A 57,671-nucleotide genomic window follows, 5' to 3' on the forward strand; every position below is an offset into this window, starting at 1 on the left:
TCCTACCATGGTACCCGACCGTTGGTCGGGTTCTACATCACGGTAGGGCCCGACCGTTGGTCGGGCCGCCTTGCAGCATTACAGGGTGCGCGGCACTTCGATACGCTCGAAGCACTCGATCTGGTCACCCGGCTTGACGTCGTTGTAGGCCTTCACCGCGATACCGCATTCGGTACCGTTGCGGACTTCCTCGACGTTCTCCTTGAAGCGACGCAGCGATTCCAGCTCGCCCTCGAAGATCACCACGCTGTCGCGCAGCACGCGGATCGGCTTGTTGCGCTTGACCACGCCCTCGATGACCATCGAGCCGGCAACAGCGCCCAGCTTGGAGCTGCGGAAGACGTCGCGGACCTCGGCGATACCGATGATCTCTTCGCGGATCTCCACGCCCAGCAGGCCGGAGGCCACCTGCTTCACCTGATCGATCACGTCATAGATGATCGAGAAGTAACGCAGGTCCACGCCGTTGGATTCGATGATGCGACGGGCCGAAGCATCCGCACGCACGTTGAAGCCGATGACGGTGGCCTTCGAAGCGGCCGCCGAGTTGGCGTCCGACTCGGTGATGCCGCCCACGCCGGAGTGGATCACGTTGATGCGGATGTCGTCGTTGGACAGCGCGACCAGTGCCTGGCTCAGGGCCTGCACCGAACCCTGCACGTCGGCCTTGATGACCAGGTTGAGGACCTGCTGGCCCTCGCCCTTGCCCAGGGTCGCCATGATGTCTTCCATGCGGCTGCCCGCAGTGGCGACCAGGCGCGATTCACGGCGCTTGGTCTCACGCTGCTGGGCAACGTCCTTGGCCAGGCGCTCGTCCTCGACGACCACGAAGTCGTCACCGGCTTCCGGCACGCCGGACAGGCCCAGGACCTGCACCGGGATGGACGGGCCGGCGAACTCCGGCTGCTTGCCGGTTTCGTCGAACAGCGCACGCACACGGCCGTACTGGATGCCGCACACCAGGTAGTCGCCCTTCTTCAGGCGACCCTGCTGCACCAGCACGGTGGCGACCGGGCCACGGCCCTTGTCCAGCGACGATTCGATCACCACGCCCGAGGCCCGGCCTTCGTCGACCGCCTTCAGTTCCAGCAGTTCGGCCTGGATCGAGATGGCGTCCAGCAGGTCGTCGATGCCCAGGCCGGTCTTGGCCGAGATCTCCACCATCTGGGTGTCACCACCGAAGTCCTCGGCCACGACCTGCTCGGACAGCAGTTCGTTCTTGACCCGCATCGGGTCGGCGTCGGACTTGTCGATCTTGTTGATCGCCACGATCAGCGGCACACCCGCCGAACGGGCGTGCTGGATCGCTTCCTTGGTCTGCGGCATGACGCCGTCATCGGCAGCAACGACCAGCACCACGATGTCGGTCAGCTTGGCGCCGCGCGCACGCATCGAGGTGAACGCCGCGTGGCCCGGGGTATCCAGGAAGCTGATCACGCCCTTGGGCGTATCCACGTGGTAGGCACCGATGTGCTGGGTGATGCCGCCGGCTTCGCCGGTGGCAACCTTGGTGCGGCGGATGTAATCCAGCAGCGAGGTCTTGCCGTGGTCGACGTGGCCCATGATGGTGACCACCGGCGGACGCTGGGTGGCTTCGCCCTGGTTTTCACCGGCCGAGGCCAGCAGCGCGTCTTCGGCGTCGTTGTCGTTGGCACGGATCGCCTTGTGGCCGAGTTCTTCGGTCACCAGCGCGGCGGTGTCATGGTCGATGGACTGGGTGATGGTGGCCATCACGCCCATCTTGAACAGCGCCTTCACCACCTCGCCACCCTTCAGCGCAAGCTTCTGCGCCAGGTCGGCCACGGTAATGGTGTCGCCGATCGCCACTTCACGCACCACCGGTGCGGTCGGACGTTCGAACGCGTGCGGGCCGGCGTTGTTGCCACCACGCGACATGTCGCGACGGCCACCGGCCTGGTTGCGGCCGCCCGGACGACCACGGGTGTTGCTGTTGTTGCTGTTGCCACGACGCGCACGATCGGCCGCGGACAGGTGCATCTGGCCGGCGAAACGATCACCCGGGCCACGCTCGTTGCGCGGCGCGCTGCGGTTGTTGCGGTCGTCGTTGCGCGGCGGCGGCGCACTGCGCGGCGCAGCCGGGGCTGTCGCCGGGGCGCGCGGCGGGCGCGGCGCGGTTTCGTCGATCGGAGCACGCTTGGGCTTGCTGGCAGCCAGCGTCTCGGCCGCCTTGGCGGCAGCCGCAGCTTCCTCGGCGGCCTTCTTCTCGGCCTCGGCGCGTTCCTTGGCGGCGGCCTCTTCCTCGCGGGCACGGACGATGGCTTCGTCGCGCAGACGATCCTTTTCGGCCAGCGCCTGCTGTTCGGCGAGGTTGCGCGCACGCGACTCTTCCAGCTTGCGCAGGATGTCGGCGCGCTCTTCGTCCGGCGTCATGGCGCGAGCACCATCCTTGACGTAGGTACGCTTCTGGCGCACCTCGACATTCACGGTCGTCTTGCTGCGACCGGAACTGACCGTCACTTCCTGCTGTTTCCGGCGATTGAGCGTGATCTTCTTTGCAGACTGATCCGTCTCTTCCGGGGCCTGCTCGGGCTTGCCGTGCGAACGACGAAGGAAGCCCAGGAGCTTCACCTTCTCGGTACTGGTCACGACCTGGTCGGGACCGCTGAACTTCATGCCGGCACCGGCCAGCTGTTCCAGCAGTTTTTCGACCGGCGTGTTGACCAGTTCGGCAAGCTTGCGGATGGTGGTTTGCTGCGACATTCGGATCCTATGATCTTGTGGGCGCCCCCCCGCATCTGGAGGTGGCGCGGATTCTACGCCCTGAGCGGCTCAGGGCCCTGTTCATTGCCGGCTCATTCGCCGCGTTCCAGTCGGGCGATCTCCTCGGCACGCGCGGCCAGGATCAGCGCCGCAGCGCGCTCCTGGTCCAGCCCTTCAATGCCGAAGTCCATGACCTCGTCGGCGGCCAGGTCGGACAGGTCCTCGCTGGTACGCACGCCGTGGCCGGCCAGCGCATACGCGGTGGCTTCGTCCATGCCCTTCAGGGACAGCAGGTCCTGCGCCGGCTGGCCGTCTTCAAGGCCTTCCTCGACTGCCAGGGCCTCATTGAGCAGCGCATCGCGGGCACGAGCGCGCAGCTCTTCGACGATGTCTTCGTCGAAACCTTCCACGGCCAGCAGTTCGCCGACCGGGACATATGCGATTTCCTCGACGGTGCCGAAGCCTTCGCTGACCAGGATGCCGGCGATCTCTTCGTCCACTTCCAGCTTGTCCATGAACAGCTGGCGTGCGGCGGCCTGCTCGGCCTCCGACTTGGCGGTGACCTGGTCCTGGGTCATCACGTTGAGCTGCCAGCCGGTCAGGCGGCTGGCCAGGCGCACGTTCTGGCCGCCCTTGCCGATCGCCTGGGCGAGACGGTCTTCGGCAACGGCCAGGTCCATCGAGTGCTTGTCTTCATCGACGATGATCGACTGGACTTCGGCCGGCGCCATCGCATTGATGACGAAGTTGGCCGGATTGTCGTTCCACAGCACGATGTCCACGCGCTCGCCGTTGAGCTCGTTGGACACGGCCTGCACGCGCGAACCGCGCATGCCGATGCAGGCACCGATCGGATCGGTGCGCTGGTCGTGGGCCAGCACGGCGATCTTGGCGCGATCGCCCGGATCGCGCGCACAGGCCTTGATTTCCACCAGGCCCTGGCCGACTTCCGGCACTTCCAGCTTGAACAGCTCGATCATGAATTCCGGGGCGGCGCGGCTGATGAACAGCTGCGGACCACGCGGTTCCGAACGGACCTCGGCCAGGTAGCCGCGCACGCGGTCACCGGCGCGCAGCACGTCGCGCGGGATGCCCTTGTCCTTCGGAATGAAGCCTTCGGCGTTGCCACCGAGGTCGACATAGATGTTGCCACGCTCGGCGCGCTTGACCACGCCGGTGATCAACTCACCGACACGATCCTTCCACGCGTCCACGACCTGCTGGCGCTCGGCTTCGCGCACGCGCTGGACGATGACCTGCTTGGCGGCCTGGGCAGCAATGCGGCCGAAGTCCGGGTTCTCGATCTGTTCTTCGATGTAGTCGCCGACCTCGACGCCTTCGGCTTCGTCGACGGCATCCATCAGGCGGATCTGGCGGTCGGGCGACTCCATGACCACATCATCGGCCACCACTTCCCAGCGGCGGAAGGTTTCGTAGCTGCCATCCTTGTGGTCGATGACCACGCGGGTCAGCACTTCCTCGTCGGGATAGCGCTTCTTCGCTGCCGAGGCCAGAGCGGCCTCGATGGCATCGAAGATCACTTCACGCGGCACGCCCTTCTCGTTGGCGACTGCGTCGACTACCAGCAACAGTTCCTTGCTCATTGGCTCACTCCGCGCGCGGCTTCTTTGCCGCCGGCTCGTTGGAAGAAGAATTCGTGTTCGGCTTCGGACGCTTCGGTGCCGGACCGGTCGGCTTGCTCGGGGCCAGCCCCAGCGCCACCCAGTCGGGCATGATCCGTGCCTTGTCGATGTTGTCGGCCGACACCACCACTTCGGCCTTGTCGACGATGAAGGTGATGGTGCCCGCAGCCTCGTCGGTCGCCTCGATACGCCCCTGCAGGCGACGACGGTTGTCCTGCGGCAGCTTCAGCGTGACCTTGGCCGATTCACCCTGGTGGCGAGCGAACTGCTCCAGGTTGAACAACGGGCGATCCACGCCCGGCGAGGACACTTCCAGCGTGTAATTGCCGCTGATCGGGTCTTCGACGTCCAGCTGCGCCGACACTTCGCGGCTGACCCGCTCACAGTCGTCGACATTGATGATGCGCTCGGGCTGTTCAGCCAGTGGCACGTCGATGTAAAGGCGCAGGGTCGCACCGCCGGGGGCCGGCAGATACTCAACGCCCAGCAGCTCCAGGCCCAGCGACACAACGGTCGGGGCGAGCAGATTCGCGATGTCGGTTGCCTTGTCGCTCACAGCCTGCCTTGATCTCTTGGTTGGGTGCCGGCCTTGGCCAGCGTGAAAACATGACGCCCCGGAAACGACAAAGGGCCCGCTGGGCCCCTTTTCCGGAAAGACTCCGGTGACTGGATTCCGGTTGCAACCTGCATTGCCTGCCGGTCGCGGCCCTCCTTCCGGATCCGGACTCCCGCTGGGAGGCCGCCTTCAGGGGTACTGCTAGGCCGCTGATGATAGCGGCTGCACCGCGCTGGTGCAAGGTGCGGGCCTGGGGGCAGCCCCTTTTCCGAACCGGCAGTTCGGGAATGGCTCGACTCTACAGAAACGGGCCAGCCCAAAGAAAAACGCCTTCGAAGGAGGACTTCGAAGGCGATCTCTTTACTTGGTAGCGGGGGCAGGATTTGAACCTGCGACCTTCGGGTTATGAGCCCGACGAGCTGCCAGACTGCTCCACCCCGCATCAGAAGCGGAATTATGAGCGATTGCTTCGAAACATGCAAGCATTCCCTCATTCATCAAATCGGTTGGCGCCGATCCGACGTTGGTAGCGGGGGCAGGATTTGAACCTGCGACCTTCGGGTTATGAGCCCGACGAGCTGCCAGACTGCTCCACCCCGCACCGGAAGTGTTTGAACTGCTGCCGCGCTCTTTCGATGACGGCTACCGCAACGATGTTCTGGCTGAACCGCTGCAGTGACAACTCAGGCTGCGCATATTACACGAATCGCGCAGCTTTGTGTCAATTTTTATGCAAGATGCGCAAATGCCTGCTGGCACCAGACCATGATCGGGTTCCAGGCAAGGCCCAGCGCCAGCAGTGCCAGCGCGTTCACGCCCAGCACCAGGCCCAGCACGCGGTCGTTGCTGCGCGGCATGGCCTCGCCCACCGGCTCATCGAAGTACATGACCTTGATGACGCGCAGGTAGTAGAAGCAGCCCACCACGGCGCACAGCACGCCAAGGATGGCCAGCCACAGCAGGCCGCCGTTGACGGCCGCGCCCAGCACCGCCAGCTTGGTCCAGAACCCCAGGAACGGCGGGATGCCGGCCAGCGACGCCATGATGCACAGCACCAGGCCGGCCATCCACGGATTGCGGGCGTTGAGCCCCTTGAAGTCCTCGATGTTCTCGGCTTCGAAACCGGCGCGCGACAGGGCGATGATCGCACCGAAGGCAGCGGTCGACATGATGGCGTAGGCCAGTGCGTAGAACAGCGCGGCGGCATAGCCCTCCGCGCCGCCACCGGCGATGCCCATCAGCAGGAAGCCGATGTGCGAGACGGTGGAGAACGCCAGCATTCGCTTGAGGTTGCTCTGCGCGATGGCCATCAGGTTGCCGATGACCAGCGAGACTGCGGCCAGGCCGGCAATGAGCAGCTGCAGCTCGGTCGACAGCGGCCCCACGCCCATTTCCAGCAGGCGGTAGGCCATGCCGAAGGCCGCCAGCTTCGGCGCCGAGCTGATGAACAGCGCGATCGGTGCCGGGGCACCCTGGTAGACGTCCGGCAGCCACATGTGGAACGGCGCGGCGCCCAGCTTGAAGGCGACGCCGGCGATCATGAACACCGCACCGGTGATCAGCAGCACGCGCTCTTCCGAGTGCGGGATGGCATCGCGGATGACGTCCAGGTGCAGGCTGCCGGTGGCGCCGTAGATCAGCGACATGCCGTACAGCAGCAGGCCCGAGGCCAGCGAGCCCAGCACGATGTACTTCATCGCCGCTTCCGAGGCCAGGCCGTTTTCACGGTTGCTGGCGACCAGGGCGTAGGAGCACAGCGCCAGCAGCTCCAGGCCCAGGTAGACCATCAGCAGGCTGCCGGCCGAGACCAGGATCATCATGCCGGCGGTACCGAACAGGATCAGCACCGGGATCTCGCCCTGGAACAGGTTGCGGTCACGCAGGTAGCGCCAGCCGTAGATCAGGGTCAGGCCGCTGAGCAGCACGATCCCGGTCTTCATCACGTCCGCGGCGGTATCGCGCACGAACATGCCATGGAAGACCTCGCCCTGCCCGCCCACGCCGGTGGCCAGCATGAACAGCACCACGGCCAGCGCAGCGAGCGCGAACAGGTGGGTGACGATCTTGTTCCGGTTGCTGACGAACAGGTCGAGGATCATCAGGGCGAAGGCGCTGCCGATCAGCACCAGCTCGGGAGCGAGCGGTGGCAGGTCAGCGGCGGTCAATGGCAGCAGCGGCGAGGTGGTCATCATCAAATCCTGGAATTACAGCAGCTTGCTGGATGCGATCTGCATCGCCAGCTTCGCGATCGAGGGCTCCATCAGGTCGGTCAGCGGCTTGGGGTAGATGCCCAGGGCCAGCACGCCGATGGCGAACACGCCCAGCACCAGCCATTCGCGGCCGTTGATGTCCTTCAGTTCGGCCACATGGCTGTTGGCCACTTCGCCGAAGAAGATGCGCTTGTACAGCCACAGGGTGTAGGCGGCGCCGATGATCAGGGTGGTGGCCGCGCCCAGGGCGATCCACGGATTACGCTGGAAGGCCGAGAGGATGACCATGAACTCGCCGACGAAACCGCTGGTACCCGGCAGGCCAGCATTGGCCATGAAGAACAGCATGGCGAAGGTGGCGAACCACGGCATCACGTTGACCACGCCGCCGTAATCGGCGATGCGGCGGCTGTGCATGCGGTCGTACAGCACGCCGACGCAGGAGAACATGGCGCCGGACACGAAGCCGTGCGAGATCATCTGCACCATGGCGCCCTGCAGGCCCAGGCGGGCGGCATCGGCGTTGCCGGCTTCACGCACCAGCCACAGGGCGATGAAGGTGCCGAGGGTGACAAAGCCCATGTGCGCGATCGACGAGTAGGCGATCAGCTTCTTCATGTCGTCCTGCACCAGGGCGACCAGGCCGACATAGATCACTGCGATCAGCGACAACGCGATCACCAGCCAGGCCCATTCCTGCGACGCGTCCGGAACGATCGGCAGGTTGAAGCGCAGGAAGCCGTAGCCACCGATCTTCAGGGCGATCGCGGCCAGGATCACCGAGCCGGCGGTCGGCGCTTCCACGTGGGCATCCGGCAGCCAGGTGTGGACCGGGAACATCGGCACCTTGACCGCGAAGGCGATCAGGAAGGCGAAGAAGATCCAGGTCTGTTCCTTGGCCGACAGCGGCAGTGCGTACAGGTCGGCCAGCTGGAAGCTTCCGCCCTTCATGTACAGGTAGATCAGCGCCACCAGCATCAGCACGGAGCCGAGGAAGGTGTACAGGAAGAACTTCAGCGCGGCGTAGATGCGGCGCGGGCCGCCCCAGACACCGATGATCAGGAACATCGGGATCAGCATCGCTTCGAAGAACACGTAGAACAGCATCGCGTCCGTCGCAGCAAAGATGCCCACGGTGACGCCTTCCAGGATAAGGAAGGCCGCCACGTACTGGTTCACGCGCTTGTCGATGGCGCTCCAGGCGCCGATCAGGGCAAGCACGCTGACCAGGGTGGTCAGCAGGATCAGCGCCACGGCAATGCCGTCCACGCCCAGGTTGTAGCCGATCTTGTACGCCGGGATCCAGGCGTGGGTCTCGACGAACTGCAGACCGTCGACGCCCGCGTTGTAGCCGCTCAGCAGCGAGAGGCTCGCCACGAACGTCAGCACCGCTACGCCCAGCGACGCCCAGCGGGCGGTCTGTGCATCACGGATCGCAAGAATCAGGGCACCACCGATGATCGGCAGCCAGATGAGGACACTGAGTAGAGGCCAGTTCGACACGTCTTCTTATTCCGTACAGGTCATCAACGCAGGTAATGCATCAGCACGCCCAGCAGGGCAATCAGGCCGATGATCATCGCGAAGGCGTAGTGATAGAGGAAACCGGATTGGGTACGACGCAGCACGCCGGCTGCGACGTCCACAACACGTGCCGAGAGATTGACCACGCCGTCGACGATGTTGCTGTCGATCCAGCGCGAGACCTTGCCCAGCTTGACGCTGCCACCGGCAAAGCCATCGATCCACAGCTTGTCGAAGCCGTACTTGTTTTCCAGCACCGAAACCAGCGGAGCGAAGGTCTTGCGGGCCTTGCCCGACAGGTCCGGCTTCCACAGGTAGAACAGTGCGGCCAGCAGGAAGCCCGCAACGGTCAGCACGAACGCCGGCGCCATCATGCCGTGCAGCGCGAACGCGACCGGGCCATGGAACTCCTCGCCCAGGAAGCCGATGGTGTTCTTGGCCGGATCGTAGAAGTCGACGATGCCGGTGAAGAACGTATGCGCCTGTCCCTTGATGGCGTCGTGCGCGTGGTGGCCGGCCCAGTCGGTGCCATACAGCATCGGACCGATGCTGAAGAAGCCGATGGCGATCGAAGGGATGGCCAGCAGGATCAGCGGCAGGGTCACCACCCACGGGGTTTCGTGCGGCTCATGAGGACCATGGCCATGGCCGTGGTCGTCGTGATGCGCATCGCCGTGGTGGGCGTCGGCGGCGTGGTGAGCGTCATGGCCGTGACCATGATCGTCATGATGCACGTCGCGGAAACGCTCCTTGCCGTGGAAGGTCAGGAACAGCAGGCGGAAGCTGTAGAAGCTGGTGACGATCACGCCACCCAGCACTGCCCAGTAGCCGTAGGTGGCCACCCAGTTGTCGGACAGGTGCGCGTGCAGCTCGGCGGCCTCGATGATGGTGTCCTTCGAGTAGAAGCCGGAGAAGAACGGCGTACCCACCAGTGCCAGCGTACCGATCCACATGGTGATGAAGGTGATCGGCATGTACTTGCGCAGGCCACCCATCTTGCGCATGTCCTGCTCGTGGTGCATGGCAATGATGACCGAGCCGGCACCCAGGAACAGCAGCGCCTTGAAGAAGGCGTGGGTCATCAGGTGGAACACGGCTGCCGAGTAGGCCGACACGCCCAGTGCAACCGTCATGTAGCCCAGCTGCGACAGCGTGGAGTACGCGACGACGCGCTTGATGTCGTTCTGCACGATACCGATCAGGCCGGTGAAGAACGCGGTGGTGGCACCGATGAACAGCACGAAGTTCAGCGCGGTCTGCGACAGCTCGAACAGCGGCGACATGCGGGTGACCATGAAGATACCGGCGGTCACCATCGTCGCGGCGTGGATCAGTGCCGAGATCGGGGTCGGGCCTTCCATCGAGTCCGGCAGCCACACATGCAGCGGGACCTGGGCCGACTTGCCCATGGCACCAATGAACAGGCAGATGCAGATGACGGTGGCGATCGACCAGATCACCGGCTCGTTCAGCAGCTGCATGCCCAGGATGGTGCCGTCCCAGATCTGCAGCTGGGCGCGCGGGTCAGCCAGCATGCCGGCCTGCGAGAACACCTGCGAGTAGTCCAGGGTGCCGAACACCCACAGCACGCCGGCGATGCCCAGCAGGAAGCCGAAGTCACCGACGCGGTTGACCAGGAACGCCTTCATGTTGGCGAAGATCGCGGTCGGGCGCTTGAACCAGAAGCCGATCAGCAGGTACGACACCAGGCCCACCGCTTCCCAGCCGAAGAACAGCTGCAGGAAATTGTTGCTCATCACCAGGGTGAGCATCGAGAAGGTGAACAGCGAGATGTAGCTGAAGAACCGCTGGTAGCCCGGGTCGTCCTGCATGTAGCCGATCGTGTAGATGTGGACCAGCAGCGACACGAAGGTCACCACTACCATCATCATCGCGGTCAGCTTGTCGACCATGAAGCCGACGTGCGCCGAATACTGGCCGACTTCAAAGAACGTGTAGATGTTCTGGTTGAACGGCTGCGCGCCGCCCCACATCAACTGGTAGAACGTGTACATCGACAGGCCGCAGGCCACCGCGACGCCGAGGATGGTGATGGTCTGCGCGCCGAAGCGCTTGACCTGGCGACCGAACAGGCCGGCGATGATGCTGCCGAACAGCGGTGCGAGCACCACTGCGATCAACAGACTCTTGGAGAGAGTGATTTCCATCTGTGGATCAGCCCTTCAACGAATCGACTTCGCCGACATTGATCGTGCGGCGGGTACGGAACAGGGTCACCAGGATCGCCAGGCCGATGGCGGCTTCCGCGGCGGCGACGGTCAGGATGAAGAACACGAACAGCTGGCCGGACGGATCGCCCAGCTGGCGCGAGAAGCCGACGAAGTTGATGTTCACCGACAGCAGCATCAGTTCGATCGACATCAGCAGGACGATGACGTTCTTCCGGTTGAGGAAGATGCCGGCCAGGCTGATGGCGAACAGCACCGCGCCAAGCGCAAGGATGTGGCCAAGGGTAATCACGGCTGGGTCTCCTCGCCGGTGGCCGGCTTGCTGTTGCTGTGCACGACCGGGGCCTCGGCACCCATCTTGACCATGCGCAGACGCTGGCCGGCCTTGACCATGGTCTGCTCACCCGGGTTCTGGCTCTTGACGCCGGTGCGGCGACGCAGGGTCAGCATCACGGCAGCAACCACGGCCACGGTCAGGATGACGGCGGCGAACTCGAACGGAAGCAGGTACTCGGTGAACAACGTGCGCGCCAGCCAGGTGATGTTGGACGTGTCGGCGGCGACCGCAGCGGCGTTGTCGGCCGGGAACGGCGTGGCCGAACGCGCCTTGACGCCGATCAGGATCAGCATCTGCACCAGCATCGCGACGGCGACGATGAGGCCGACCGGCAGGTAGCGCACCCAGCCCTCACGCAGCTTGGTGGGGTCGATGTCCAGCATCATCACCACGAACAGGAACAGCACCATCACCGCGCCGACGTAGACCAGCACCAGCGCCACACCGAGGAACTCGGCGCCCACCAGCAGCCACACGCAGGCAATGGAGAAGAAGGTCAGCACCAGGCAGAGCACGGCGTGAACCGGGTTGCGCACGCTGATCACCGCACCGGCCGAAACCGTTGCCGCGATGGCGAACACCCAGAAAGCGATATTTACCCAATCCATCTCTCGACCTCAGCGGTAAGCGGCATCGGCGGCACGACGCTCGGCGATCTCGTTTTCGAGACGGTCGCCCAGGGCCAGCAGCTGCGGCTTGGTAACGATGTTTTCGCCACGATTCTCGAAGTGGTACTCGAGGATGTGGGTTTCGACGATCGAGTCCACCGGGCAGCTTTCCTCGCAGAAGCCGCAGAAGATGCACTTGAACAGGTCGATGTCGTAGCGCGTGGTGCGGCGGGTTCCGTCCTCGCGCTTGGCCGAGTCGATGGTGATGGCCAGCGCCGGGCACACCGCTTCGCACAGCTTGCAGGCAATGCAGCGCTCTTCGCCGTTGGGGTAACGGCGCAGCGCGTGCAGGCCACGGAAGCGCGGCGACTGCGGGAACTTCTCCATCGGGTACATCATCGTGTACTTCGGCTTGAAGCTGTACTTCAGCGTCAGCCAGAGGCCCGCCAGCAGTTCGAGCAGCAGCAGGCTCTTGAAGTAATGGGTAATCCTGTTCATCACTTTAGACGCCCTTTTGAATCACGCCGAAGAACACCATGACGGCGGTAACCGCGATCCACAGAATGGCCAGCGGGATGAAGACCTTCCAGCCCAGGCGCATGATCTGGTCGTAGCGGAAGCGCGGGAAGCTGGCACGGAACCAGATGTAGGCACTGGCGAAGAAGAACACCTTGACGAACAACCACGGTGCACCGCCCTTCCAGATCCAGTCGACCAGCGGCGAGACATTGCCGAAATCGACCCAGCCCTGGACCGGGCTCAGCCAGCCGCCGAGGAAGAAGATCGAGATCAGGAAGCTGATCAGGATCATGTTCGCGTATTCGGCCAGGAAGAACAGGGCGAACGCGCCGCCGGAGTACTCGACCATGTGGCCGGCGACGATTTCCGATTCGCCTTCCACCACGTCGAACGGCGCGCGGTTGGTTTCAGCCACGCCCGACACCCAGTAGATGACGAACAGCGGGAACAAAGGCAGCAGGAACCAGTCGAAGAAGCCGGAACTGCCGGCCTGCGCCATCACGATGTTGCTCAGGTTCAGGCTGCCCGAGGCGATCATCACGCCGACCAGGGCAAAGCCCATGGCGATTTCGTAGCTGATCATCTGTGCCGAGGCGCGCATCGCACCCAGGAACGCGTACTTCGAGTTGGACGCCCAGCCGGCCAGGATGATGCCGTAGATGCCCAGCGAGGTCATCGCCAGCAGGTACAGCAGGCCGGCGTTGGCGTTGGACAGCACGATCTGCGAATCGAAGGGGACCACCGACCAGGCCGCGAAGGCCGGGGCCAGGGTGATCAGCGGGGCCAGCAGGTAGATCGCCTTGTTGGCGCTGCTCGGCTGGACCACTTCCTTGAACAGCAGCTTGAAGACGTCGGCGAAGGCCTGGAAGATGCCCATGCCCACATACATCGGGCCGTGGCGGACGTGCATCCAGCCGATCAGCTTGCGTTCCCAGACCACGTAGAAGGCCACCGAGATGATCACCGGAACGGCGATCACCAGGATCTTCAGGATGATCCAGATCAGCGCGCCGATGTCACCGAGGCCCAGCAGCCACTGGTGCAGCGGGTCGACCGCGTTCAACAGCAATTCGTTCATGCAGCCACCACCGATACGCGAGCGGCACCCAGCGGCGCGGTCGCGCCGTGGCCCGATTCAATCCAGACCGAACCCGCTGCGACGCGGGCGTCGACCACCACCGGCAGGGTGGCCTTGCCGGCATCGGTGCCGACCTTGGCCATCTGCCCTTCCTGCAGCTGCAGGCGAGCGGCATCTTCAGCGTTCAGCACGATGCGCGGGGCGTTGCTGAGCGGATGCGACTGCAGCGCCGGCGCGCGACGGACCACCGCATCGGTGCGGTAGATCGCGGCGGTCGAAGCCACTTCCAGGCCTTCACCGGCAACCGCCGGCTGTGCCGAAGCGGCAATACTGACCGACACAGGGGCCAGGCTGGCACGCAGTCCGGCCAGGTCGGTGAAGTCGAAACCGGCCAGCGCCATGTCGCCGCCCAGGGCGCGCAGCACGCGCCAGCCTTCACGGGCCTCGCCCGGCAGCTTGCCGCCGGCACGGGCCGACTGCTCGCGACCGTCGAGGTTGGTAAGGGTGGCATCGATTTCCGGCAGCGCACCGATCGGCAGGATCACGTCTGCAACGTCGCGGGTCGAGGCGCAGGCGAAGTGGCTGAACGCCACCACCTGGGCACCCACCAGCGCCTTGCGCGCGGCCGGTGCATCGGCGAAGTCCAGGCCCGGCTCCAGCCCGTACACCACGTAGGCCTGGCGCGGCTGCGCCAGCATCGCGGCGACGTCCTTGCCGGCCGGCAGCACGCCGGCGCGGGTCAGGCCCACGGCGTTGGCGCCCTGCGGGATGCGGCACAGCTTGGCACCGGTCGCTGCGGCGAAGTCACGCGCCGCGGCGCGGATCGCGGCAGCCTGCGGGTGATTCTCGGCGATGCCACCGACGATCAGCACGGTGTTGTTGCCGCCCTGCACTGCCGAACGCAGCTCGCTGCTGGCCAGCGCATCGACGAACTTGGACGGTGCGACGATCTGCTTGCCGGCAATGCTGAAGGCAAAGTCGAAGTCCACCGGATTGATGACGTGGATCTTCGCGCCCTTGGTGGTCTGCGCCTTGCGCAGGCGGGCGTGCAGCAGCGGCAGTTCGTGGCGGATGTTGCTGCCCAGGACGACGATGCGGTCGGCGCCTTCGATCTCGGCCAGCGGCAGGCCGAACACTTCGGCGGTTGCGGCGTCGGAGAAATCGCGGTTGTTGATGCGGTGGTCGATGTTGCCCGAGCCCAGGCCCTTGGCCAGGCGGGCCAGCAGCGCACCCTCCTCGTTCGAGGTCGACGGATGCACCAGCACGCCCAGGTTGTCGCCCTGGTTCGCCTTGAGGATCTCGGCGGCTGCGGCCAGGCCTTCGGCCCAGCTCACTTCCTTCCACTCGCCATTGACCTTGCGCAGCGGCTTGACCGCGCGGTCTTCGCTGTACAGGCCCTGGTGCGAGTAGCGGTCGCGGTCGGACAGCCAGCACTCGTTCACCGCTTCGTTGTCGCGCGGCACGGTGCGCAGCACTTCGCCGCGACGCACGTGCAGGAACAGGTTCGAACCCATCGCGTCGTGGTAGCCCAGCGACTCGCGCGCGGTCAGCTCCCACGGGCGGGCGCGGAACTGGAACACCTTGTTGGTCAGCGCGCCGACCGGGCAGACGTCGACGACGTTGCCCGACAGCTCGGTGGTCAGCGGCTTGCCGTCGAAGGTGCCGATCTGCAGGTTCTCACCGCGGTACATGCCACCCAGTTCGTAGGTACCGGCAACGTCGGCGGTGAAGCGGACGCAGCGGGTGCACTGGATGCAACGGGTCATCTCGGTGGCCACCAGCGGCCCCATGTCCTCGTCCGGCACCACGCGCTTGCGCTCGTTGAAACGGCTGACCGAACGGCCATAGCCCAGCGATACGTCCTGCAGCTCGCACTCGCCGCCCTGATCGCAGATCGGGCAGTCCAGCGGATGGTTGATGAGCAGGAACTCCATCACCGAGCGCTGGAACTTCAGTGCCTTCTCACTGCGGGTGGCGACCTTCATGCCGTCCATCACCGGGGTAGCGCAGGCCGGCGCCGGCTTCGGCGACTTCTCCACGTCCACCAGGCACATGCGGCAGTTGGCGGCGATCGGCAGCTTCTCGTGGTAGCAGAAACGCGGAATCGGAATGCCGGCCTTGTCGGCCGCCTGGATGATCATCGAACCCTTGGGCACGACCAGCGACTTGCCATCGATCTCGATGGTCACGTGGTCTGGTGGCACGTTCGGGTTTACGGGTTGCGCGCTCATGCGGCGGCTGCCTCCACCTTCTTGCCGTCAACCATCGAATGACCGTTGACGATGTAGTACTCGAATTCGTCCCAGAACTGGCGCAGGAAGCCCTGGATGGGCCATGCAGCCGCTTCACCGAACGCACAGATGGTGTGGCCTTCGATCTGGCCGGCCACCGCCTTCAGCTGGTGCAGGTCTTCCATCGTGGCCTTGCCGGCGACGATGCGCTCCAGCACGCGGTGCATCCAGCCGGTACCTTCACGGCACGGCGTGCACTGGCCGCACGATTCCTTGTGGAAGAACTGGCTGATGCGGCAGGCGAACTTGACGCAGCAGACGCTGTCGTCGAGCACCACGATGGCCCCCGAACCCAGGCCGGAGCCCAGCGCACGGATGGTGTCGTAGTCCATCGGCAGGCCCTTCAGCTCGGCCGCGGTCAGCACCGGCATCGACACGCCGCCCGGAATCGCGCCCTTGAGCTTGCGGCCCGGACGCAGGCCACCGGCCATTTCCAGCAGGTCGTCGAAGGTGGTGCCCAGCGGTACTTCAAAGTTGCCGCCGTTCTGCACGCAGCCGGACACCGAGAAGCACTTCGGGCCGCCGTTGGCGGTCAGGCTCAGGCCCTTGAACCACTCCGGGCCGTTGCGGATGATCGCCGGCACCGAACCGTAGGTTTCGGTGTTGTTGATCGTCGACGGCTTGCCGTAGAGGCCGAAGTTTGCCGGGAACGGCGGCTTGTAGCGCGGCTGGCCCTTCTTGCCTTCCAGCGATTCCATCAGCGCGGTTTCTTCACCGCAGATGTAGGCGCCGGCGCCCAGCGCACCGTAGATGTCGATGTCCACGCCGCTGCCGAGGATATTCTTGCCCAGCCAGCCGTTCGCATAGGCGTCGGCCAGGGCCTGCTCGAAGTGCTCGAACGGCTCGTGGTGGAATTCACCGCGCAGGTAGTTGTAGCCCACGGTCGAACCAGTGGCGTAGCAGGCGATCGCCATGCCCTCCACCACCGAGTGCGGGTTGTAGCGCAGGATGTCGCGGTCCTTGCAGGTGCCCGGCTCGGATTCGTCCGAGTTGCAGAGGATGTACTTCTGCATGTTGCCCTTGGGCATGAAGGACCACTTCAGGCCGGTCGGGAAGCCTGCGCCACCGCGGCCGCGCAGGCCCGAGGCCTTGACCATCTCGATGACCTGCTCCGGCGGGATCTTCTCTTCGAGGATCTTGCGCAGGGCGGCGTAACCACCGGTCTTCAGGTAGCTTTCGTACGACCACGGGGTGTCGTAATGCAGGGTGGTGTAGACCACCTGGTGCGGCAGCGGCGCGGGGCCGACCGGACCCTTGGATTCGTGGTGATGTGCCATGCCCTTACTCCAGCCCGTCCAGCAGCTCGTCGACCTTTTCCAGGGTCAGACGCTCATGGTAGTGACCGTTGATGACCATCATCGGTGCGCCGCCGCAGCCGGCCAGGCACTCTTCCTCGCGCTTGAGGTAGACGCGGCCATCCGGGGTCGATTCACCGTGCTTGATGCCCAGTTTCTTCTCGCAGTGGCGCACGATGTCTTCGGCGCCATTGAGCCAGCAGCTGATGTTGGTGCAGATGGCCACGTTGTTGCGGCCCACCTTCTCGGTCTCGAACATCGAGTAGAAGCTGGCGACCTCGTAGGCCCAGACCGGCGGCAGGTCCAGGTACTTGGCCACGGCGGCGATCAGCTCGTCGGTCAGCCAGCCCTGGTTCTGCTCCTGGGCCGCATGCAGGCCCTGCAGCACGGCAGAGCGCTTGCGATCCGGCGGGAACTTGGACAGCCAGTGATCGATGTGAGCGCGGGTCTTGTCGCTCAGCACCACCATCGGGTCGACGTCGCGCGCCGCCTCGAAATTACCTGTCGCCTTCATCGGCCGACCTCAGCGAAATGCATAACGTGAAATTCCAGAAACTGCGGCGCCGGCTTGCGCCGGCTGCCTGCAGCGGGCGTTGGCGTAGCGGACGGCATTACCGGTCAACCTCGCCGAACACCAGGTCGTAGGTACCGATCATCGCCACCACGTCGGCCAGCATGTGGCCGCGCACGACCGAATCGATCGAGGACAGGTGGGCGAAGCCCGGCGCGCGCAGGTGCACGCGGAACGGCTTGTTGGCGCCATCGGAGACCAGGTAGCAGCCGAACTCGCCCTTCGGGGCCTCCACCGCCGAGTAGGTCTCGCCGGCCGGTACGCAGTAGCCTTCGCTGAACAGCTTGAAGTGGTGGATCAGCGCTTCCATGTCGTCCTTCATGTCCTCGCGCCTGGGCGGAGCGACCTTGAAGTTCTTCACCATCACCGGGCCCGGGTTGGCCTTCAGCCACGCCACGCACTGCTTGATGATGCGGTTGGATTCGCGCATTTCGGCAACGCGGACCAGGTAGCGGTCGTAGCAGTCACCTTCCTTGCCCAGCGGGATGTCGAAATCGACGGCATCGTACTTGGCGTACGGACGCTTCTTGCGCAGGTCCCAGGCAATGCCCGAGCCGCGCAGCATCACGCCGGTCATGCCCCACTGATGGGCCAGCTCGGGAGTGACCACGCCGATGCCGACGGTACGCTGCTTCCAGATACGGTTGTCGGTCAGCAGGGTTTCGTATTCGTCGATGCGCTTGGGGAACTCGACGGTGAAGTTCTCCAGGAAGTCCAGCAGCGAGCCTTCGCGCGAAGCATTGAGCTGCTTCAGCGCCTTGCCCTTGTGCCAGCGCGATTCCTTGTACTTCGGCATGTGGTCCGGCAGGTCGCGGTAGACACCGCCCGGACGGTAGTACGCCGCGTGCATGCGCGCGCCGGAAACCGCTTCGTAGCAGTCCATCAGCTCTTCGCGTTCGCGGAAGGCGTACAGCATCACCGCCATCGCGCCCAGGTCGAGCGCGTTGGAGCCCAGCCACATCAGGTGGTTGAGGATGCGGGTGATTTCATCGTACATGGTGCGGATGTACTGGGCACGCTCCGGCGCCTCGATGCCCATCAGGGTCTCGATCGCGCGCACGTAGGCGTGCTCGTTGCACATCATCGACACGTAATCCAGGCGATCCATGTAGCCGATCGACTGGTTGAACGGCTTGGACTCGGCCAGCTTTTCGGTACCACGGTGCAGCAGACCCACGTGCGGGTCGGCGCGCATGATGGTTTCACCGTCCATTTCCAGGATCAGGCGCAGCACACCGTGAGCGGCCGGATGCTGCGGGCCGAAGTTCATGGTGTAGTTGCGGATTTCCTGCCGGCTTTCGGCGGCGTTGCTGGCGAACGCTTCGCCAGCCTGGTGTACGTGGCTCACTTCACTGCCTCCTGCGCGCGCTCACCTTCTGCGGTCTGCAGACGGGCGTCGTCGCGGATCACGCGCGGCACGCCGACACGCGGCTCCACCGAGGTGACCGGTTCGTAGATCACGCGCTTCTTTTCTTCGTCGTAGCGGACTTCGACATTGCCGATCAGCGGGAAATCCTTGCGGAACGGATGGCCGACGAAACCGTAGTCGGTCAGGATCCGGCGCAGGTCCGGGTGGCCTTCGAAGATCACGCCGTACAGATCGAACGCTTCGCGCTCGAACCAGTTCAGGCCCGGCCAGATGCCGGTCAGCGAGGACACCACCGGCAGCGCTTCGTCAGGGGCGAAGCAGCGCAGGTGCATCATCAGGTTGTGCTGGTACGAACGCAGCTGGGCGACCACGGCGAAGCGCTGGGTCGGCATGTGCTGCGGGCGGGCACCGTCGGCACCGTTTTCCTCGGTGGGGAACTCGCCCCACGCGAAGCGGCCCTGGGCCTTGCCTTCGACGCCACGGCTGAAGCCCTGCGAGGACACATCGGCGGTGTCCCACTCGTCGGAGCCGTAGCCGAGGTAGTCGACGCCGCACAGATCCACGGCCTGCTCGAAACCAAACTCGTCACGCAGCGCCAGGGCGGTGGCGTGCCACTCGGCGGCAGGCACTTCCAGCGTCACTTCGCCGCGGGGTTCGACCACGATGACCTTCGCACCAGCGAAACGTGCGGACAGTCGGTCGATGAAGGATGCTTGCTCTGCCATGGGGGCTTGGCGCGCTCTTGTCAGGTGAAGGGGTCAGCGGGCGATGGTCTGTGTACGCCAGATCTTCTTCTGCAGCTGCAGGATCCCGTACACCAGCGCCTCGGCGGTCGGCGGGCAGCCCGGGACGTAGACGTCCACCGGCACCACGCGATCACAGCCGCGCACCACAGAATAGGAGTAGTGGTAGTAGCCGCCACCGTTGGCGCAGCTACCCATCGAGATGACCCACTTCGGGTCCGGCATCTGGTCGTAGACCTTGCGCAGCGCCGGGGCCATCTTGTTGACCAGGGTGCCGGCCACGATCATCACGTCGGACTGACGCGGCGACGGGCGGAACACCACGCCGTAGCGGTCGAGGTCCAGGCGCGCGGCACCGGCGTGCATCATCTCGACGGCGCAGCAGGCCAGGCCGAAGGTCATCGGCCACATCGAGCCGGTGCGCGCCCAGTTCAGCAGTGCATCGACGCTGGTAGTGACGAAGCCCTTCTCCAGCAGCGGGTTGTCGCCTTCCGGCCGCAGGATGTCATCAACCCGGCCTTCCGGCGTGGGGTTGTTCATGAGGCCATCGAGAGTCTGAATCACTCCCATTCCAGCGCTCCCTTCTTCCAGACGTAAATGAAACCGAGGAACAGCATGCCGACGAACAGGCCCATGGTGATGAGCGAGCGGGCGCCCAGTTCCATGAAGACCTGGGTCCACGGCACGATGAAGATGATTTCCAGGTCGAAGACGATGAACTGGATCGCGATCAGGTAGTAGCGCACATCGAACTTCATGCGCGCGTCTTCGAAGGCCTCGAAGCCGCACTCGTACGGCGAGAGCTTTTCCAGATCGGGGCGGCGGGGACCGAGGAATCGACCAACCAGCATCAGCGTAACGCCGATACCGGTGGCAACGATCAGAAACAGCAGAGACGGCAAATATTCGGCCAGCACAGCGATTCTCTCTTGCCTCTGCCGCCGCGCCTGCAGGCGCTTTGGCATGGGGGAGTGGACGGGAATCTGCCTGGCGCCTTGCGCGCCAGACGAACCCGCTTTACTTACAAATGGTGCCCAAGAGGGGACTCGAACCCCTACGACTTGCGTCGCTACCACCTCAAGGTAGTGCGTCTACCAATTCCGCCACCTGGGCAAACGATCACATCAGACTATCTTCCCGATGCGCCGCGTATTGTAACCGGCTTCAGTGTTTCTGGGAGCCTTCCGAAGGCTTTTCTTCACCAGAAACCGAAGATTCCGCCTGAGCCGGCACATTCGCCGCCGGAACCGGGGCGGCCGGGACCGCATCGGCCTTCGGAACGGCCGGCAGTTCGCCCGCCGGAGCCGCCGGCGCGCTGGCCGCCGGGGCGGACATCAGACCCAGATCCTGGTCGGCCGCCGGGCGGCTGCCGTGTCCGGCATACCAGGCCATGAAGAGACTGATGCCGAAGAACACCACGGCCAGCCACTTGGTCGACTTGGACAGGAAGTTCGAGGCGCCGCGCGCACCGAACACCGTGCCCGAGGCACCAGCACCAAAGCCCGAACCTGCCGCCGCACCCGAGCCACGCTGCATCAGGATCAGCGCGATCATGGCCACAGCGACCAGCACGTAGACGACATTGAGGATCAACATCAGCATTGGAAACCGCCCTCGGACAATACTTCTAGGATTAGTTCGCGGCCGCCGCCCGTGCGATGGCCAGGAAGTCCGCGGCCACCAGGGAGGCGCCGCCGACCAGCCCACCATCGACATCCGGCTGCGCGAACAGTTCCCCGGCATTGTCGGGCTTCACGCTACCGCCGTAAACAATGGGCAGTGAATCAGCGATTCTAGCATCGATGCGCGCGACTTCGCCACGGATGAACGCGTGCACCTGCTGTGCCTGTTCCTTGCTGGCGGTACGGCCGGTACCGATGGCCCAGACCGGCTCGTAGGCGACCACAGCATTGGCGAAACCTGCCGCGCCGACCAGCTCCAGCACCGGTGCCAGCTGGCTGGCGATGACCGCTTCGGTCTGCCCGGCCTCGCGCTGTTCCAGGGTCTCGCCCACGCACAGCACCGGCACCAGGCCGGCGTGCTGGGCGGCGGCGAACTTGCGCGCGACCAGCTCGCTGCTCTCATGGTGATACTGGCGGCGCTCGGAATGGCCGACCAGGCCATAGCGGGCCCCAACCTCGACCAGCATGGCCGCGCAGACCTCGCCGGTGTAGGCGCCCTTCTCGTTGCTGCTCACGTCCTGCGCGCCGAAGGCCAGGCCGGTCTCGCCGAAGTCCTCGACCAGCTCCCCCAGGTAGGGCAGCGGCGGCAGGATCACCACGTCCACCCCCTCCAGCGGCAGCCCGGCAGCCACCTGCCCCAGCAGTTCATTGGCGAATTGACGGCTGCCATGCAGCTTCCAGTTTCCGGCGACGATCTTGCGGCGCATGAGCGGGTGGCTCCTGTGTGAAGTCAGCCGAGCATGATACCCGCTGCGGCAAAAATCCGTTTCCTTGTAAGCGGTTACATGGATTTTCAGCCAACGGCGCAGCCCCTCGTGGCGGAGGGGGGGGGCGGGGTTTGGTTGGTCGCGGAGAGCCCGGCTAGATCTGGGGCTTGGCCGGGCGGGTGGGACTGCGCAGGGGGCGCTGCAAGTACGTCCATGTAAGCTCGATCGCCGCATCCATGCGGCTCACGCCCCTGCGCAGCCCCACCCGCCCGGCCTTTGACACATTCCGGCGGTTCCGCCCGCCACGGAAAGAAAAAAAGAAGAGCAAGAGCAAAGGCAAAAGCTGCATCCCGGGTTGATGCTGGCTGGACCAACCCCTACCCCACTTCGATCCGACAGATTTCATCCACGCAAGGCGTGGATCTACCGCGTCGACCAAGGTCGACACCCACCGGGAATCGCGATTTACCCACCGTCACCGGGAAACTGTCGAAGGCGGGGAGGTGTCGGATGGCGGGGTGTCCGCGGCATGGATGCCGCGGCCAAGCCCCCAGGGATGGGTCCACGGCGTCCCCGCCATCCGACACCTCCCCGCCTCCCCACGGAACACCCCAGAGCCGCTTTGGCTTTGACTTTGGCTTTGGCCTCTGCGGGTGCAGGGTGCAGCCCTGCCGAACACCCTCCGCTGCGCTCGCCGGGCATGGCCCGGCGCTACCCGTAATGAAAAAGCCGCCTTTCGGCGGCTTCTTCATTACTTCAGCTTGATCTCGCGCAGGCGCTCCTCGAGGAAGCCGTGGGCGGTGATCGGCTCCGGGTACCGGCTCGGGTTCTCCGGGGTGATGCACGAGGGCAGCACGTCGATCAGGAAGTCCGGGTTCGGGTGCAGGAAGAACGGCACCGAGTAGCGCGGCTGGCGCGCCAGCTCGCCCGGGGGATTGACCACGCGGTGGATGGTCGACGGATACACGTGGTTGGTCAGGCGCTGCAGCATGTCGCCGATGTTGACCACAATGGTGTCCGCGTCTGACGTGAACGGCACCCACTCGCCATCATGCGACTGCACTTCCAGGCCTGCGGCACTGGCACCGACCAGCAGGGTGATGAAGTTGATGTCGCCATGGGCACCAGCACGCACGTTCGGGATGTCGTCGGTGGTGATCGGCGGGTAATGGATCGGGCGTAGGATCGAGTTGCCGAAGTTGGTCTTGTCGGCGAAGAAGTCTGCAGGCAGGCCGATATGCAGGGCCAGCGCCGACAGGACGCGCGACCCCAGGTTGTCCAGTGCCTGGTACAGGCCGTAGCCGCGCTCACGGAAGCCCTCGACCTCGGTCGGCCACAGGTTCGGCGCCATCACATCGTGGTACTTGGAGTCGTCGGCGATCTCGCGGCCGATGTGCCAGAACTCCTTCAGGTCGAAGTGCTTGGAGCCCTTGGCGGTCTCCACCCCAAACGGGGTGTAGCCGCGGGCGCCGCCGCTGCCGGCCACGTGGTACTTGCGCTTGACCTCTTCGGGCAGGGCGAAGAAGGCCTTGAAGGCATCGTAGGCCGCATCGATGTCGGCCTGCGGAATGCCGTGGTTGCGGATGCCCGCGAATCCCCATTGGCGGTAGGCCGCGCCCAGCTCGGCCACGAAGGCCTCGCGGTCGCTGTCGAAACGGGTGATGTCGAGGGTGGGGATCTGGCTCACAGCGGTTCCTGGCTTGTCATTGGGTCTGGGGGGCCAGCGCATTCATGGCCCACCTGAACATTGTGACAGATCGCCCGGGGGACGCCACCCGATACGAAGAAACAAACAGATACAATGCGCGACCCGCGCGCGGCCCCACGATTCCGTCACCCCGGGGATCCCGCCGCCTGCATCACCCGCCGCCCCAGTCCCTCATGCGCCCTGCTGCTCCCTCTGCCGACACCGCCCTGCCCTCCGGCCCCGCACGCCACTGGCGCCGCCTGGCGTGGTGGTCGCTGTTCGTGGCCGGCAACGCGCTGCTGGCCATGGCGATCACGCTCGGCAACGTACCGCTGGCAGACAACCCGGGGGGCAGCGTGGGCCTGGCCTATCTGGCCGTTGCCCTGCCCGGTCACCTGCTGGCATTCGGCGCCCTCGCCGGCCTGCTGCCGCTGCTGATGGGCCTTTGGCCGCGCAGCGCACGCCCCCTGAGCCTCAGCGCCGTGCTGCTGCAGGGCCTGTGGCTGTGCCTGTTGCTGGTTGATGCAAAGGTTTTCACTCTGTATCGGTTTCACCTCAATGCCATGGTGGTGAACATGGTGTTCGGCGGTGCGCTGCAGGACCAGGTCGCGTTGTCGTGGAAGACCTGGCTGCAGGCCGGACTGCTGGTGGCCGCCATCTTCACGGCTGAAGGACTGTTGGCCTGGGCATGCTGGAAGCTGCTGCCCGCCCGGCCGCGCCGCCGCCGGGTCCTGCAGGGGTGGGCCATCGTTGCGCTGCTGATGGCCGGCGGCCAAGCCGCCACGGCCTATTACGATGCCCGCGGCGACCGTGCCGTCATCGCGCAGTGGAACTTCCTGCCCTGGGCACAGCCGATCACCGCCAAGAGCTTCATGCGCAGGCTCGGGGTCATAAGCGAACAGCAGGCGGGCCTGCCCGACCCGCGCCATGCGCAGCTGCTGTATCCGCTCCAGCCCCTGCGTTGCCAGAACCCACACCGCCCCAATGTGCTGATGGTGGTGCTGGAATCGCTGCGCCAGGACGTGCTGACGCCGCAGCTGATGCCCAACACGTCGGCGCTGGCGCAGGACGCGCGCGTGTTCGATCGCCATTTCAGCACCGGCAATGCCACCCGCTACGGCCTGTTCGGCCTGCTCTACGGCCTGCCCGGCGGCTACTGGCAGAGCATGCTGGACGAACAGCGCGGCTCGCAGCTGTTCCAGGTGCTGGGCCAGCAGGGCTACGACCTGCACCTGTACGGCAGCGCGCCGTTGTACAGCCCGGAATTCGATCGCACGGCATTTGCCGATGTGCGCGACCGGCTGCACCAGGGCCCTTCCGCCCTGACCCCCGACAAGCGCGACGCAGCCATCGTCGCCGCGCTGCGGAATGACATCCGCAGCAGCCAGGCGGCGCAGCACCCATGGTTCGGCTTCGTGTTCCTCGACTCCACCCACGCCGGCTACCACCTGCCCGCCAGCTACCCACCGGTAGCCACGCCGATGGCCAAGGAGATCGACTTCCTGTCCTTCGGCCCGGACCACGACCCGACGCCGGAACTCAACCGCTACCGCACTGCCGTGCACTATGCCGACAGCCTGATCGGTTCGCTGCTGGACGACCTGCGCGCGCAGGGCCTGGCCGAGGACACCATCGTGCTGGTCACCGGTGACCATGCCGAAGAGTTCAACGACCTCAAGCTGAACTACTGGGGCCACAACGGCAACTTCTCCGATTACCAGCTGCAGGTCCCGTTCGTGCTGCATTGGCCAGGCAGGGCCGCTGGCCGCGACGTCCGCACCAGCTCGCACGAAGACTGGGTACCGACGCTGATGCGCCATGCGCTGGGCTGCGAGAACGCATTGACGGACTTCAGTACCGGCCAGGACCTGCTGGCCACGCCCGCCGCCAGCGAACGTGCACTGGTGGTGGAGAGCTGGTCGCAACGCGCTGTACGCCATGGCGATGCCATCTACGTATTCGACAAGTTCGGCAACGCCACCGCGCTCGACCGGCACTACCGCCCGCTGCCGCAGCAGGCTCCGGACGCCGCAGCCATCCGCTCTGCATGGGAAGCGCTGACCCGCTTCCGCAACCGCTGATCTTCAAGGACCGATCCTGCATGAACCGTCCTCTGCGCATCCTGCATACCGAAGCCGCCAAGGGAATGGGCGGGCAGGAGATCTACATCTTCCGGCACATGCAGGTGATGCGCGCGCGTGGCCATGAGGTGTCATTGCTGTGCCAGCCCGATGCACGCCTGGCCACACTGGCACGCGAGGACGGATTCACCGTGCATACGCTGCGCATGGGCGGCCTGGCACGCCTGCTGCGCGGCATGTGGTCGGTATCGCGGCTGGTGCGCCGCGAACGCTTCGACGTGGTCAATACCACCAGCCGCCGCGATGCGCTGATCGCCGCCGCCGGTGCACGCCTGGGCGGCACGCCGCTGGTGGTGCGCTCGCGCCATCTGATGAGCCCGGTCAACTCGTTGCTGACCTATACCGGGCTTCCACACCGGGTGCTGACCGTCAGCAGCTTCGTCAAGCAACTGCTGGTCGACCGCGGCATTCCAGCCGAGCGCATTGGTATCGTGCCGCCAATCGCGGTGCCTCCACGCTGGAGTGATATCCGCAAGGCCGATCCTTGGCAGTGCCTGCAGGACGTACGCGCGGAAGTGCGTGCCGAGCTTGGCTTCGGCGAGCAGGACATCGTGGTCGGCTGCGTGGCCGTGCTGCGTGAGCCCAAAGGCCATGCCGACCTGCTGCAGGCGATGGTGCCGCTGTGCAAAGCCAACCCGGACCTGCACCTGGTGATTGTCGGTGATGGCCAGGCCGTGACGGAACGACTGCAGGCGATGTGCGCCGAGCACGGGCTGCAGCGCCAGGTCCACCTGCTCGGCTACCGCGATGGAGCCTGCAGGCTGATGGCCGGCTTCGACATCTTCGCACTGGCTTCGCACAAGGAAGCGGCCGGCACCGTATTCCTGGAAGCGGCCTACGTGGGCGTACCGATCGTCGCCACGCGGGTGGGCGGCGTGCCGGAAATGGTGATCGATGGCAGCAATGCGATTCTCACCCGTTTGGGTGACAATGCCGCCCTGACAGGTGCATTGCGCCTGCTGGTGGACGACCCGGAACGGCGACGGCAGATGGGGCGCGCTGGCTGGGAGTGGATGCACGGCGCACATCGCTTCACGCCGGACGGCCACGGTGAAGCGACCGAACACTACTACCACCAGTGGCTGAAGGAGCTGGGACATGGCTGATGCACGAACCGTTCCGGTGCTGATGCACCACCACGTCAGCCCTTCGCCGGGCATGATCACCGTGTCGCCGGAGAACTTCGAAAGCCAGATTGCGTGGCTGGCAGCCAATGGCTGGACCTCACTGACGCTGGAACAGTACGCCGGCTTCCTGGCCGGCAAGCCGGTGCCGCGCAAGTCGATCGTCATCACCTTCGACGATGGCTATCTCGACAACTGGGTGTATGCGCACCCGATCCTGCAGAAGTACGGCATGCACGCGGTGGTGTTCGTGGTCACCGGCTGGATGGGCGAAGGCCCGGAACGTCCGCACGCCGGCATTGCCGGCGCGGCACTGCCGTCGACGCCGGACCATCGTGGCTGCGAAGCGGCGATCTACGAGCAGGACCGCAGCGACGACGTGATGATGCGCTGGAGCGAAGCACGCGCAGCCATTGCCGCCGGCACCTTCGAAGTGCATTGCCATACCCACACCCACACCCGCTGGCTGCGCCGCGACGATCTGGACCGTGCGCAGCGCCGTGCGGGCCTCAGCCGGGATCTGGCGATCTCGCGCGACGTCCTGCAGGACAAGCTCGGCGAGGTGTCCGATACGCTGTGCTGGCCCTACGGCGATTTCGACCAGGACCACATCGAGGTGGCACGCGAGCAGGGCTTCCGCTACCTGCACACCACGCACCCGTTCGGCCGCAACGTGGTCGGCGGTGATCCGGAGCGGATCTACCGCTTCGCGATCCGCAACCGCCCGGCCAGCTGGCTGCGCAAGCGCATCGCGCAGAGCTACAACCCGCTGATCGCGCCGCTGTTCAATGGCTTCAAAGCGCGCCAGAAGAAGATGGTGCCGGGGCCTTAAGCACCACGCCCCTGCCGGTTGAATGAAAAACGCCCCGGCTTTGCGGGGCGATTTTCGTTGGTGCGAATGTGCACGCGCTTCAGGCAGCGGCTTCACGCACCGCTGCGGACAGGCGGTCCAGCGTGTCCTGCATCAGCGTGGCGTCATCGGCCTCGACCGTGACCCGCACCACCGGCTCGGTACCGGACGGGCGCAGGAACGCGCGGCCACGGCCGGCGACAGCCTGCTGCGCCACAGCCAGCGCGGACTGCACGCTTTCAGACTGCACCGCAGTCTTGGCCGGGACATTGCCCAGACGCACGTTCACGGTCTTCTGCGGTACCCGCACAAGGCCCTTCAGCGCCTGGCGCAGGGTCTGCCCACTGTTGCGCAGCGCGACCAGCACCTGCAGGGCGCTGACGATGCCGTCCCCCGTGGTGGCGCGGTCCAGGCACAGCAGGTGGCCGGAGGCTTCACCGCCGAGCACACCACCGCCTTCGATCAGCGCCTGGTGCACGTAGCGATCGCCGACATTGCTGCGCACGAATGGAATCTGCAGGTCGGCGAGGGCCTTCTCGATGCCATAGTTGCTCATCAGCGTGCCGACCACCGGGCCGCGCAGGCGGCCTTCGGCCTTCCAGGCACGGGCCAGGATGTACAGCAGGTCATCGCCATCGACCGGGTTGCCCTGGTCGTCGGCCATCAGCACGCGGTCGCCATCACCATCGAAGGCGATACCGAGATCGGCGCCGGTCTCGCGGACCTTGGCCGCAAGGTTGTCGATATGGGTGGAGCCCACGCCGGCGTTGATGTTGATGCCATTGGGCTCGGCGCCGATGCCGATCACCTCGGCACCCAGTTCGCGGAACAGCAGCGGCGCGATCTGGTAGGTGGCACCATGCGCGCAATCCAGCACCAGGCGCAGGCCACGCAGATCGAATGTGCGCGGCACGCTGGCCTTGCAGAATTCGATGTAGCGGCCGACCGCTTCGCGTGCACGGAATGCCTTGCCCAGCTTTTCCGATTCGGCGGTGGTGAACGGAACGTCCAGCGCCGCCTCCAGGGCCAGCTCGGTGGCATCGTCGAGCTTCTCGCCCTGGGCCGAGAAGAACTTGATGCCGTTGTCGTAATGCGGGTTGTGCGAGGCGCTGATGACGATGCCGGCGTCCACGCCCAGCGTGCGGGTCAGGAACGCCACCGCCGGGGTCGGCATCGGACCCAGCAGCTGCACGTCGGCACCGGCGGCGACCAGGCCGGCCTCCAGCGCCGCCTCGAACATGTAGCCGGAAATGCGGGTGTCCTTGCCGATCACCACGATCGGCCGGCGTCCGTCCTGGCCACGCTGGGCGAGCAGGACACGGCCCAGCGCATTGCCCAAGCGCAGCACGAAGTCGGCCGAGATCACGCCCTGCCCGACCCGGCCACGGATGCCGTCCGTGCCGAAGTACTTGCGGGCACCCATCAGGCTACCTGCGGCGCGGGCTGCCGACCCAGCATGGCGAGCAGATCGGACAGGCGGTCGCGCAGTTCGCGGCGATCGCAGATCTGGTCGATGGCACCGTGCTCCAGCAGGAACTCCGAACGCTGGAAACCTTCCGGCAGCTTCTCGCGCACGGTCTGCTCGATCACGCGCGGGCCGGCGAAGCCGATCAGTGCCTGCGGTTCGGCGATGTTGATGTCGCCCAGCATCGCGAACGACGCCGAAACGCCGCCGGTGGTCGGATGAGTCAGCACCGAGATGTACGGCAGCCCGGCTTCACGCAGCTTGCCCAGCGCAGCGGAGGTCTTGGCCATCTGCATCAGCGAGAACAGGCCTTCCTGCATGCGCGCGCCGCCACTCTGCGAGAAGCACACGTAAGGCGCACCGATCTCGACCGCGGTTTCTGCGGCCAGCGCGAAACGCTCGCCCACCACCGAGCCCATCGAGCCCCCCATGAAGGCGAAGTCGAACGACGAGGCGACCAGCGCACGGCCCTTGAGCAGGCCGCGCATGGCGATCAGCGCGTCGTATTCGCCGGTGTTCTTCTGCGCGATCTTGATGCGCTCGCTGTACTTCTTCTGATCCTTGAACTTGAGCAGGTCGGTCGGTCCCAGGCGCGCACCGATCTCGGTGGTGCTGTCGGCGTCGAACAGGGCCGCCAGGCGCGCACGCGCGCGGATCGCCATGTGGTGGCCGCACTTCGGGCAGACCTCCAGGTTCTCTTCCAGTTCCGGACGGTACAACGCGCTGCCGCAGTTGCTGCACTTTTCCCACAGGCCCTCGGGGACACTGCGCTTCTTGCTGGGGGTGTTGTCGGTGCGGATGCCGGACGGCATCAACTTGCTGAGCCAACTCATGCGGGAGGACACTTCCGTTCAGGGCGGCCCATGGGCCGCAAAGGCGGACAGTCTAGCTCCGCTTTCCCCGGCCGTGCACCCCCTTGCCAGCTACGGGGCAGCCGGAAAAACCATGCTGGGACGTACGTTTAGGTGCTGCGCGGTGCCGGCCGCTGGCCGGCGGCCCTGCACGCGGGTGGGTACGGACGATGCCGGCCAGCGGCCAGCATTACCGCTACGCGTCCAGCGCCTGCCGCAGCGGGGCGAGGAACGCCCGCGCACGCTGGGCCGCGTCTTCAGCCGAGCCCGCTTCGGCCAGCGCCGCCACCAGCGCACTTCCGACCACCACGCCATCCGCCTGGCGGGCCATGGCTGCGGCACTGCCGGCGTCCTTGATGCCGAAGCCCGCCACCACCGGCACCGAGGCGCGCGCGCGCAACGCCTGCAGGCGGGCGCTGGCGGCGTCGCTGTCCAGACGCTCGGAGGCGCCGGTCACGCCGGCAAAGCTGACGTAATAAAGGTAGCCACGGGCCAGGGCCAGCAGCTTGTCGGCACGCGCCTGGCTGGTGGTCGGCGACGCCAGCAGGACCAGCGCCAGGCCCGCTGCATCGAAGGCCTGCTGCGCTTCAACGGCTTCTTCCGGCGGAAGGTCGACCAGCAGCACCCCGTCCACGCCGGCCTGCACGGCCGCCCCGGCGAAGGCAGCGTAGCCGTGGATCTCCACCGGGTTCAGGTAGCCCATCAGCACAACCGGGGTGTGCGCATCACGCTCCCGGAACTGCGCCACCGCCTGCAGCACATAGCGGCTGCCGGCTCCCCGCGCCAGCGCGCGTTCGGAACTACGCTGGATGGTCGGGCCATCGGCCATCGGATCGGAGAACGGCACGCCCAGTTCAATCACGTCGGCACCAGCATCGACCAGCGCGTGCATGACCGGCACGGTGGCTTCCAGCGAGGGATCACCTGCGGTGATGAAGGGAATCAGCGCCTTGCGCTGCTGTTCGCGCAGGCGCTGGAAGCAGGCATCGAGTCGGGATACGGACATGTCAGGTACATCCTTCGATCAGGTCAACGGCGCCGCTGGCGCCCCAGTACATTCGGGAGATGGTGCCGTCGACGATCTCCACACGGATCGCCAGGTCGGAACCGGGGTCCTGCCAGAGCAGGCTCTCGCCGGCCTCCGCATCATCACCATAGGGTTGCGTGGAAACGCCCTTGGGCAACTGCTGGAGTGCCTGCGCGCGTGGCATGCCCAGATGAAGGCCGAACGGCCCCGGCTGCAGCACCACCTGGCCGGAATCGTCGATGGGGGCCAGGTCGAAGCGCACCACGTCGCCGTCCTGCACCATCATCGCCACGCCCTCGGGCAGCGTGCCGCGCTCGTAGTACTCGCAACGCCCAGCGGTCGACTCGCCCAGCCCGGCCGAGTGCCACTGCGCCTCGCCCTGCAGTTCGCTGAAGGGCTGGCCGATCAGCACCTCACCGGCATGGTCCAGGGCCACCGACACCACCGCCCGGGCCGCCTGGTCCTCGCCGCCGTCGCCTGCCGTGGACATCGCCGCGCCCTCGATCGGGCGATGTGCGGCCTCATCGTCGTTGCTGGCCGGTTCGCGTGCCGGGGCGATCGCCGCGGGGGCGGCCGGCGCCGGGGCAAGCACCGGTGGATCGGGCGGCGTGCAGCCGCCCATGCCGATCACCAGCACCAGCGCCCCGCCGTGGCGCAGCACGTGATTCACAGCACAAGCCCTTCGCGCGCGGCGATGGTGTGCACGTCCTTGTCGCCGCGGCCGGACAGGTTGCACAGCACGATCTGGTCACGCGGACGCTCACGCGCCAGCTTGATTGCCTGTGCCAGCGCATGGCTGGATTCCAGCGCGGGCAGGATGCCCTCGGTATGCGCCAGCAGATGGAAGGCCTGCAGCGCTTCCTCGTCGGTGATGCCGAGGTAGCGCGCGCGGCCGGTATCGGCCAGGAACGCGTGCTCCGGGCCGACGCCCGGATAGTCCAGGCCGGCCGACACCGAATGGGTCTCGATGATCTGGCCGTCATCGTCGCACAGCACGTACGTGCGGTTGCCGTGCAGCACGCCGGGGCGGCCTGCCGCGATGGAGGCGGCATGGCGACCGGTACTGATGCCATCACCGGCGGCTTCGGCGCCGACGATCTCGACCTGGCGATCGTTGAGGAAGGCGTGGAACAGGCCGATGGCATTGCTGCCGCCGCCGACGCAGGCGGTGATCGCATCGGGCAGGCGGCCGTACTCGGCCAGCATCTGCTCACGCGCTTCGCGGCCGACGATGGCATTGAAGTCGCGCACCATGCGCGGGTACGGGTCCGGTCCAGCCACGGTGCCGATGATGTAGAAGGTGTCCTGCACGTTGGTCACCCAGTCGCGCATCGCTTCGTTGAGCGCGTCCTTCAGGGTGGCCGAGCCGGAGGTGACCGGCACCACCGTCGCACCGAGCAGCTTCATGCGGTAGACGTTGATCTTCTGCCGCTCGATGTCGGTGGCGCCCATGTAGACCACGCATTCCAGGCCCAGACGCGCGGCAACGGTGGCACTGGCCACGCCATGCTGGCCGGCACCGGTCTCAGCGATGATGCGCTTCTTGCCCATGCGTGCGGCCAGCAGTGCCTGGCCGATGGTGTTGTTGATCTTGTGCGCACCGGTGTGGTTCAGGTCCTCGCGCTTGAGCAGGATCTGCGCGCCGCCGACGTGATCGCTCAGGCGCTGGGCGTGATAGATCGGGCTCGGCCGGCCCACGTAGTGCGCCAGGTCGCGGTCATAGGCCGCCTGGAACGCGGGGTCCTGGCGGGCCTGGTCATAGGCCTGGGCCAGTTCCTGCAGCGGGCCGACCAGGGTTTCGGCGACGAAGCTGCCGCCGTAGCGGCCGAAGTGGCCCTGGGCATCCGGGAAGGCGTGGTAGTCGGCAATGGGGGAGGCAGACATGGATACGACCGGTGGTTCAGACAGGTGGATACTCTAGCGCACGGGTCATGACCGGAAAATGGATATTATCTGGCACATATCGTCAGGAAATCTCACGTGAGCCGCTCCCTGCTGCCTCCCCTCAATGCGCTGCGCGCGTTCGAAGCCACTGCCCGCCTTGGCGGCGTCGGGCGCGCCGCACAGGACCTGCACGTCACCCACGGCGCGGTCAGCCGGCAACTGAAGCTGCTGGAGGATCACCTCGGCCTGGCGCTGTTCCAGCGTGCCGGTCGCGGCCTGCGCCTGACCGCTGCGGGCACGCGCCTGCAGGCAGCGTGCAGCGAGGCCTTCGCCGGGATCGAAGGCTGCGTGCGCGAGCTGCGGCGGCCCGCGGCCTCCCCAGCACTGGTACTGGGCTGCAGCGGCAGCGTACTGGCACGCTGGATGATTCCGCGCCTGCCCGTGCTGCAGGCTGCCCTGCCCGGCGTGCGCCTGCAGTGGTCGGCGCTGGACGGCAGTTTCACCGAAGCGCAGGCGGCGCTGGACGCCGTGCTGTTGCTGGCGCAGGGACCGTGGCCACGCGGCTGGCAGGTCCGCGAGCTGGCACCGGAACGGGTCGGTGTGGTGGTGGCCCCGTCACATCCGGCGGCGCAGCGCCTGCGGCAGGCACCGCCCTCGGCACTGCTCCAGGAAACCGTGCTGCACACCACGTCACGTCCACAGGCTTGGCCCGCCTGGGCGCAGGCACACCGCCTGGACCCGTCAAAGCTGCAGCTGGGCACCGCTTTCGAACATCTCTATTACCTGCTGGAAGCAGCCGTGGCCGGGCTGGGCCCGGCAATCGCGCCCGAGCCGCTGGTGGCCGAAGATCTGGCAGCAGGCCGGCTGGTCGCACCGTGGGGGTTTGCGGCCACCGGCGGCTTCTGGGTGCTGGCGCGGCCGGATGGCCCGGCCGATGCACGGGTAGACGCCCTGGCCGACTGGGCAGCAGCGCAACTGCGATGAGACGAGGCCCCGGGCGGCATTCACCTCCCGGAGCCGGCAACGCAGGCCTCAGCGACCGCCCATCGCGACCCGCTGCTGCTCCTCATGCACCTGCTGCTGGTGCGACGGATCTGCCAGCAGCTTGGCACTGGTCTGCTCCAGCGACGGCAGCGCCTGGGCCAGATCGACAGCGGTGCGGAAGCCCGGCGTCGTGCCCATCACGAACGGCTTGCCATCCTGCACCGTGATGCTCTGCAGCTTGTGGGCCGCGTCGATACCGTTCTGCTTTGCATGCAGGGTGATATTGGCCGCAGCCTCTTCGGAAAACACGCTGGGAAGCTTGCTGCGGCCAGCGTTGTGCAGTGCGTGGTCCGGATGCGATGCATCGTTGAGCGACGGCCCTTTGGGCACAGCCGCTGCGGGTTCATGACCCTGCACACGCCCCGCCGCCAGGGCGGCAGCGGTGTGGCGACCGACGATGCCGTCGGCGGACAGTCCCTGGTTGAGGGGGTCTGCTGCAAGGCTCACCGTCGACGATGACATCCCGGCGCCCCTCAGGTGACGCGGATCACTCCAGGACGGTGCAATCGGCGCGCCGCACTTCCTCGACGAAGGTGCGCATCTTGTAACCGTCCTTGATGCCCGGCTCCAGTTCGATACCGCTGGAGACGTCCACGCCCCACGGCAGCGTCGCCAGCACGGCGTCGTAGACGTTTTCCGGGTTCAGGCCACCGGCCAGCAGGAACGGCCGATGCAATCCGGTCGGGACGCGGCCCCAGTCGAACGCCACGCCGGTGCCGCCACCGCCACCCGGCGCGTGGCTGTCGAACAGGAAGCCGGCAGCGCTGGGATAGCGCAGTTGCAGGGTGCGGGCATTGACCTCTTCGCGCCCCCCCATGGCGATCGCCTTCAGGTACGGCATGTTGAAGCTGCGGCAGAAGCTCTCGTCCTCCTCGCCATGGAACTGCAGCAGCGTCGGTCGTACCGTGCGCAGCACCTCGCGCACTTCTTCCTTGCTGTTGTTGCGGAACAGCGCAACCACGTCGACCATCGGCGCGATTGCCTGGCGCATCGCGCGCGCCTCGGCAGGCGCGACCCGGCGGCTGCTCTCGCGGGCAAAGATGAAACCCACCGCGTCCACGCCCAGCTCACCGGCCAGGCGGACATCGCCGGCGCGGGTCATTCCACAGAACTTGATGCGTGTACGGTAGTAGGAACGGCTCATAGCGTGACCTCGGCGGGCAGATGCCAGTTGTCGGGGTACAGGGGCCCAAGAAACACCAGGCCCTGCGGCGGTGCGGTGGGACCAGCTACGGTGCGGTCGCGCCCAGCCAGCAGTTCGGCGATCCATTCCACCGGTTTTTCGCCGCTGCCCACCAGGATCAACGATCCGACGATATTGCGGACCATGTGATGAAGAAATGCATTGCCACGCACTGCGACTTCGATCACTTCGCCCTGGCGGCTGACCTGCAATGACTGCAGCTCACGCCGGGCATGCAGCGCCTGGCACTGCACCGAACGGAACGCGCTGAAATCGTTCTCGCCGAGCAGGGCCTGGCCGGCGGCGTGCATCAGGGTCTCATCCAGCGCGCGGCGCTCCCAGCTCAGGGTCTGCCGATCCAGCGCGGGCCGCACCTCGCGGTTGAGCAGCCGATAGCGGTAGCGGCGCGCACGTGCCGAGAAGCGCGCATGAAAATCATCGGCCACCGGCACGCACCAGCGCACCGCGATCGAACGCGGCAGGCGGGTGGTGGTGCCGAGCATCCAGGCGCGCGGGTCACGCACCACGTCAGTGTCGAAATGCACGACCTGACACTGGCCGTGCACACCGGCATCGGTGCGGCCGGCGCAGACCACCTGCAGCGGCGCATCCGCCACCGATGACAAGGCCTGCTCGAGGCTGGCCTGCACGCTGGGACCACCCTCGCCCAGGTTCTGCCAGCCCCTGAAATCGCTGCCGTCGTACTCGACGCCAAGCGCATAACGCATGTGCTACCTCGATGTTGCGGGTGGGGCGGCGCTCAGGCCGGATCGCGTTCGGACCAGACCGCCAGTTCGTTGCCACCGGGCTCGACGAACTGGAAGCGGCTGCCACCGGGGAAGGAAAACACCGGGCGTACGATCTGGCCGCCGGCGTCGCGCACGGCGGCCTCGACCGGAGCCAGATCGTCGGCATACAGCACCAGCAGCGGTGCACCGCTGTCGTCGGCCCGCTGCGGCTGGCCACGGAAGAAGCCGCCCTGCAGGCGGCCATCGTCGAAAGCCGTGTAGTCGCTGCCGTAGTCGACGAATGACCAGCCGAACGCCGTTTCGAAAAAGGCACGGCTGGCGGCCGGGTCGCTGGAGGCGAATTCAACGTAGTCGATACGGCGCTCGCGGCTCATGGCAGGGTCCTTGTCGGCGGGTTCGGTCACGGCAGGCGGGCAAGCAGTTCGCGGGCCTGCGTCTGGCTGTGCAGGTCACCGCCCTCGGCCACTTCCAGCAACAAGGTGCGCGCCGTCTGCGCGTCACCCAGATCGAGGTAGGCAATGGCCAGTTCCAGGCGCTCCTGGCCGGCACGTGGCGACCAGCCCGCGTCATCGGCAGGCGCGGGTGCGCTCGACGCGGTGTCGTCGGAATGAGCAGCCTCGATGCTGACACGGTCGATGCCGTCGATGGCTTCGGGACCTGCGGCATCCGCCGGAGACGGGTTCTCATGCGCGTCGGCCGGCAGATCGAACACCCCGCGGAACTGCGGCTGCCGTTCGGCATGCAGTGCGTAGTCGGGCACCACCACTTCGGCCGGCACCTGCGGTACAACGCGATCGTCCTGCAGCGGCTCGGCCGGGACCACCTCGTCGCCGGTGGTTGCGGGATCGTCCCAGCGCGGCAGATCGGTCACCGCTTCGGGCAATGCCACCGCGTCCTGGTCGCGCAGCGTGTCGGACTCCTGGTCGGCCCGCACCGCGTGCTCAGCGGTGGGTTCGGCGACCACCACGTCGTGCACTTCGGTTCCGGTCGCCCACGCAGGCATCGCCGGTTCCTGGCGGCCGTTGCCGGCATCAGGCGACGACCACGAGGACTGCTCGGCCAGCGCATCCAGCGCGGCACCTGCCGGCACCGCTGCGGCCAGGCCGGCGGCATCGTCTTCCTCACGCAGCGGAGGCAACGGCGACGGCTTGCGACGACGCAGCAGCCAGGCCGCCCCCGCCACCAGCAGCAGTACCGGCAGCCCCAGCCAGTACCACGGTGTCGCCGCATCACGAACACCCGGCGCCTGCGCCAGGCGCTGCTGCGCAGCGGCCAGGTCGTTGTCCTTCATCGCGATCAGCGACTGCTGCTGTTCCCTGAGTTTCTCCAGGTCGGCCACGCGCTGCTTCAGTTCACCGATCTCGGCATCGCGGGTGGCGATGTCCTCACGCGCCTGGCGCAGTTGTTCATTGCCCAGCATGTCACCCTCGCTGCCGGCAGCGGTGCCGGTGGTTGTGCCCGCGTGCGCGGCGTCGGACGCCAGCGCCGGAGCGATCTCAAGTCGTGGCCCGTTGGCCGCAGCCGGGGAAGAAGCGTTCGTGGCTGCCGCCCTGGCAACCGGTGCGAGCATGCCCGCCGGTTGCGGCACGGTACGCGCCTGACGCCATTGCGCGGCGTGCTCGCGCACCAGCGCCGCCGCTTCGGCGGCGTCGACCGCCGCAAGCGCATCGCTGCCCGGCATGCGCAGCACCGCGCCCTGCTTGAGCAGGTTGACGTTGCCACGGATGAAGGCTTCGGGATTGGCACGCAGCAGGGCGATCATCGCGCGGTCGCGACTGACCTGGTTGCCACGCGCCACCACCCTGGCGATCTGCGACAGGGTCTGACCGCGCTGTACGGTGACGCTGCCATCGGCCGCCGGTGCAGCGACCGGCGCGGAGGCCGCACGCGGGCGTGCTGCTGCAGCCGCCACCGCAGATGGCGGCGCAGCGGGCGCCTCTGCGGCTGGCACCGTTGCCAAAGCCGGTGCAGGTTCGCGCACGATCGTATTGGAGAGCGTGCCTGCCGGCGCGACGATTTCGGGCTCGGCCACGGCCAGCGCACTGGGCGGCGCATCGACCAGCGCCGAGTACTCGCGCACCAGGCGGCCCTGGCCCCAGTCGGCTTCGATCAGGAAGCTCAGCGACGGCGTCTCCACCGGTGCCTGCGAGGTCACCCGCACCACCGCTCTGCCCTGCGTGTCGCGGGTCAGCTCGAACTGCAGTTCGCTGACCAGTCCGGTCGGCCGCTGCAGGCCGACACGCTCGAAAGTGACCGGCGAGGCCAAGGCCACCCGCAGGTTTTCCAGTTCGGACGGATCGGCCGAAACGACCGGGATTTCTGCCAGCAGGGGCTGGCCCGGCCTGGACAGGACGCGGATGTCGCCCAACCCCAGGGCGAGCGCCGAACTGCTGGCCAAGGCGAGCAGCGCTGCGGAAAGATAGGTGAGCGGGCGCTTTGCGCCCCTGGCCCGTTTATTCATGGGCGACACTATAAAGCGTGCGGACCAAGGTCCGCACCCATGTAGAGCCGAGCCCATGCTCGGCTGCATGGCCTGAGCCGAGCGTAGGCTCGGCTCTACAGAAAAGGCCGGGCATTGCCCGGCCTCTCCATCAACGCTGCTCGGCGGCAACCAGCTCGGCCAGCTGTACGGCATTCAGGGCTGCGCCCTTGCGCACGTTGTCCGACACGATCCACAGGTTCAGGCCACGCGGGTGCGAGAGGTCCTCGCGGATGCGGCCGACGTACACCGCGTCGGTGCCTGAGGCGTGGGTGACCGGGGTCGGGTAACCACCGGCCTCGTGGCGATCCACCACTTCGATGCCCGGCGACTGCTCCAGCAGCGCGCGCGCTTCGGCGACCGTGACCTTGTCTCGGGTCTCGATCGCCACCGACTCGGAGTGGCCGTAGAACACCGGCACGCGCACCGCGGTCGGGTTCACCAGGATGCCGTCATCGCCGAGGATCTTGCGGGTCTCCCAGATCAGCTTCATTTCTTCCTTGGTGAAGCCGTTGTCCTGGAAGTCATCGATGTGCGGGATCAGGTTGAAGGCGATCTGCACCGGGAAACGCTTCGGATCGATCTCCTGGAAGCTGAGCAGCTGGCCGGTCTGCTTGCCCAGTTCCTCCATCGCCGAGCGGCCGCCTCCGGACACCGACTGGTAGGTGGACACATTGATGCGCTCGATGCCGTACTTGCGGTGCAGCGGTGCCAGCGCCACCAGCATCTGCATGGTCGAGCAGTTCGGGTTGGCGATGATGCCGCGCGGACGGTTGGTGACCTGTTCCGGGTTGACCTCGGACACCACCAGCGGCACGTCATCGTCGTAACGGAAGGCCGAGGAGTTGTCGATCACCACCGCGCCTGCTGCGGCGAACTTCGGTGCGTATTCCTTGGACACGCTGCCACCGGCCGAGAACAGGGCGATCTCGACGCCGGTGGGATCGAAGGTGGCCAGGTCCTGGACCTTGACCTTCTGGCCGTTGAACTCGATCTCGCCGCCGGCCGAACGCTCGGAGGCGAGAACGCTCAGGGTGCCGACCGGGAAATCACGCTCGGCCAGGATCGACAACATGGTCTCGCCGACGGCGCCGGTGGCACCGACGACGGCGACGTGGAAACTGCGCTGTGCATTGCTCATGGGGGAACTCTCACGAAAACGGGAATGGGGAAAAACACGCACGACAGCTGGGTTCGGGGAACCTCCTCAAGCGGGGCGCGCGGAGGTTCCCTATCGTTTCCCGGTTTTTTTGCCCAGCGTCACGCGCGCGGCCATCGCCGCATCAGCGTTGATCGCGCTCGGCATGCGCGACGGGCCGCCGTCCAGGCCGAGCCCAGCAACCAGGTTATCCACGGCCAGCTGTACCATCGCCGTGCGCGTGGCCAGCGAGGCGCTGCCGATATGCGGAGTGAGCACGACGTTGCGCAGCGCCAGCAGTTCCGGGCGTACCGTTGGCTCGCCTTCGTACACATCCAGGCCCGCCGCAGCCAGGCGACCGTTGGCCAGCGCGTCGGCCAGCGCGATCTCATCGACCAGGCCACCGCGGGCGATATTCACCAGCGTCGCCGACGGCTTCATCTTCGCCAGTGCGGCGGCATCGATCAGATGATGCGAGGCCGGCGTGTACGGCAGCACCAGCAGCAGGTGGTCGGACTGTGCCAGCAGCGTATCCAGATCCACATAGGTCGCGCCCAATTCCGCCTCGGTCGCCGCCGGCAGCTGCGAACGGTTGTGGTACAGCACCTTCATGCCGAAACCGTGCGCGCCGCGACGAGCGATGCCCTGGCCGATGCGGCCCATGCCAAGGATGCCCAACGTGCTGCCGTGGATATCGGCACCGAGCATGGTCTGGAACGACCACTGCTGCCACTGCCCTTCGCGCAGCCAGCGCTCGGACTCGGTAATGCGGCGCGCGGTGGCCATCAGCAGGGCGAAACCGAGATCGGCGGTGGTTTCGGTCAGGACGTCCGGCGTGTTGCTGGCCAGGATGCCGGCCGCGCTGAGCGCGTCCACATCCAGGTTGTTGTAGCCCACCCCGACATTGGCGATCACCTGCAGCTGCGCGGCGCCGGCCACCTGGGCCGCGCCGATGCGCTCGTTGAGCGTGATGATCGCGCCGTCGGCGCTGGCCAGTTGTTCGGCGATCTGGTCCGGCGCCCAGGCGGTGACGGTGTCGGTGCTGCGCAGCTGCACGCGATCGCGCAGCGGCGCGATGGCCGCATCGATCAGCGGCTGGCTCACCCACACGGTCGGCCGCGTATCAGCCATCGATCTGCCCGGGAATGCGCGGGGTGACCGTGCCGACATCGCCACACTGCGCGCGATGGCGCAGCGCCTGGTCCATCAGCACCATCGCCATCATCGCCTCGGCGATCGGGGTGGCACGGATGCCGACGCAGGGGTCGTGGCGGCCCGTGGTGACCACTTCGACCACATTGCCGGCCGTATCCAGCGACGGGCCCGGCAGGCGCAGGCTGGAGGTCGGCTTCAACGCGATCGACGCGACCACCGGCTGGCCGGTGGAAATGCCACCAAGGATGCCGCCGGCGTGGTTGCTGACGAAGCCCTGCGGGGTCAGCAGGTCACGGTGTTCGGTGCCCTTCTGTGCAGCGCTGGCAAAACCGTCACCGATCTCCACGCCCTTCACCGCGTTGATGCTCATCAGCGCGGCAGCCAGTTCGCCATCGAGCTTGCCGTAGATCGGCTCGCCCCAGCCCGGCGGCACGTTGTCGGCCACCACGTCCACGCGCGCACCGACCGAATCTCCGGACTTGCGCAGCGCGTCCATGTACGCCTCCAGTTCGGGCACCTGTGCAGCGTGCGGCCAGAAGAACGGGTTGTCTTCCACCGCCGACCAGTCGAAACCGGCCGGGGTGATGTCGCCCAGCTGCGACAGGTAGCCGCGCACGGTCACGCCGAAGCGCTCGGCCAGCCACTTCTTGGCGACCACCCCGGCGGCTACGCGCATGGTGGTTTCGCGCGCCGAGGAACGGCCGCCACCGCGCGGGTCACGGATGCCGTACTTGTGCCAGTAGCTGTAGTCGGCATGGCCCGGCCGGAACTGCTGGCCGATGTTGGCGTAGTCCTTGCTGCGCTGGTCGGTGTTGCGGATCAGCAGCGCGATCGGGGTGCCGGTGGTCAGGCCCTCGTACACGCCAGAGAGGATCTCGACCTCGTCGGCCTCGCGCCGCGCGGAAGTGTGCCGGCTCTTGCCGGTGGCACGGCGCTGCAGGTCGTGGGCGAATTCGGCCGCGTCCAGTGCCAGCCCCGGAGGGCAGCCATCGATCACGCAGCCGATGGCCGGCCCGTGCGACTCGCCGAACGTGGTGACGGTGAACAGCTTGCCGAACGAATTGGAGCTCACGGGCGCTGCGCCGCCAGTTCGGTGATGCGTGCGCTGTGGGCGATCAGCTCGCGGCATTCGACCGCGAAGATACCCATCTGGCCGACCTTGAACTCGATCCAGGAAAAATCGACTTCCGGCAGCAGCTTGATCAGGTGCTGCTCGGATTCGCCCACTTCGCAGATCAGCAGGCCGTCCTCGCTCAGGTGCAGCGGCGCGTCACGCAGGATCTTCAGCACCAGGTCCAGGCCGTCGTCGCCGGCACGCAGGCCCATCTCCGGCTCGTAGGAGTATTCCTGCGGCAGGGCGTCGGTCTCGTCGTTGGTGACGTACGGGGGGTTGGTGACGATCAGGTCGTAGTGGCGGCCGGTCAGGCCGTTGAACAGGTCCGACTTGATCAGGGTGACGTTGTGCGCCTGCAGGCGTTCCTTGTTTTCCTCGGCCAGCGACAGTGCTTCGTCACTGAGGTCGACGCCATCCACTTCCCAGTTCGGGTAGTAGTGGCCCATGGCGATGGCGATGCAGCCCGAACCGGTGCACAGGTCCAGCGCACGGCTGACATCGCGGCCGGCGAGCCACGGCTCGAAGCCGCATTCGATCAGTTCGGCGATCGGCGAACGCGGCACCAGCGCGCGCTTGTCGCTCTTGAAGCTCAGGCCGGCGAACCAGGCCTCACCGGTCAGGTAGGCGGCCGGGATGCGTTCATCGATTCGACGCTGGAACAGTTCCAGCACGCGCAGCTTTTCGGCCTGCAGCAGGCGCGCCTGGCCATAGGCCGGGCCCAGATCGTGCGGCAGGTGCAGGCTGTGCAGCACCAGCTGGGTGGCCTCGTCCAGCGCATTGTCGTAGCTGTGACCGAAGGTCAGCCCGGCTTCGTTGAAACGGCTGGTGCCGTAGCGGATCAGATCGATGATCGTGTGGAGTTCGGCGGCCGTTTCAGCGGTCATGGCGGTACTGCGGGCAAAGTGGGCCCCGATTATAGGGGCTGGCGCCCGCGGCAGCATCCGTTGCGGCGGAAACGATCCGGCCTCACCCGGTATGATGGAGCCCACTTCGCGCGGGGGCACCCATGTTCAATCGCAATGCCGGCATCATCCTGCTGATCGCCCTGGCGGCGGGCCTGGGCCTGCTGGCCGCCCAGCAGGTGTTTGCGCCGAAGCCGCCAGCCAATGCCCCGGCCACCGAAGCGATCACGCTGTACCCGCAGCCGCGCGAACTGCCCGACTTCAACCTGGCCCAGTCCGACGGCACCCGCCTGATACCGGGCGAGCTGAAGGGCCACTGGACGCTGGTGTTCCTGGGCTTCACCTTCTGCCCGGACGTCTGCCCGACCACCCTGGCCGAGCTGGCTGGCGCGCAGAACCAGTGGGAGGCCCTGCCCGACAGCCTGCGCCCGCGCGTGCTGTTCATCTCGGTCGACCCGGATCGTGACAGCGCCACCCGGCTCGGCGAATACTCGCACGGCTTCCACAAGGACACCCTGGCCGCCACCGCCGATATCCCGTCGCTGGAGCGCTTCTCCACCTCGCTCGGTTTCGTGTTCCAGAAGGTGCCGGGCAAGCACTTCGACGAGAACCCCGAGGATTACACCGTCGAGCATTCGGCCAGCCTGGCCGTGCTCGACCCGCAGGGCCGCCTTGCGGGCCTGGTACGCCCCCCGTTCAACGCGCCGGCGATCGCCCGCGACCTGCAGAAGCTGACCGAGAAAACCGCCCCATGAGCCTCACCACCGCCCTGACGTACGCCCTGCCCCACCGCCTGCTGTCTTCGATGGCGCGTTCGCTGGCGTACTCGGACGATCCGCGCGTGTCGCGCTGGCTGATCGACACGGTCACCCGCAAGTTCAACGTGAACCTGGACGAAGCGGCCAACCCGGACCCGCGCAGCTATGCGACCTTCAACCAGTTCTTCACCCGCGCGCTGAAGCCGGGCGCGCGCGTGGCCGACGCCGATCCGCGCAGCTTGGTGATGCCGGCCGACGGCCGCATCAGCCAGCTCGGCAGGATCGAGGCCGGCCGCATCTTCCAGGCCAAGGGCCAATCGTTCACCGCCGCCGAACTGCTGGGCAGTGACGAGGATGCCAAACCGTACAACGACGGCCTGTACGCGACCGTGTACCTGTCGCCGCGCGACTACCACCGCGTGCACATGCCGTGGACCGGCACCCTGCGCGAGACCGTGCACGTGCCGGGCCGCCTGTTCAGCGTCGGCCCGGCCGCAGTGAACGGCGTGCCGCGCCTGTTCGCCCGCAACGAGCGCCTGGTCTGCCACTTCGACACCAGCTTCGGCCCGATGGTCAGCGTGATGGTGGGTGCGTTGCTGGTATCGGGCGTCGAAACCGTGTGGAGCGGCGAGGAAATTCCGCATTATGGCGACCGCATCACGCGCAAGGACTACCGCGGCCGGGGCATCAGGCTGGAGCGCTTTGCCGAGATGGCGCGCTTCAACTACGGTTCGACCGTGATCGTGCTGCTGCCGCCGGGCGTGGCTGAGTTCGCCCCGCAGCTGGCCGCTGAAAGCCCGGTGCAGCTGGGCCAGGCGCTGGCGAAGCTGCGCTGAGGTACATGTAGAGCCGAGCCCATGCTCGGCTACTGGCTGCAACCGGCCATGCATTTCTGTGGGCAAAGGAAGCCGAGCATGGGCTCGGCTCTACAGCCAGAAGCGCGTTACTGCAGGACCGGGGCCGGACCGACGTCCATGCCGTCGTAGTCTTCCACGCCCTTCTCCGCGGCCAGCGCTGCGAATTCCTGGTTGCGGCGGTCCAGCGAGGCTTCGTCGTGGATCTCCACGCGCTCTACATGCAGCACGTGGAACGGCGCGTCGCCCTCTTCCGGCTCCTGCTCGAACAATTCCACGAAGGTATAGCCCTCCGCCTGCAGGTGCTCTGCCAGCGCCTGCAGCGGCTCAGCGGTGGAGTGCACGAAGAAGTACCCCCACAGCAACGGGCCCTTGATGTCCCAGTCGGTGTTTTCGCGGAGGTTGGCGAACAGGTTGCGGGTGTCTTCGAGGTCCATTGCAGATTCCAGCGGTCGTGGGAATTACTTGTCGCAGCCCTGCAGCTTCAGCGTCTGGCCCTGGCGCAGGCTGTAGGCCGGGGCCTTCAGGCCGTTGGCGCGGGCCAGGGTCGGCACATCGCACTGGAACTTCGCGGCAATGGCGCCCAGGGTTTCACCCCGGCCCACCTTGTGGCTGCGCGGCGGCTTTGGCCGTGCGGCCGGGCGCGGCGCGGCCACCGGAGCGACCGGGGTGGTCGGCACGCTGGTGGAGGCTGCGGCGTCGGCCACCGGCACCACGCCGCCCACGGCCACGCTGCCGGTGTAGCCGGCGGCGGCCGGGCGCTTGATCGCCGCGTTCAGGTCGGCGGTGATCAGGGTACGGGCCAGGTCGGCACGCGGGCCGCTGACGCAGTTGCGCTGGTACAGGCCGGCGATGCGGGTGGTGGCGTTGATCAGCGTGCCGGCCGGAATCCAGCCGTCGGCTTCATAGCGCGGGTTGAGGTTGCGCAGCGCGCGCATGTAGCCATCGCGGGTGCCGTGGCTGCCCAGGCAGATGGTCAGTTCGTAGATGGTGGTGGACTTGGCCAGGCGCAGCGTGGCCGGCTGCGCACTGATCTTCGGGAATTCCACGCCGTACTGCTGCGGGTGCAGGAAGATCCAGGCCGCGGCGATCACCATCGGCACGTAGTCCTTGGTCTCGCCGGGGAACTGGTTGTAGACGCTGTCGGTCCAGAAGCTCTGCCCGGCGCTCTGCTTGAACACGCGCGCGGCGCGGCCTTCGCCACCATTGTAGGCGGCCACCGACATTTCCACGTTGTTGTTCAGTTCGCGCAGGCGCTCGTTGAGGTAACTGGCGCTGGCTTCGGCGGCGCTGCGCGCGTCAAAGCGGGTGTCGAAGCCGGTGCCATCCGGGCCAAGGCCGAAGCGGCGGCCGGTAGCCGGCATGAACTGCATCAGGCCGGCGGCGCCGGCGCGCGAGGAGGCATGCACGCGGCCGTTGGACTCCTTGGCCATGATGCCGAACAGCAGCGCCTCGGGCAGGCCGCGCTTTTCCCACTCCGGCCACATCACCGCACGCAGGTTCTGGTAGTTCTCGTAGCTGGTCAGCAGCGCCGGGCGCATGTCGGTCAGCCAGCGGCGGATGCCCGCCTGCACGGCCGGGTTGTATTCGACCATGCTGTCGAAGGCGTGCCGCTTGTCGTTGAGCAGCGCAGCGGCGCGGGCCGCCTCCGGCACGTCGGCGGTAAGCGGGCCGATATGGTCGGGGTCGGCTTCCAGCCGGTCACCGCCCTCGTCGGCCACCTCATCGCTGCCCGCCGCATCGGCGTCGTGCTTGAGCAGGCGCTTGTAGCTGGCCAGCAGCGTGCCCATCTGGCAGCCCTTCTGCTTCACGCAGTCGTTGAGAACGTCTTCCATGTCCTCCAGCGCGGCGTCGGCCTCGTTGCTGCCCTTGGGGTCGGCATTGGCGACCAGCAGCAGCGCATCGCTGTAGCGCTTCTCGGCGACGGTCATGCGCTGCTGCAGCGCATCCACCTTCGCCTTGTCCCGGGCCGAGACCCGCTGCGCATGGGCGTCGGGCGCCAGGGAAACCAGGCCGGCCAGGGCCAGCAGCGGCCAACCGCGGGAAATCAGGACAGAAACGGGCATTGATGGCACTGTGTGCGAAACAGGCAGGCAGAGTAGCGGCGCCGCCAAGGTCGGGGCAAGCCGACCTTCGGACTGCCACCGCCGGCGGTTAACATTGGGCTATTCACCACAAGGGCTGGACCATGGATCCGATTCTGCTCGGCAAAGGCATCACCGACGATGTGGCCGTCACCCTGCTGCCGAAACTCGGCAACCGCCACGGCCTGGTGGCCGGCGCCACCGGCACCGGCAAGACCGTGACCCTGATGACCCTGGCCGAAGGCTTTTCGCAACTGGGCGTACCCGTATTCCTCGCCGACGTGAAGGGCGACGTGTCCGGCCTGGCCGTGCCGGGCACCGGCGCGGAGAACCTGCTCAAGCGCGCCGCCGAGATCGGCGTGGCCGACTACGCACCGGCCGCCAGCCCGACCATTTTCTGGGACCTGTACGGCAAGCTGGGTCACCCGGTGCGCACCACGGTCAGCGAGATGGGCCCGACCCTGCTGGCGCGCATCCTCGAGTTGAACGACACCCAGTCCGGCGTGCTCGACATCGTGTTCAAGCTGGCCGACGACCGTGGCCTGCTGCTGCTGGACATGGACGACCTGCGCGCCCTGCTTGGCCTGGTGGCCGAGGAGCGCAAGGACATTTCCACCGAATACGGCCTGGTCAGCGCGCAGTCGATCGCTGCGATCCAGCGGTCGGTGCTGCGCCTGGCGCAGGATGGCGGCGAGAACTTCTTCGGTGAGCCGGCCCTGGAACTGGCCGACGTCATGCGGGTCAATCACGACGGCCGCGGCATGATCGGCATCCTTGCCGCCGACCAGCTTGTGCTCAAGCCCAAGCTCTATTCCACCTTCCTGCTGTGGCTGCTGTCGGAGCTGTTCGAACAACTGCCGGAGGTGGGCGACCTGGACAAGCCGAAGCTGGTCTTCATCTTCGACGAGGCCCACCTGCTGTTCGACGACGCACCGCCGTCGCTGGTGCAGCGCATCGAGCAGGTGGTGCGCCTGATCCGCTCCAAGGGCGTGGGCGTGTACTTCTGCTCGCAGTTCCCCGACGACGTGCCGGGCAACATCCTCGGCCAGCTCGGCAACCGCGTGCAGCACGCGCTGCGGGCGTTCACCCCGCGCGACCAGAAAGCGGTGAAGACCGCGGCCGAGACGTTCGTGCCGAACCCGAAGCTGGACGTGGCCAAGGTACTGAGCCAGCTCGGCACCGGTGAGGCCCTGGTTTCCACGCTGCAGGACAAGGGCGTGCCGATGCCGGTGCAGCAGACGATGATCGCGCCGCCACGCTGCCGGATGGGGCCGATCACCGAAGCCGAGCGCGCCCAGGTGCGTGCCGGCAGCCCGGTCGGCAGTCGCTACGACACCGCGATCAACCGCGAATCGGCTGCCGAACTGCTGGCCCAGCGCGCACAGAAGAGCGTCGAGCAGGCGCAGGCGCCAGCCGCGCGCAGCCGCGAACAGGACGATGCGCAGGAAGGCGGTTTCGGCCAGGCGATCAAGGATGCGATTTTCGGCACCAAGCGCCGCCAGGGCATGATCGAGACCATGGCCAAGCAGACCACGCGCACGGTCGGCACCAAGCTGGGCAACCAGATCGTGCGCGGCCTGCTGGGCGGCATCTTCGGCGGCAAGCGCTGATCTGATCCGCCGCTGCTGGGGTCAGAGCCCTTCCCGCGGAAGCGGAGTCTGACCCCACCCTCCGTTCGTCCTCCGGAAAAGAAGTCGTATTGCATGTCGCGCTGGCGTCCCCCTGCAGAAAAGAGCACCGCCCTGATCACCGCCTCCGGCCACGCTCGGCTGAAGGCCGAACTGGATGACCTGTGGCGGGTACGGCGACCCGAAGTGGTGAAAGCACTGGCCGCAGCCGCCGCAGAAGGCGACCGTTCGGAAAATGCCGAGTACACCTACCGCAAGAAGCAGCTGGGCGAGATCGACCGCCGCGTGCGCTACCTGACCAAGCGGCTGGAATCACTGCGCGTGGTCGACACTACGCCAACCGATCCGCGGGCGGTGTTCTTCGGCGCGTGGGTGGAGCTGGAGAACGTGGACAGTGGCGACACCAGCCGCTACCGCATTGTCGGCCCGGACGAGACCGACGCAGGCCTGGGCTGGATCAGCATCGATTCGCCGCTGGCGCGTGCGCTGCTGAAGAAGCGGCTGGATGACGAGTTTTCGGTGGAGCTGCCCGGCGGGCGGTTCACCTTTGCGGTGATCGGCGTGGAATACGAGCCGTTGTAGAGCCGAGCCCATGCTCGGCTGATGGGCAAACGCAGCCGAGCATGGGCTCGGCTCTACAACGGCGGCGGGTATGTGCGTCCCGCACGCAGCGGGCGGAAGTAGTCGGCATTGCGATAGAAGGCGGCATCCTGTCCCTCGTGCCACCCCGGGATTCCAGCCAACGGCAGCGGACGCAGCTGCAAGGGATCGGTCACCGCCCTGCCCTCGGCGATGGCCACGGCCACCGCGTCAACGCAGGCCGCATCGGCATCGCTGTACACCACCACGCACTTGCCCACCAGCAATCGCCCCGGCAGCAGTGCCTGTTCCATCAGCGCATGCCCGAATACCGCGGTGATGGCGATGTCATCGCTCTGCCAGTTCACCGGGTCAAACAACGCGGGCCAGTCGTGTGCATCCCAGGCAGCCCGCAGTGAGTCATCGCGCACGCGCACGATCACACCGGTTTCGTCGAACTGGGTCAACGCGGCCTGCGCGCGGTTGCGCTGGCCAGGAAGCATGGCCTCGATATGCCCGCACTGCTGCACATTGAGCGCACGCTTCAGCTGTGGGCATGAGGCCCAGACCAGCGCATTGAACAGGTCGTGCCAGTTGTCTGCGCGGGTGGCGATGCGCCCCTGCGCGATGCGGGCTTCGTAGTGCAGGCCATCGGCCAGCAGCGCGGCGTCCTGTTCAACCAGGCGCTTCCCGGGCAATGGCAGGCGCGCATCAAGTGCAGCGATGGACGGCCAGCGAGGGCCGAGCAGCAGATCCCGGAAATCCTGCAATCCGGCAAACAACGGATGCGCGAACACCTGCGGATCGACCGCCGCACGCGGCGGCGGCACGAAGCGCCGGACACCGCTGCCGTCACCGGCGGCGGCCGTTGCGATCACAGTACCTTGAGGTCGAACGCCGGGCGGGCATTGGCCGGCAGCGCATCGCCGTACAGGTCGTGCTCGTCGCTCTCGGTGATTTCCACGTCGACGAAATCGCCCACCCGCAGCGGCACCTGATCGGCGTTCTGGATATGCACCAGGCCGTCGATCTCCGGCGCATCGGCCCTGGAGCGGGCCACGGCGATATCGCCTTCGATGGCATCGACCAGGCACTGCTGCACGGTCCCGATCTTGGCTTCCAGGCGCGCGGCGGAAATCTGCGCCTGCTTCCCCATGAAACGGGCCAGGCGTTCCTGCTTCACCTCTTCCGGCACGGCGTCAGGCAGGTCGTTGGCGGTGGCACCCTCGACCGGCGAGTAGGCGAACGCACCGACGCGATCCAGCTGCGCTTCGTCAAGGAACGACAGCAGTTCCTCGAACTCGGCTTCGGTTTCGCCCGGGAAGCCGACGATGAAGGTCGAACGCACAGTGATGTCCGGCGCGATACGGCGCCAGTTCTGCACGCGCTCCAGGGTCTTCTCCACCGCGCCGGGGCGCTTCATCAGGCGCAGGATGCGCGGGCTGGCGTGCTGGAACGGGATATCCAGGTACGGGAGGATGCGGTTCTCGGCCATCAGCGGCACCACTTCATCCACGTGCGGATACGGGTAGACGTAGTGCATGCGCACCCACGCATCCAGCTCCGACAGGCCTTCGCACAGCGCCTTCAAACGGGTCTGGTAGGCCTTGTCGCGCCACATCTTTTCGGCGTACTTCACGTCCACGCCGTAGGCCGAGGTGTCCTGCGAAACCACCAGCAGCTCGCGCACGCCGCCACGCACCAGGCGCTCGGCTTCACGCAGCACCTCGTCGACCGGGCGCGAAACCAGCTTGCCGCGCATCGACGGAATGATGCAGAAGCTGCATTTGTGGTTGCAGCCCTCGGAAATCTTCAGGTACGCGTAGTGCCGCGGGGTCAGCTTGATACCGTAGTCGGGCACCAGGTCCACGAACGGATCGTGCTTGGGCGGCAGTGCTTCATGCACCGCTTCCATCACGCTCTGGTAATCCTGCGGGCCGGACACCGCCAGCACGTTGGGGTACGCCTCGCGGATCTGCTCCGGGCGCTTGCCCAGGCAACCGGTGACGATCACCTTGCCGTTCTGGTTCATCGCCTCGCCGATCGCGTCCAGCGACTCGGTCACCGCAGAATCGATGAAGCCACAGGTGTTGACCACCACCACGTCGGCCGAATCGTAGGACGGGACGATGTCGTAGCCTTCCGAGCGGAGCTGGGTGAGGATGCGCTCGGAATCGACAAGGGCCTTCGGGCAGCCAAGGCTGACGAAGCCGACTTTGGGGTTCAGCTGGGACATGGAATCGCGGGACTCTGGGGGCCTGGGCCCCTGCCGGCATGGCAGGGGTTCCTGGGGGCCGGGGCCTGAAAGGGCGCCAGTATACCGGGGTTGGCGACCTCGCTCTGAACGGCCAGCCGCCCGATCGCGCACAGCCGCTGACACCGCGCTAACCGGCGCAGCACCGACAATGCGGTCCTGTCCCTGCAACGAGAGTAGATGACGATGGCCGAGTGGATCACCCTGGATACGCACCACGGCACGGTACGGGCCTGGCAGGCACTCCCCGAGGGCACCGCGCGAGGCGGGCTGGTGGTGGTGCAGGAAATTTTTGGCGCCAACCCGCACATCCGCGGCGTGGCCGAGCGCTTCGCCGCCGAGGGCTATGCGGTGCTGGCTCCTTCGTTCTTCGACCTGGTCGATGGACCCGATGCCGACCCGGATGCCCTGCCCTACGACGCCGACGGCGTGAAGCAGGGCCTGGAAAGGGTCAGCGCGCTGGGCATGGAGAAGGCGCTGGAAGTGGTCCGCGCGGCGGCCACCCGGCTGGCCCCCTACGGCAAGGTCGGCACCGTCGGCTACTGCTGGGGCGGCACGGTGGCGATGCTGTCGGCGCTGCGGCTCGGGCTGCCGTCGGTCAGCTACTACGGCGCACGCAACGTCCAGTTCCTCGATGAGACACCCAAGGCGCCGGTGATCTTCCACTTCGGCACCCAGGACAGGAGCATCCCGCCGGAGGCCGTCCAGGCCCACCGCGACAAGCTGCCGCAGATGGCCACTTTCGTCTATCCGGCCGACCACGCCTTCAACCGCGAGGTCGGACATGCGTATGATCCAGACAGCGCCGCCCTGGCGCTGCAACGCACCCTGGACTTCTTCTCGGAGCATCTTGGATGAGCGAATTCGAACTCGATTCACGCCTGGCCACCGATAGCGTGCTGGTGGCGGAAGGACCGTTGTCGCAAGTGCGGCTGATGAACGACGAACGATTCCCCTGGCTGGTGCTGGTACCACGCCTGGCCGGGGTGACCGAGTGGATCGAGCTGGACGGCGAGCAGCAGGACAAGCTGCGCACCGAGCTCAACCGCGCCTGCAAGGCCCTGAAGGGCCACGACGGCGTGGAGAAGATCAATATCGGCGCGCTGGGCAACATCGTGCGCCAGCTGCACTTCCATGTGATCGGCCGTCATGACGGCGATCCGGCCTGGCCCGGCCCGGTCTGGGGCAGCGGCCCGGCGCACCGCTACGAGCCTGCGGCGCTGGACCAGCATGTCGCCTACTGGAAGGAACGGCTAGGATATCCAGCCCGTTCCTGAGCCTTGCCCGACCCGATGCGATTCAACCTCGTTGCCGCCATCCTGCTGATCCTGATCGGCCTGTTCATGCTCGCCAGCAACCTCGGCTGGACGCACCTGAACCTGTCCAAGCTGCTGCTGACCTGGTGGCCGGTGGCACTGGTGGGCGTGGGCATTGCGATGCTGTTCGGTCGCGGCAAATGACGTAGCGCCGGGTCGTGCCCGGCGAACGCACCGCGTGGACCATGCGAAAACGCCGGGCACGGCCCGGCGCTTTCGTCATGCAATGACGCGGGCGATCAGGTCCGCGGCAGGGTCACGCCGGTCTGGCCCTGGTACTTGCCGCCACGATCGCGGTACGACGTCTCGCAGATGTCATCGGCCGCGGCCTGGAAGAACAGCATCTGCGCCACGCCTTCGTTGGCATAGATGCGGGCCGGCAGCGGCGTGGTGTTGCTGAATTCCAGGGTGACGTGGCCTTCCCACTCCGGTTCCAACGGGGTCACGTTGACGATGATGCCGCAGCGCGCGTAGGTGCTCTTGCCCAGGCACACCACCAGGGTGTCGCGCGGGATGCGGAAGTACTCCACGGTACGCGCCAGGGCGAAGCTGTTCGGCGGGATGATGCACTCATCGGCCGTGATGTCGACGAAGCTGCCCGAATCGAAATGCTTGGGATCGACAATCGTCGAGTTGATGTTGGTGAACACCTTGAACTCGCGCGAGCAACGGACGTCGTACCCGTAGCTGGAGGTGCCGTAGCTGACGATGCGCTCGCCATTGGCCTGCTTGACCTGCCCGGCCTCGAACGGCTCGATCATGCCGTGCTGCTCGGACATGCGGCGGATCCAACGGTCACTCTTGATGCTCATGCTTTGTCCTGTTGAACGAGGGGGAATGGGACTGGGTCCGGGCCGGCGATTCTACAGCCGGGCCAACTGTGCCAGCCACGGTGTGGATGTTGACCAGTCGCCAGTGACGTGGGACCTCGAGCGATGCACGCGCCCGCAAGGCGGATAACAAATGAGACCACCCCGACCAAAGGAAATCAGTTACCACACATTTATGTCAGTTCCAATCGAAGCGCAGGCAATGACACATATCGACATAAAAAAATTTTCTCTTCAAATTCAACAGGATGAGGCGCCGGACAGCACTTTTTATAAAATGAGCGCCAGATGAACGTTGCATGACGGGAGCCCGATGATTACGGTTTCATTCATCCTGAACAATTCGTTCAGGCCACTTGAACTGAACCGATTTCCGTCTGCAACCGCAAAGGAACACGATGAATCTCAACTTCAATGGCCGCACACTGAAGCGCACTGCCCTTGCGCTGGTTCTCGGTGCCCTGGCAGGCACCAGCTACGCCCAGAGCACCACCGGCGATATCGTCGGCAGCGTGACTTCGGCAGATAAGATTCAGGTCAAGAGCCTGTCATCGGGCACAACGCGCGAGGTGAACGTCAGTAGCGACGGACGTTTCCGCGTATCGCAGCTGCCAACCGGAACCTACGAGGTCAGTACGGTCAGCAATGGCAGCCCAACCGCGACCACCCGGGTAACCGTGGTCGCCGGCCAGTCCTCGATGGCCACTTTCGCGTCGGCATCCTCCGGCAGCGCGACATCCCTGGAGACCGTGAACGTACGCGCACTGGGCGCGGCAAACGCCATTGATCTGGGCAGTGTCGAATCCCGGACCACATTCACCGCCGACAAGCTCAACTCCCTGCCGGTCGCCCGCGATGTCACGAGCGTCTCGCTGCTGACTCCCGGCACCGTATCATCCAGCGGGTACTTCGGCCCAGCGTCGTTCGGCGGCGCGTCGGCGGCCGAGAACAGCTACTACGTCAATGGCTTCAACGTCACCAATCTGTATGACAGTCTCTCGTTCTCGGAGATTCCGTACCAGGCCATCGACCAGTTGGACATTCAGACCGGTGGTTATGGCGCCAAGTACGGCTTTTCGACCGGTGGCGTGACCAGCGTCAACGTCAAGCGCGGCACCAACGAGTGGAAGGGCGGGTTCAGCTGGACAGGCGCTCCTGACTCGCTGCGTGAGAACGAACCGGACACCTACTACAACGATGGCTCGATTTTCCGTTCCTACGACAAGAACAGCAGCAGTTCGAACGTCTACAGTGTCTGGGCTGGTGGCCCGCTGATCGAGGACAAGCTTTTCGTGTTCGCGATGGGGCAGTTCAGCAACTCCAAGACCGGCAGCTACAGCAACCGCGGATCGCAGTACACCACCAACGGTCGCCCGCCGAGTGCTGCTGCGCTTTCAACGACCGGCTACGACTATGAGTCCAAGACGCCCTACTGGCTGCTGAAGGTCGATTGGTACCTCAATGAGAACAATCACCTGGAATACACCGGCTTCGACAACAGCCGTCGCTACAGCTACAACTATTTCAATGCACTCTATGACAAGCCCGACGCTGGTGGCGAACCCGCACGCACCAATGATCTCGGCGAATTGATCGGCAAGACCGGCGGTCAGACCGACATCTTCAAGTGGACCAGCTACCTGACCGAGAATCTGACGGGCTCGATCCAGTACGGCCAGATGCGCAACCGCAGCTCGGAACACACGATCAGCCCCGACGGTGTGACCAGCTTCTATGACGGCAACATCAACAGCCCTGAAGGCGCATGCCCGTACGTGCTGGATTACCGTTCGGAAACTGGCGGCACCGGCCGTCGCATCGGTTGCGCCGTCGCCAGCACAGTAGGCATGTTCGGCGGCCGCAACGAGCGCAAAGGCGCACGTGCCGACTTCGATTGGCAGCTGGGTGACCACAAGATCGGCTTTGGCTACAGCGATGAGAAGTGGACTTCAGTACAGGGCACCTCCTATTCCGCAGGCGCGCTCTGGTATCTGGAAGATGATTACGCCAACCGCGTGAACTTCCGCAATGGTGGCTCGATCGAAATCAAGCAGAAGTCCTGGTATGTACAGGACAACTGGCAGATCACCAACAACTTCATGCTGTACGCCGGCATCCGCAATGACTCGTTCGACAACAAGAACTCCGACGGCATCAGCTTCGTGAAGCAGGATGATATCTGGCAGCCACGCTTCGGATTCTCGTGGGACATTCTGGGTGACGGCCGCAGCAAGCTGTTCGCATCGGCCGGTCGCTACTCTCTGCCCATCGCTGCCAACGTGGCGCTTCGCGCCGCGAGCGCATCGTATTACCTGGACGAGTACTTCACCTACGATGGCATCAATCCGAACGGCTCGCCAATCATCACTGGCAGCTACGAAGATGGTGCCTATGACAACATCGTCAACGGTGAGAGCGGTGTCACCCCGGATCCTCGCGCGGTAGCGTCCAAGGGTTTGAAGCCCTACACCCAGGATGAAGTGATCCTTGGCTACCAGCAACAGATCAACTCCTCGATCGACTTCTTCAATGATTGGACCGTTGGCATCAAGGCGACCTATCGCCGTGCGAACAAGGTGATCGACGACACCTGCGATTCGCGTTCGCTCTACAACGCGGCGGTAGCCGCCGGCTATGACCTTTCCAACTGGGCCGATCCCTGGACCGTGCCGGAAGGGTTGCCGGGTTGCTGGATCTACAACCCGGGTAGCGACCTGCAGGTAACCCTGGACGTGGACGGCGATGGCAAGGTTGACGACATCACCGTGCCGGGAGCAAGCCTGGGCCCGAAGGCCAAGCGCGTGTACAAGGCCGTGACCCTCAGTGCTGACAAGCAGACCGAGCGCTGGTATGCCAGCTTCTCGTATACCTGGTCCAAGCTGGAAGGCAATTACGAAGGCCTGGTCAAGAGCACCAACGGCCAGGATGACACCGGCACCACGTCCGACTTCGATTTCGCCGAGATCATGTATGGTTCGGACGGCTATCTGTTCAATGACCATCGCCACAGCATCAAGCTTTATGGCGGCTTCAGGTTCACTGATGAGTGGTCGGTGGGTGTGAACATGCTGGCGCAGTCCGGTGCACCGAAGAGTTGCCTTGGCGGCGGCTGGGGCAGCTTCGACAGCGAGTATGGCTACTCCGGTGTGTTCCACAGCTGCGAACTCAACGGCAACCAGCCTGCTGACGATATTTCCAAGGTCGGCAGCGCGGGCCGAACCCCGTGGCAGTTCACGGTCAGCCCGAACATCACTTATACCCCGAACTGGCTGAAGGGCCTGAGCGTTCAGATGTCGGTGATCAACGCATTCAACAACATCAAGCCGGTGCAGGTGTACGAAACAAAGTACGGTCGCCCGAGCTCGGCGCCGACCATCCGGACTTATTACAACTACAACACGCCGAAGTATTTCAACGATCCGCGCTACGTCCGCTTCCAGGTTCAATACGACTGGTAAACGGACAACTCTCCAGGAAAGCGCCACTTGCCGCCGGCCTCGCGCCGGCGGCTTTTTCTTTGTAGCTGTGCTCAGAGCAGCGACGACAGAATCGGAATAGAAGCGCGCGGGCGCTTGCCCACTTCCTCGATCAGGCGCTGGGCGGCATGGCGGTAGGCCTGGGCTGGCACCGAATCGGGCTGCGCCACGGTGATCGGAGTGCCAGCATCCCCCTGCTCGCGGATGCCGATCTGCAGCGGCAGCGAACCCAGCAACGGCACACCATACTGCGCGGCCATGCGCTCGCCGCCGCCCTCGCCGAACAGGTGCTCGACATGCCCGCAGCTGCTGCAGGTATGTACCGCCATATTCTCGACGATGCCCAGCACCGGCACCTCCACCTTCTCGAACATCTTCAGCGCCTTCTTCGCATCCAGCGTGGCGATGTCCTGCGGCGTGGTAACGATCACCGCACCGGCCAGCGGAATCTTCTGGGTCAGGGTCAGCTGGATGTCACCGGTGCCCGGCGGCAGGTCGATCAGCAGGAAATCCAGGTCATCCCACAGCGTGTCATTGAACAGCTGGGTCATCGCCGAGGTGGCCATCGGCCCACGCCAGATCATCGGCGTATCCTCTTCGATCAGGTAGCCGATCGACATGGTGTCCACACCGAACGCGCGCAGCGGCTCGATGCTCTTGTTATCGGGGCTTTCCGGACGACCGGACAGGCCCAGCATGGCCGGTACGCTCGGCCCATAGATGTCCGCGTCAAGCACGCCCACGCGTGCGCCGAGCTGCTGCAGCGCCACGGCCAGATTGACTGCGGTGGTCGACTTGCCGACGCCGCCCTTGCCCGAACCAACCGCGATCACGTTGCGGATGCGGGCATGCGGCGTGAGTCCCTTCTGGACCTGGCTTGCATGGGGACGGCGGGGAGAACTGTTCACAACGAGCACCGGCGGGTCAGGGGAATAACCCAACATCATACAAGCTGGACACAAGCTGACTGAAATTCAGGATTGCTACAGATTCGTGCACAGATTGTTAAGTTCATGTTACGTTCGCTAAGCACTGGTTTTGGGCTGCGTCGCTGTT

51 protein-coding genes, 3 tRNA genes and 1 pseudogene are annotated in these 57,671 nt (G+C 65.9%); 12 read left to right on the top strand and 43 right to left on the bottom strand.

Annotation, left to right across the window (positions count from 1 at the left end; genetic code table 11):
• Positions 1-78 precede the first annotated feature (78 nt).
• From infB to ROV95_RS07745, 23 genes are all read right to left on the bottom strand, one after another.
• Positions 79-2,721, bottom strand: a complete 2,643-nt coding sequence (gene infB / locus ROV95_RS07635; RefSeq protein ID WP_019660576.1) for a translation initiation factor IF-2 — start codon at positions 2,719-2,721, stop codon at positions 79-81.
• A 92-nt stretch (positions 2,722-2,813) separates the two neighbouring features.
• Complete coding sequence (gene nusA / locus ROV95_RS07640; RefSeq protein WP_019660577.1) at positions 2,814-4,325, bottom strand: transcription termination factor NusA; 1,512 nt, start codon at positions 4,323-4,325, stop codon at positions 2,814-2,816.
• A gap of 4 nt (positions 4,326-4,329) precedes the next feature.
• On the bottom strand, positions 4,330-4,920 hold the full coding sequence (gene rimP / locus ROV95_RS07645) for a ribosome maturation factor RimP (protein ID WP_019660578.1): 591 nt from the start codon (positions 4,918-4,920) through the stop codon (positions 4,330-4,332).
• Between the two features lie 365 nt (positions 4,921-5,285).
• Positions 5,286-5,362: transfer RNA gene (locus ROV95_RS07650), tRNA-Met, on the bottom strand.
• An 82-nt stretch (positions 5,363-5,444) separates the two neighbouring features.
• Positions 5,445-5,521 (bottom strand) — tRNA-Met (locus tag ROV95_RS07655).
• A gap of 127 nt (positions 5,522-5,648) precedes the next feature.
• Positions 5,649-7,109, bottom strand: coding sequence for an NADH-quinone oxidoreductase subunit NuoN (gene nuoN, locus ROV95_RS07660; RefSeq protein ID WP_312543858.1), 1,461 nt, complete (start codon positions 7,107-7,109; stop codon positions 5,649-5,651).
• A 15-nt stretch (positions 7,110-7,124) separates the two neighbouring features.
• A complete protein-coding gene (locus tag ROV95_RS07665; protein ID WP_019660580.1) occupies positions 7,125-8,633 on the bottom strand; it encodes an NADH-quinone oxidoreductase subunit M in 1,509 nt (502 codons plus the stop codon).
• Between the two features lie 23 nt (positions 8,634-8,656).
• Positions 8,657-10,822 (bottom strand): NADH-quinone oxidoreductase subunit L, encoded by a 2,166-nt coding sequence (gene nuoL, locus ROV95_RS07670; protein WP_312543861.1) that lies wholly within the window; start codon positions 10,820-10,822, stop codon positions 8,657-8,659.
• Positions 10,823-10,829: 7 nt separating this feature from the next.
• Positions 10,830-11,135 (bottom strand): NADH-quinone oxidoreductase subunit NuoK, encoded by a 306-nt coding sequence (nuoK, locus tag ROV95_RS07675; RefSeq protein ID WP_005417921.1) that lies wholly within the window; start codon positions 11,133-11,135, stop codon positions 10,830-10,832.
• Positions 11,132-11,788 carry an NADH-quinone oxidoreductase subunit J gene (locus tag ROV95_RS07680; protein WP_019660582.1) on the bottom strand — a complete coding sequence of 219 codons (657 nt, stop codon included), beginning with the start codon at positions 11,786-11,788 and terminating at the stop codon, positions 11,132-11,134. The genes nuoK and ROV95_RS07680 overlap by 4 nt, the downstream gene beginning before the upstream one ends.
• A gap of 9 nt (positions 11,789-11,797) precedes the next feature.
• Positions 11,798-12,286, bottom strand: coding sequence for an NADH-quinone oxidoreductase subunit NuoI (gene nuoI, locus ROV95_RS07685; RefSeq protein WP_005410456.1), 489 nt, complete (start codon positions 12,284-12,286; stop codon positions 11,798-11,800).
• Positions 12,287-12,290: 4 nt separating this feature from the next.
• Entirely contained in the window at positions 12,291-13,385 is a 1,095-nt protein-coding gene (nuoH, locus tag ROV95_RS07690; RefSeq protein WP_021202065.1) for an NADH-quinone oxidoreductase subunit NuoH, read from the bottom strand.
• Complete coding sequence (gene nuoG / locus ROV95_RS07695; RefSeq protein ID WP_134729864.1) at positions 13,382-15,616, bottom strand: NADH-quinone oxidoreductase subunit NuoG; 2,235 nt, start codon at positions 15,614-15,616, stop codon at positions 13,382-13,384. Before nuoG ends, nuoH begins: the two co-directional genes overlap by 4 nt.
• Positions 15,613-16,953: an NADH-quinone oxidoreductase subunit NuoF gene (gene nuoF, locus ROV95_RS07700; protein ID WP_005417934.1), complete on the bottom strand. Its 1,341-nt coding sequence runs from the start codon at positions 16,951-16,953 to the stop codon at positions 15,613-15,615. The genes nuoG and nuoF overlap by 4 nt, the downstream gene beginning before the upstream one ends.
• Positions 16,954-16,957: 4 nt before the next feature.
• A complete protein-coding gene (gene nuoE / locus ROV95_RS07705) occupies positions 16,958-17,485 on the bottom strand; it encodes an NADH-quinone oxidoreductase subunit NuoE (protein ID WP_014647867.1) in 528 nt (175 codons plus the stop codon).
• 97 nt (positions 17,486-17,582) lie between these two features.
• Positions 17,583-18,890: an NADH-quinone oxidoreductase subunit D gene (locus ROV95_RS07710; RefSeq protein ID WP_005417935.1), complete on the bottom strand. Its 1,308-nt coding sequence runs from the start codon at positions 18,888-18,890 to the stop codon at positions 17,583-17,585.
• Positions 18,887-19,636, bottom strand: coding sequence for an NADH-quinone oxidoreductase subunit C (locus ROV95_RS07715; RefSeq protein ID WP_005410462.1), 750 nt, complete (start codon positions 19,634-19,636; stop codon positions 18,887-18,889). Before ROV95_RS07715 ends, ROV95_RS07710 begins: the two co-directional genes overlap by 4 nt.
• 33 nt (positions 19,637-19,669) lie before the next feature.
• Positions 19,670-20,224, bottom strand: coding sequence for an NADH-quinone oxidoreductase subunit B (locus tag ROV95_RS07720; protein ID WP_005410463.1), 555 nt, complete (start codon positions 20,222-20,224; stop codon positions 19,670-19,672).
• The gene (locus ROV95_RS07725) at positions 20,215-20,571 is read right to left on the bottom strand and encodes an NADH-quinone oxidoreductase subunit A (protein WP_010486426.1); all 357 of its coding nucleotides are present in this window, start codon (positions 20,569-20,571) and stop codon (positions 20,215-20,217) included. The genes ROV95_RS07720 and ROV95_RS07725 overlap by 10 nt, the downstream gene beginning before the upstream one ends.
• 111 nt (positions 20,572-20,682) lie before the next feature.
• Positions 20,683-20,767, bottom strand: a tRNA-Leu gene (locus ROV95_RS07730).
• A gap of 51 nt (positions 20,768-20,818) precedes the next feature.
• Positions 20,819-21,256: a preprotein translocase subunit SecG gene (gene secG / locus ROV95_RS07735; RefSeq protein ID WP_019660586.1), complete on the bottom strand. Its 438-nt coding sequence runs from the start codon at positions 21,254-21,256 to the stop codon at positions 20,819-20,821.
• 31 nt (positions 21,257-21,287) lie between these two features.
• Positions 21,288-22,043 (bottom strand): triose-phosphate isomerase, encoded by a 756-nt coding sequence (gene tpiA, locus ROV95_RS07740; protein WP_021203422.1) that lies wholly within the window; start codon positions 22,041-22,043, stop codon positions 21,288-21,290.
• A gap of 751 nt (positions 22,044-22,794) precedes the next feature.
• Positions 22,795-23,772 (bottom strand): 2-oxoglutarate and iron-dependent oxygenase domain-containing protein, encoded by a 978-nt coding sequence (locus tag ROV95_RS07745; protein WP_312543866.1) that lies wholly within the window; start codon positions 23,770-23,772, stop codon positions 22,795-22,797.
• 152 nt (positions 23,773-23,924) lie between these two features.
• Between ROV95_RS07745 and ROV95_RS07750 the strand changes: the two genes are divergently transcribed.
• From ROV95_RS07750 to ROV95_RS07760, 3 genes are read left to right on the top strand one after another with little or no spacing between them, the layout of a single operon-like run.
• Complete coding sequence (locus ROV95_RS07750) at positions 23,925-25,811, top strand: sulfatase-like hydrolase/transferase (RefSeq protein ID WP_312543868.1); 1,887 nt, start codon at positions 23,925-23,927, stop codon at positions 25,809-25,811.
• A 20-nt stretch (positions 25,812-25,831) separates the two neighbouring features.
• A complete protein-coding gene (locus ROV95_RS07755) occupies positions 25,832-26,977 on the top strand; it encodes a glycosyltransferase family 4 protein (RefSeq protein WP_021203419.1) in 1,146 nt (381 codons plus the stop codon).
• A complete protein-coding gene (locus ROV95_RS07760; RefSeq protein WP_021203418.1) occupies positions 26,970-27,827 on the top strand; it encodes a polysaccharide deacetylase family protein in 858 nt (285 codons plus the stop codon). The genes ROV95_RS07755 and ROV95_RS07760 overlap by 8 nt, the downstream gene beginning before the upstream one ends.
• A gap of 79 nt (positions 27,828-27,906) precedes the next feature.
• Here ROV95_RS07760 and glmM read toward each other — a convergent pair whose 3' ends face one another.
• From glmM to trpB, 5 genes are all read right to left on the bottom strand, one after another.
• The gene (gene glmM, locus ROV95_RS07765) at positions 27,907-29,268 is read right to left on the bottom strand and encodes a phosphoglucosamine mutase (RefSeq protein ID WP_111102200.1); all 1,362 of its coding nucleotides are present in this window, start codon (positions 29,266-29,268) and stop codon (positions 27,907-27,909) included.
• Entirely contained in the window at positions 29,268-30,143 is an 876-nt protein-coding gene (gene accD, locus ROV95_RS07770; protein WP_019660593.1) for an acetyl-CoA carboxylase, carboxyltransferase subunit beta, read from the bottom strand. Before accD ends, glmM begins: the two co-directional genes overlap by 1 nt.
• 214 nt (positions 30,144-30,357) lie before the next feature.
• On the bottom strand, positions 30,358-31,167 hold the full coding sequence (gene trpA / locus ROV95_RS07775; RefSeq protein WP_019660594.1) for a tryptophan synthase subunit alpha: 810 nt from the start codon (positions 31,165-31,167) through the stop codon (positions 30,358-30,360).
• A 1-nt stretch (position 31,168) separates the two neighbouring features.
• Complete coding sequence (locus tag ROV95_RS07780) at positions 31,169-31,858, bottom strand: hypothetical protein (protein ID WP_058981118.1); 690 nt, start codon at positions 31,856-31,858, stop codon at positions 31,169-31,171.
• Positions 31,855-33,072, bottom strand: a complete 1,218-nt coding sequence (trpB, locus tag ROV95_RS07785) for a tryptophan synthase subunit beta (protein ID WP_014647880.1) — start codon at positions 33,070-33,072, stop codon at positions 31,855-31,857. Before trpB ends, ROV95_RS07780 begins: the two co-directional genes overlap by 4 nt.
• 96 nt (positions 33,073-33,168) lie before the next feature.
• Between trpB and ROV95_RS07790 the strand changes: the two genes are divergently transcribed.
• Positions 33,169-34,056, top strand: coding sequence for a LysR family transcriptional regulator (locus ROV95_RS07790; protein WP_111102201.1), 888 nt, complete (start codon positions 33,169-33,171; stop codon positions 34,054-34,056).
• A gap of 48 nt (positions 34,057-34,104) precedes the next feature.
• On the opposite strand, the pseudogene ROV95_RS07795 reads toward ROV95_RS07790, so the two are convergent.
• The 9 genes and pseudogenes from ROV95_RS07795 to prmB all read right to left on the bottom strand — a co-directional run.
• Positions 34,105-34,533 (bottom strand): annotated as a pseudogene (locus ROV95_RS07795) (peptidoglycan-binding protein); the annotation flags it as partial.
• Between the two features lie 70 nt (positions 34,534-34,603).
• On the bottom strand, positions 34,604-35,260 hold the full coding sequence (locus tag ROV95_RS07800; RefSeq protein WP_019660598.1) for a phosphoribosylanthranilate isomerase: 657 nt from the start codon (positions 35,258-35,260) through the stop codon (positions 34,604-34,606).
• On the bottom strand, positions 35,257-36,027 hold the full coding sequence (gene truA / locus ROV95_RS07805) for a tRNA pseudouridine(38-40) synthase TruA (RefSeq protein ID WP_019660599.1): 771 nt from the start codon (positions 36,025-36,027) through the stop codon (positions 35,257-35,259). Before truA ends, ROV95_RS07800 begins: the two co-directional genes overlap by 4 nt.
• Positions 36,028-36,059: 32 nt before the next feature.
• On the bottom strand, positions 36,060-36,422 hold the full coding sequence (locus ROV95_RS07810; RefSeq protein WP_021203413.1) for a VOC family protein: 363 nt from the start codon (positions 36,420-36,422) through the stop codon (positions 36,060-36,062).
• A 26-nt stretch (positions 36,423-36,448) separates the two neighbouring features.
• The gene (locus ROV95_RS07815; RefSeq protein WP_312543875.1) at positions 36,449-38,509 is read right to left on the bottom strand and encodes a FimV/HubP family polar landmark protein; all 2,061 of its coding nucleotides are present in this window, start codon (positions 38,507-38,509) and stop codon (positions 36,449-36,451) included.
• 130 nt (positions 38,510-38,639) lie between these two features.
• Positions 38,640-39,668, bottom strand: coding sequence for an aspartate-semialdehyde dehydrogenase (locus tag ROV95_RS07820; protein WP_312543876.1), 1,029 nt, complete (start codon positions 39,666-39,668; stop codon positions 38,640-38,642).
• A gap of 90 nt (positions 39,669-39,758) precedes the next feature.
• Entirely contained in the window at positions 39,759-40,796 is a 1,038-nt protein-coding gene (locus tag ROV95_RS07825) for a D-glycerate dehydrogenase (protein WP_180876549.1), read from the bottom strand.
• Positions 40,789-41,892: a chorismate synthase gene (aroC, locus tag ROV95_RS07830; RefSeq protein ID WP_058981107.1), complete on the bottom strand. Its 1,104-nt coding sequence runs from the start codon at positions 41,890-41,892 to the stop codon at positions 40,789-40,791. Before aroC ends, ROV95_RS07825 begins: the two co-directional genes overlap by 8 nt.
• Positions 41,889-42,818, bottom strand: coding sequence for a 50S ribosomal protein L3 N(5)-glutamine methyltransferase (gene prmB / locus ROV95_RS07835; protein WP_021203410.1), 930 nt, complete (start codon positions 42,816-42,818; stop codon positions 41,889-41,891). The genes aroC and prmB overlap by 4 nt, the downstream gene beginning before the upstream one ends.
• 122 nt (positions 42,819-42,940) lie before the next feature.
• On the opposite strand from prmB, the gene ROV95_RS07840 reads away from it, so the two are divergent.
• The gene (locus tag ROV95_RS07840) at positions 42,941-43,591 is read left to right on the top strand and encodes an SCO family protein (protein WP_312543879.1); all 651 of its coding nucleotides are present in this window, start codon (positions 42,941-42,943) and stop codon (positions 43,589-43,591) included.
• The gene (asd, locus tag ROV95_RS07845; RefSeq protein ID WP_312543880.1) at positions 43,588-44,430 is read left to right on the top strand and encodes an archaetidylserine decarboxylase; all 843 of its coding nucleotides are present in this window, start codon (positions 43,588-43,590) and stop codon (positions 44,428-44,430) included. Before ROV95_RS07840 ends, asd begins: the two co-directional genes overlap by 4 nt.
• Positions 44,431-44,537: 107 nt before the next feature.
• On the opposite strand, the gene ROV95_RS07850 is transcribed toward asd, so the two are convergent.
• Together ROV95_RS07850 and ROV95_RS07855 are read right to left on the bottom strand one after the other, a co-directional pair.
• Positions 44,538-44,885 (bottom strand): ribonuclease E inhibitor RraB, encoded by a 348-nt coding sequence (locus ROV95_RS07850; protein ID WP_019660608.1) that lies wholly within the window; start codon positions 44,883-44,885, stop codon positions 44,538-44,540.
• Positions 44,886-44,909: 24 nt separating this feature from the next.
• Positions 44,910-46,514 carry a transglycosylase SLT domain-containing protein gene (locus ROV95_RS07855; RefSeq protein WP_021203406.1) on the bottom strand — a complete coding sequence of 535 codons (1,605 nt, stop codon included), beginning with the start codon at positions 46,512-46,514 and terminating at the stop codon, positions 44,910-44,912.
• Between the two features lie 122 nt (positions 46,515-46,636).
• Between ROV95_RS07855 and ROV95_RS07860 the strand changes: the two genes are divergently transcribed.
• Both ROV95_RS07860 and greB read left to right on the top strand, forming a co-directional pair.
• On the top strand, positions 46,637-48,142 hold the full coding sequence (locus ROV95_RS07860; RefSeq protein ID WP_345784572.1) for a helicase HerA-like domain-containing protein: 1,506 nt from the start codon (positions 46,637-46,639) through the stop codon (positions 48,140-48,142).
• Between the two features lie 93 nt (positions 48,143-48,235).
• The gene (gene greB, locus ROV95_RS07865; RefSeq protein WP_312543882.1) at positions 48,236-48,742 is read left to right on the top strand and encodes a transcription elongation factor GreB; all 507 of its coding nucleotides are present in this window, start codon (positions 48,236-48,238) and stop codon (positions 48,740-48,742) included.
• 53 nt (positions 48,743-48,795) lie between these two features.
• On the opposite strand, the gene ROV95_RS07870 is transcribed toward greB, so the two are convergent.
• Positions 48,796-49,614 (bottom strand): DUF3025 domain-containing protein, encoded by an 819-nt coding sequence (locus ROV95_RS07870; RefSeq protein ID WP_312545095.1) that lies wholly within the window; start codon positions 49,612-49,614, stop codon positions 48,796-48,798.
• Positions 49,614-50,975 carry a 30S ribosomal protein S12 methylthiotransferase RimO gene (gene rimO / locus ROV95_RS07875; RefSeq protein ID WP_312543883.1) on the bottom strand — a complete coding sequence of 454 codons (1,362 nt, stop codon included), beginning with the start codon at positions 50,973-50,975 and terminating at the stop codon, positions 49,614-49,616. The genes ROV95_RS07870 and rimO overlap by 1 nt, the downstream gene beginning before the upstream one ends.
• 204 nt (positions 50,976-51,179) lie before the next feature.
• Between rimO and ROV95_RS07880 the strand changes: the two genes are divergently transcribed.
• From ROV95_RS07880 to ROV95_RS07890, 3 genes are read left to right on the top strand one after another with little or no spacing between them, the layout of a single operon-like run.
• Positions 51,180-51,851 carry a dienelactone hydrolase family protein gene (locus ROV95_RS07880; RefSeq protein WP_312545096.1) on the top strand — a complete coding sequence of 224 codons (672 nt, stop codon included), beginning with the start codon at positions 51,180-51,182 and terminating at the stop codon, positions 51,849-51,851.
• Positions 51,848-52,270: an HIT family protein gene (locus ROV95_RS07885; RefSeq protein ID WP_019660615.1), complete on the top strand. Its 423-nt coding sequence runs from the start codon at positions 51,848-51,850 to the stop codon at positions 52,268-52,270. The genes ROV95_RS07880 and ROV95_RS07885 overlap by 4 nt, the downstream gene beginning before the upstream one ends.
• Before the next feature lie 15 nt (positions 52,271-52,285).
• Positions 52,286-52,453 (top strand): DUF5668 domain-containing protein, encoded by a 168-nt coding sequence (locus ROV95_RS07890; protein ID WP_005410498.1) that lies wholly within the window; start codon positions 52,286-52,288, stop codon positions 52,451-52,453.
• A 95-nt stretch (positions 52,454-52,548) separates the two neighbouring features.
• Here the strand turns inward: ROV95_RS07890 and dcd are convergent, their stop codons facing one another.
• Positions 52,549-53,121, bottom strand: a complete 573-nt coding sequence (dcd, locus tag ROV95_RS07895; RefSeq protein WP_005410499.1) for a dCTP deaminase — start codon at positions 53,119-53,121, stop codon at positions 52,549-52,551.
• Positions 53,122-53,537: 416 nt separating this feature from the next.
• Here dcd and ROV95_RS07900 point away from each other — a divergent pair, with 416 nt between their 5' ends.
• Positions 53,538-56,597, top strand: coding sequence for a TonB-dependent receptor (locus ROV95_RS07900; protein WP_155029906.1), 3,060 nt, complete (start codon positions 53,538-53,540; stop codon positions 56,595-56,597).
• A gap of 71 nt (positions 56,598-56,668) precedes the next feature.
• On the opposite strand, the gene apbC is transcribed toward ROV95_RS07900, so the two are convergent.
• Complete coding sequence (gene apbC / locus ROV95_RS07905; RefSeq protein ID WP_031270225.1) at positions 56,669-57,523, bottom strand: iron-sulfur cluster carrier protein ApbC; 855 nt, start codon at positions 57,521-57,523, stop codon at positions 56,669-56,671.
• Positions 57,524-57,671: the final 148 nt, after the last annotated feature.

The organism is Stenotrophomonas maltophilia group sp. msm1 (assembly GCF_032025805.1).
Taxonomy (GTDB): domain Bacteria; phylum Pseudomonadota; class Gammaproteobacteria; order Xanthomonadales; family Xanthomonadaceae; genus Stenotrophomonas; species Stenotrophomonas hibiscicola.

Bases quoted from the DNA above. Each gene is read 5' to 3' on its own strand.
- infB (WP_019660576.1), bottom strand. From the start codon at position 2,721: ATGTCGCAGCAAACCACCATCCGCAAGCTTGCCGAACTGGTCAACACG.
- nusA (WP_019660577.1), bottom strand. From the start codon at position 4,325: ATGAGCAAGGAACTGTTGCTGGTAGTCGACGCAGTCGCCAACGAGAAG.
- nuoN (WP_312543858.1), bottom strand. From the start codon at position 7,109: ATGACCACCTCGCCGCTGCTGCCATTGACCGCCGCTGACCTGCCACCG.
- nuoL (WP_312543861.1), bottom strand. From the start codon at position 10,822: ATGGAAATCACTCTCTCCAAGAGTCTGTTGATCGCAGTGGTGCTCGCA.
- ROV95_RS07680 (WP_019660582.1), bottom strand. From the start codon at position 11,788: ATGGATTGGGTAAATATCGCTTTCTGGGTGTTCGCCATCGCGGCAACG.
- nuoI (WP_005410456.1), bottom strand. From the start codon at position 12,286: ATGAACAGGATTACCCATTACTTCAAGAGCCTGCTGCTGCTCGAACTG.
- nuoH (WP_021202065.1), bottom strand. From the start codon at position 13,385: ATGAACGAATTGCTGTTGAACGCGGTCGACCCGCTGCACCAGTGGCTG.
- nuoG (WP_134729864.1), bottom strand. From the start codon at position 15,616: ATGAGCGCGCAACCCGTAAACCCGAACGTGCCACCAGACCACGTGACC.
- nuoF (WP_005417934.1), bottom strand. From the start codon at position 16,953: ATGGCACATCACCACGAATCCAAGGGTCCGGTCGGCCCCGCGCCGCTG.
- nuoE (WP_014647867.1), bottom strand. From the start codon at position 17,485: ATGAAGGCGACAGGTAATTTCGAGGCGGCGCGCGACGTCGACCCGATG.
- ROV95_RS07715 (WP_005410462.1), bottom strand. From the start codon at position 19,636: ATGGCAGAGCAAGCATCCTTCATCGACCGACTGTCCGCACGTTTCGCT.
- ROV95_RS07720 (WP_005410463.1), bottom strand. From the start codon at position 20,224: ATGGGAGTGATTCAGACTCTCGATGGCCTCATGAACAACCCCACGCCG.
- secG (WP_019660586.1), bottom strand. From the start codon at position 21,256: ATGCTGATGTTGATCCTCAATGTCGTCTACGTGCTGGTCGCTGTGGCC.
- tpiA (WP_021203422.1), bottom strand. From the start codon at position 22,043: ATGCGCCGCAAGATCGTCGCCGGAAACTGGAAGCTGCATGGCAGCCGT.
- ROV95_RS07745 (WP_312543866.1), bottom strand. From the start codon at position 23,772: ATGCGCTGGCCCCCCAGACCCAATGACAAGCCAGGAACCGCTGTGAGC.
- ROV95_RS07750 (WP_312543868.1), top strand. From the start codon at position 23,925: ATGCGCCCTGCTGCTCCCTCTGCCGACACCGCCCTGCCCTCCGGCCCC.
- ROV95_RS07755 (WP_021203419.1), top strand. From the start codon at position 25,832: ATGAACCGTCCTCTGCGCATCCTGCATACCGAAGCCGCCAAGGGAATG.
- ROV95_RS07760 (WP_021203418.1), top strand. From the start codon at position 26,970: ATGGCTGATGCACGAACCGTTCCGGTGCTGATGCACCACCACGTCAGC.
- glmM (WP_111102200.1), bottom strand. From the start codon at position 29,268: ATGGGTGCCCGCAAGTACTTCGGCACGGACGGCATCCGTGGCCGGGTC.
- accD (WP_019660593.1), bottom strand. From the start codon at position 30,143: ATGAGTTGGCTCAGCAAGTTGATGCCGTCCGGCATCCGCACCGACAAC.
- trpA (WP_019660594.1), bottom strand. From the start codon at position 31,167: ATGTCCGTATCCCGACTCGATGCCTGCTTCCAGCGCCTGCGCGAACAG.
- trpB (WP_014647880.1), bottom strand. From the start codon at position 33,072: ATGTCTGCCTCCCCCATTGCCGACTACCACGCCTTCCCGGATGCCCAG.
- ROV95_RS07800 (WP_019660598.1), bottom strand. From the start codon at position 35,260: ATGAGCCGTTCCTACTACCGTACACGCATCAAGTTCTGTGGAATGACC.
- truA (WP_019660599.1), bottom strand. From the start codon at position 36,027: ATGCGTTATGCGCTTGGCGTCGAGTACGACGGCAGCGATTTCAGGGGC.
- ROV95_RS07810 (WP_021203413.1), bottom strand. From the start codon at position 36,422: ATGAGCCGCGAGCGCCGTATCGACTACGTTGAATTCGCCTCCAGCGAC.
- ROV95_RS07815 (WP_312543875.1), bottom strand. From the start codon at position 38,509: ATGAATAAACGGGCCAGGGGCGCAAAGCGCCCGCTCACCTATCTTTCC.
- ROV95_RS07820 (WP_312543876.1), bottom strand. From the start codon at position 39,668: ATGAGCAATGCACAGCGCAGTTTCCACGTCGCCGTCGTCGGTGCCACC.
- ROV95_RS07825 (WP_180876549.1), bottom strand. From the start codon at position 40,796: ATGGCTGATACGCGGCCGACCGTGTGGGTGAGCCAGCCGCTGATCGAT.
- prmB (WP_021203410.1), bottom strand. From the start codon at position 42,818: ATGACCGCTGAAACGGCCGCCGAACTCCACACGATCATCGATCTGATC.
- ROV95_RS07840 (WP_312543879.1), top strand. From the start codon at position 42,941: ATGTTCAATCGCAATGCCGGCATCATCCTGCTGATCGCCCTGGCGGCG.
- asd (WP_312543880.1), top strand. From the start codon at position 43,588: ATGAGCCTCACCACCGCCCTGACGTACGCCCTGCCCCACCGCCTGCTG.
- ROV95_RS07850 (WP_019660608.1), bottom strand. From the start codon at position 44,885: ATGGACCTCGAAGACACCCGCAACCTGTTCGCCAACCTCCGCGAAAAC.
- ROV95_RS07855 (WP_021203406.1), bottom strand. From the start codon at position 46,514: ATGCCCGTTTCTGTCCTGATTTCCCGCGGTTGGCCGCTGCTGGCCCTG.
- ROV95_RS07860 (WP_345784572.1), top strand. From the start codon at position 46,637: ATGGATCCGATTCTGCTCGGCAAAGGCATCACCGACGATGTGGCCGTC.
- greB (WP_312543882.1), top strand. From the start codon at position 48,236: ATGTCGCGCTGGCGTCCCCCTGCAGAAAAGAGCACCGCCCTGATCACC.
- rimO (WP_312543883.1), bottom strand. From the start codon at position 50,975: ATGTCCCAGCTGAACCCCAAAGTCGGCTTCGTCAGCCTTGGCTGCCCG.
- ROV95_RS07880 (WP_312545096.1), top strand. From the start codon at position 51,180: ATGGCCGAGTGGATCACCCTGGATACGCACCACGGCACGGTACGGGCC.
- ROV95_RS07885 (WP_019660615.1), top strand. From the start codon at position 51,848: ATGAGCGAATTCGAACTCGATTCACGCCTGGCCACCGATAGCGTGCTG.
- ROV95_RS07890 (WP_005410498.1), top strand. From the start codon at position 52,286: ATGCGATTCAACCTCGTTGCCGCCATCCTGCTGATCCTGATCGGCCTG.
- dcd (WP_005410499.1), bottom strand. From the start codon at position 53,121: ATGAGCATCAAGAGTGACCGTTGGATCCGCCGCATGTCCGAGCAGCAC.
- ROV95_RS07900 (WP_155029906.1), top strand. From the start codon at position 53,538: ATGAATCTCAACTTCAATGGCCGCACACTGAAGCGCACTGCCCTTGCG.